The following is a 52,342-nucleotide window of genomic DNA, read 5'->3' on the forward strand; positions in this document are numbered from 1 at the left end:
AGCAGGCGATCGCGTCCCACGGGGGGGAAAACGCTTCTGGCGCAAAAAAACGGCCTGCGCCAAGCATGGCGCTGCCGATCGCAAAAAGCTACAGCAGCAAAATTGTCTGGAGAGAGATACATGGCGGGAGTCGCCTCGATCGGTGAGTGCATGCTCGAACTGTCAGGCCAGGCCGGGCCGAACTGGCGCATGGGCTTTGCCGGCGACACGTTCAACACGCTGTGGGCGCTGCATGCGCTGAGCAACGACCGGCCGGCGACCTACGTTTCGGCTTTCGGCGACGACCCGTTCTCGCAGGCACAGATTGCTTTCTTCGCCGAAAACGGCATCGGCATCGGCCAGAGCCCGGTCATCACGGGCGCCCGGCCCGGCCTCTATGCCATCACGCTGACCGGCGCCGAACGCGCCTTCACCTACTGGCGCGCCGACGCGGCCGCCAGGCAGCTCGCTTCGGACCCAGCCGCCCTGACAAAAAGCCTGGAAAACCAAGCGCTTGTCTATTTTTCCGGAATCACCTTGGCAATTCTGGACGATGCCGCGCGCAAGACATTGCTGACGACGGTGGCCAAGGCCCGCGCGACCGGTTCGCTTGTCGCCTTCGATCCCAATTACCGGCCACGCCTGTGGCGCAATCGCGAGGTCGCGCAGGCCGCGATCCTCGAAGCGCTTGCCGTCACCGACATCGCCCTACCGACCTTTCCGGACGAGCAGATGCTTTTTGGGGACGAGACACCGGAGGCGACCGCGGAGCGGCTGGGAAAACTGGTCGGCGAAGTCGTCGTCAAGAACGGCGAGGGAGCGGCGCTGATTGCCTCCGATGGCGCCTTGCAGCCGGTGCCGGCCGTGCATGTCGCAACCCCCGTCGACACCACCGGCGCCGGCGATTCCTTCAATGGCGGCTACCTCGCCGCCCGGCTTGCCGGCCATGCCCCGGTGGATGCCGCCCTGCGCGCACATCGTGTCGCCGCCGCTGTCGTGCAGGTACGCGGCGCATTGGCACCGTTCGATACCCTTCGAGTGGCATTTGACGGTTAAGGCAGGCGGAACCGATATTCGGTAACCTGATGGTAGATCTGTCCCGGCCACAGCGTCGCCTGTGGGAAATACGGCCGGTTCGGCGCATCCGGCCAGACTTGCGCCTCCAGGCAGAAGCCCGAAAACGCCTTGTACTGGCGCCCCTCCAGTCCCGCTGAGGACGGCGTCAAATACTGGCCGGTATAGAGCTGCAGACCGGGCTCCGTGGTCCAGACCTCCATCTCGACGCCGGAAGTCGCGCCTTGCGCCCACGATGCCTGCTTCAGCGGTCCGCGTGTCGGGGCGAGGCAGAAATTCAGGTCGTAGGGAAGCTGCTCGCCCTCGCTCTCCATGCGCAGCGGCCGCGCCTGGCGGAAGTCGAAGGGCGTGCCGTCGACCGGCTTGACCGCGCCGGTCGGGATCATCTCGCCGTCGATCGGCGTATAGGCGCCGGCATTGAGCATCAGCCGGTGGTCGAGAATGTCGCCGGCGCCGCCGTCGTCGAGGTTGAAATAGGAATGCTGCGCGAGATTGCACAGCGTCGGCTCCTCTGAGGTCGCGGTCAGTTCGACGCTGAGCGTGCCGGGGATCTTCAGCCGGTAGGTGCAGGTCACGTCGAGCGCGCCGGGAAAGCCCATCGTGCCGTCGGGGTCGTGCAGGGCAAGTGTGACGAAGTCCCTTCCATGCAGCGAAACGGTCCATGGCCGGTGGAAATAGCCTTGCGAGCCGCCATGCAGCGTGTGCTTGTCGAGGAAGTTGCGTTCCGTCTGGTAGCGGTTGCCGGCGATGGTGAAGCGGCCGTCGCGGATGCGGTTGGCATAGCGCCCGACGACCGCGCCGAAGAACGCCTTGTCGGTCTCGTAGGGCTCGAAACGGTCGTAGCCCAGCACCAGCGGCGCATCATGTCCGGAGAGGCGCAAATCCTGGATGATCGCGCCCAGCCCGATGATGTTGGCGGTGAGGCCGCCGCCACGGATGGTGAAGCGGCGGACGGCGTCGCCCGCCTGCGTCGTACCGAAGACCTCGCCGTCCTTCATCGTCATGCCCGAAAAGTCAGTTCGTTGATCTGTCGACTTCGGCCGGTTGCGTCTTTCGGCCGGGTTTGACGCATCGAAAGGGCAGGCTTACGCCTGCCCCGCTCTTCCGATGGCTATCAGAGGCCGAGGCCGCCGATGCAGACATATTTGGTGTCGAGATAATCCTCGATGCCCTGATGTCCGCCTTCCTTGCCGAGGCCCGATTCCTTGACGCCGCCGAACGGCGCCTCCGGTGTGGTGATGAGGCCTTCATTGACGCCGACCATACCGTATTTCAGCCCTTCCATGACCCGGAAGGCGCGGCCGAGATCGCCGGTGTAGAAATAGCAGGCAAGGCCGAATTCGGTGTCGTTGGCCAGAGCGATGGCCTCTTCCTCGGTCTCGAACTTGAACACGGGTGCGACCGGCCCAAAGATCTCTTCCTTCATGAAGCGCATCTTCGGCGTCGCGTTGGCGATCACAGTCGGCTGGAAGAACGAGCCGCCGAGCACATGGCGCTTGCCGCCGGCGACGACCTTGCCGCCCTTGGAGGTCGCGTCGGCGATCAGTTCCTCGACCTTCTCGACCGCCTTCTCGTCGATCAGCGGCCCCTGCTGCACGCCCTCTTCGAGGCCGGAACCGACCTTGAGATTGTCGCTGGCGGCGGCGAGCTTTTCGACGAACTTGTCATAGACGCCGGCCTGAACCAGGAAGCGGTTGGTGCAAACGCAAGTCTGGCCGGAATTGCGGTACTTGGCGGTGATCGCGCCCGCGACCGCACGCTCGATATCAGCGTCGTCGAAGACGATGAACGGCGCATTGCCGCCGAGCTCCATCGACACTTTCTTGACGGTCACCGACGCCTTCTGGATGAGCATCTTGCCGATTTCGGTCGAGCCGGTGAAGGTGATCTTCGACACCAGCGGATTGGCGCAGATCTCGTCGCCGATTTCGGCGGCGGCACCGGTCAGGATGTTGACGACACCCTTTGGGAAGCCGACTTCCTCGGCGAGCGCGCCCCAGGCCAGGCCGGAATAAGGCGTCTGCGTCGCCGGCTTGACCACGGCGGTGCAGCCGGCGGCCAGCGCCGGACCTAGCTTACGGGCGAGCATCGAGGACGGGAAATTCCACGGTGTGATGGCGGCGATGACGCCGACCGGCTCCTTGGTCACCAGAATGCGGCGGTCCGCCCACGGCGAGGGCACGACGTCGCCATAGGTGCGGCGGCCCTCTTCGGCGAACCACAGGATGTAGGACGCAGCCGAGCCGATCTCGCCCTTGGATTCGAACAGCGACTTGCCCTGCTCGATGGTCAAGAGTTCGGCGAGCACGTCCTGATTGTCCATCATCGCGTCATGCAGCTTGCGCAGCAGCTTCGAGCGCTCGAGCGCGGTGGTCTTGCGCCAGGTCTTGAAGGCTTCATGGGCGGCTTCGATGGCACGGCGGGTCTCCACCTTGCCCGACTTCGGCACGGTGCCGATCTTGAGGCCGGTCGCCGGATTGTTGACGTCAACCGTCTGGCCGCTGTCGGCCTGCACCCATTCGCCGTTGATGAGATTGGCCTGCCGCATGAAATGGCTGGTTTTCTGAAGCATGGTCTAACCTCCGTTCGGCGCGCGGGCCGGTCGCTGATTTCTTCGGTGGAGCGTACGCAAAGGCCCTCGAAGCCGGCACGCTGGGGCATTGCTCTTTACCTAGGGCGAGCCCGGCAAGCAATCGCAATATGGCATATAGGGGTTGGGCCAGAGAAGGCGAGAGCACGCCCTCCCGGATTCCGGCCCGAGTGCCCCGGTTTTATCCAAAAATGTGGACCACCACCGTCAGCCAGAACGCCGTGGTGACCACCGCGCTCGCAGTGGCGATGGTCATCTGGTTCGATGCCAGCGCCTGGCCGGTGTTGAACTGCACGGCGATGAGATAGGTATTGATGCCGGACGGCAGCGCTGCCACCAGGACCGCCACCTTCGCCGTCAAAGGCGGCAGGCCGAACAGCCAGACTAGGCTGAGCACCAGCCCCGGCATCAGGAACAGCTTCAACGCCGACAAAGCGAGCGCCGGCCGGACATTGCCGGAGATGCCGAAGAGGCGCAGGCTGAGCCCCATGGCAAACAGCGCGATTGGCGCTGCGGTGGCGGCCAGCGCATCGACCAGCCGCTCGGCGAGTTCCGGCAAAGGCGCCCCGGTGAGGCGCCATGCCAGCCCGGCCAGGATACCAATGATCAGCGGGTTGGCGAACAGTCTTCTCAGAAAGCTCTGGATGATGCGCAGCGGGTGCACGGGCTCGCCGCCACCGCGACCAAATATCTCGAACATGATGATCGAGGCCATCATCATGGTCGGCAGATGCACCGAGACGAGCAGCGACAGCACTTCGAATCCGCTGGACCCGAATACGCCGAGAACGAAGGGAATGCCCAGCAACACCACATTCGAGAAGGACGACGACACGCCGCCGACGATGCCGGTGCGTGCGTCCCGCCCGAAGATCCGCGTCATGACCAGATGGCCGGCGGCCCATGTCATTGCAACTGCCGTGAAGTAAGCGCCCCACAGCGACCAGGGCGCCACACCGTGGAAATCGGAATTCACCATCGTCCGGAACAGCAGCAGCGGCATGGCCACGTTGATGGCGAATTCGGATATGCCGTCGCCGCTGGCGGGCCGGAGATAGCCGGTTAACCCGGCGAGATAGCCGAGTGCGACCAGACTGAAGACGAAGAGGACGGTTTCCGTGAGCGGAGACATTTCTCCCGTGATAGGCGAGGCCCGATTGCGGCGCAATTGCCTGGCCGACGAGACCTTTCCGCCGCGCCTTGTCTTTCAGCCGGCTTTGCCGTCCCTATATGCCGCTCACCGCCACCCCTGCCGGCGAGCGGAACAAGGATTGCCGATGGTTCGATTTCTGCTGGCGCTGCTCCTGCTCGTCGCTCCCGCCACAGGCCACGCGACGGATGCCGGCTGGGCGTTGCTGCGTGACGGCGGACATGTCGTGCTGCTGCGCCACGCCATGGTCACCGGCACCACCGATCCGGCCAATTTCGACATCGCCAAATGCCCGACCCAGCTCAATTTGTCGGCGCGCGGCCAGCAGCAGGCAAGCCGGATCGGCGCGCTATTCGCCGCCCGCGCCGCCCCGATCGAGCGCGTTCTGTCCAGCCGCTATTGCCGTTGCCTCGACACTGCTCGCATCGCCTTCGAGGCCGAGCCGGAGCCCTTCGCGCCGCTTGACCTCCTGAAGACCGATCCGGCGGAGAAGGCCGCGCAGCTCACAGCGGTGATGACCGAGATCCGCGGCTATTCCGGCTCGGACAATCTGGTCCTGGTTACCCATCTGGAGAACATCGTGGCGCTGACCGGCGTGTCGCCGCGCGAAGGCGAAGCGGTGGTGGTCGAGCCGCAGGGCGACGGCTTGCGCGTGCTCGGCCGCGTCACCTTCTGACGGCACCGAAGGCCCTGCCCGGGCGTCGAGCAAGTGTTGCCGAAATGCCACCATCGAAAGAAGCCGCAAATATGCCGCGACAATGCCGCTTGCGACAACCCGTCGCAGGGGCTATAGGCGCGCTCCCGGTCACGAATACCGAAGCGAGCACAACGGTTGGAGCTTCCGCCTCCGCCCGCGCAGGTGGCTTTGCCGTCCTGCGTACGGCGCCGTTTCGGGGGTTGGGATCGCGGATGTAGCTCAGGGGGAGAGCGCCGGATTTGGGTCCGGAGGTCGCAGGTTCGAATCCTGCTGTCTGCACCACGGATAGCTCAGTTTGGGTAGAGCATCAGACTCATAATCTGACGGTCGAAGGTTCGAATCCTTCTCCAATGGCTGATAGGCCACCACCCTTTCACGGTGTTATCTGAAAAACGGTCCGGGGACCGGAATGCTGAAGACCTGACGGACGGCCGAAGCCTTCGGGCCGAGGCCGTATCGAAAGGTCTGACGCCGTCGGCTCGCGGCTAGGCCCGCGGTGACGATCAAGGCGCAGCGTCGCCGGCAAGGGAAGCTTCGGCTTCCGGCGCCCGCTTCGCTGCCCCGCGATCCGCTCCCGAAGGCCCGCCGCGAATTGATGCCACCGGTCCCTGGATCATCGTGCCGGGACGTGAAGCAAGAAACGAAGCGAAACGAGAAACGAAAAGGAAGATCGACGCATGACGTGACGCCTCGCATGGGGCCATGCCCGACAGGAGTAAGACAATGACCATTCTCGATAAGGTTTTGGGACGCGAGCGCGTCCTTGTTAAGGAAAACGAGCGTGCCGTCACCCTCTACAAGGGTGAGATCAAGGCTGTCCTGATGCCGGGCGAGCACTGGCTCGCCAACCGGCGCCAGAGCCTTGAAGTCTCGCGGCACGATCTGAAGAACCCGGAATTCGTTTCGGCGTACGAGAAGGCGTTGTTCGACAAGCTCCCGGATGTGGCCGCGCGTCATTTCACCGTCATTCGCACCGGGCGCACGGATGTCGCCGTCATCGAGCGTGACGGCAACCTCCATGCCGTGCTGGCGCCGGACCGCAAGCTCGTGCTGTGGACGGATGCCGGACCGTGGAAGGTGACGCTGGTCGACACTGCCGCGGAACTGGCGATCGATCCTGCGGTCATGCGCCGGATCGGCCAGGCGCGGAAGACGGAACTGATGTCCGTCCATCCGGTCGTCGACGGCCAGGCCGGACTGCTGTTCGTCGATGGTGTCCTTGTGCGGACGCTTGCGGCGGGCGTGCATGCGTTCTGGAACGTCGGACGCATGGTGCAGGTGAAGGTCGTCGATCTCAAGCGCCAGTCGCTTGACGTCGCCGGGCAGGAAGTGCTGACCAAGGATCGCGTCACGATCCGCGTCAACATCGCCGCCGAATACCGGGTCGTCGATCCGGTCAAGGCGGTGAGTGCTGTGAAGGACTTCGCGGAAGCCCTCTACCGCGCCCTGCAGTACGCCTTCCGCAAGACGCTTGGCGCGCTGACGCTCGACCAGATCCTCGAGAAGAAGGTGACGGTCGACGAGGAGGCCGCCGGCAAGGTCCGCGCCGACATGGCCGAGATCGGGGTCGAGGTCAGCGATATCGCGCTCAAGGATGTCATCCTGCCGGGCGAGATGCGCGAAATCCTCAACCAGGTGGTTTCGGCCGAAAAGCAGGCCGAGGCCAACGTCATCCGCCGCCGCGAGGAGACGAACGCCACGCGTTCGCTCCTCAACACGGCCCGGGTGATGGCCGAGAACCCGGTGATGCTGCGGCTGAAGGAGCTTGAGGCTCTGGAGACCATCGCCGGCAAGGTCGAGCGGCTGACCGTCCACAACGGAACGGGCGGGCTGCTGAACGACCTGGTCAAGCTCCGCGACTGAGCTGACCCCACGTCAATGGGAAGGGCCGCCGGGCAATCCGGCGGCCCTTCTTGTCTTTGCAACCGAGGCATCCCATCTGCGCCCAGCGTATCAGGCCTTTTCCTGTCCGGAAAAACCGATTAGACAGCGCCCAAACAAGATGCGGACAGATTCCGCCCGCAACCGAAGGAAGAGCCCTTGTCCACCACGTTCGACAAAGTCGCCAAGATCATTGCCGACACCAGCGAGATCGATATCGAGACGATCACGCCCGAAAGCCACACCATCGACGATCTCGGCATCGACAGCCTCGATTTCCTCGACATCGTCTTTGCCATCGATAAGGAATTCGGCATCAAGGTGCCGCTGGAGAAGTGGACGCAGGAGGTCAATGACGGCAAGGCCTCGACCGACGATTACTTCGTCATGAAGAACCTGTGCGCCAAGATCGACGCGCTGGTCGCCGCCAAGACCGCCTGACGTCAGTTGAGCGCGTGACCTTGACGCGCTCTGCCGCCTAACCCACAAAGCCGCCCATGAGCAGCCCCCGCGACGTCGTCATCACCGGCATCGGCCTTGTCTCTTCGCTGGGAGAAGGTCCGTATGCGCACTGGCAGAAGCTCGCCCAGCCGGGCCTGCAGCCGGTGCTGGAGGCCGCGCGCTTTGCGCCCTACACCATCCACCCGCTGCCCGAGATCGACTGGAACCTGCAGATCGCCAAGCGCGGCGACCAGCGGCAGATGGAGACCTGGCAGCGGCTCGGCACCTATTCCGCCGGCCTGGCGCTGGACGATGCCGGCATCAAGGGCAATGACGAGCTCTGCGCGACCATGGACATGGTGGTGGCCGCCGGCGGCGGCGAGCGCGACGAGGCGGTCGATGCAGCGATCCTCGCCGCTTCGGAAAGCCGCAACGATCGCGACGTGCTGCTCAACGAGAAGCTGACCACCGAATTGCGCCCGACCTTGTTCCTGGCGCAATTGTCGAACCTGCTCGCCGGTAACATCTCGATCGTCCACAAGGTCACCGGTTCGTCGCGCACTTTCATGGGCGAGGAAGGTGCCGGTGTCGCCGCCGTCGAGACCGCCGCCGCGCGCATCCGCTCTGGACAGTCGACGCATGTGCTGGTTGGCGGCGCCTTCCAGACCGAACATTCCGACATGCTGCTCGGCTATGAGTTGGCCGGCTACCTGCATCGCGGCGCCTGGAAGCCGGTCTGGCAAAGACAGGGCGGGGAAGGCGGCGGCGTGGTGACCGGCTCCGGCGGCGCCTTCCTGGTGCTGGAGCAGCGCGAGCACGCTGAAAGCCGTGGGCGCAAGATCTACGCCGAGCTTGGCCCGGTCGTGTCCGGACGCGCCAAGCGGCGGCTCGGCGAACTCGATGCCGAGATCGCCACGCTACTCAGCCAGGCTGCATTGCCTGACGGTGAATTGCTCGCGATCTCAGGCGCTTCCGGCGCTCATGCCGCGACCGCCGCCGAGAAGGCAGTGCTGGACGCCCATCCAGCGATCGCCGCGCGCGCGTTCTCGACACTGACCGGCCATATGAAGGAAGCGCAGTTCCCCTTCGCGGTGGCGCTGGCAGCGCTGGCCGTCGACCGCAAGGCCGCCTATCCCGCCTTCGATACCACGGTCGAAAAGCTGTTCAAAGGCGTTCCCAAGTCAGTGCTTGCAACGGCGATCGGCTATCACCAATTCGAGGGCATGGGGCTGGTAAAGGCCGCCTGAGCTACGACCTAGGAAAAAACATGGCCAATCTGAACGATCACATGGGCAGGCCAATCGTCGCCGTCACCGGTATCGGCGTGGTGACGTCGCTCGGCGTCGGCAAGGCCGACAACTGGGCGGCACTCACATCGGGCAAATCCGGCATCCATCCGATCACCCGCTTTCCCGTCGATCATCTCAACACCCGCATCTCCGGCATGGTCGACTTCCTGCCGTCGAGCTCGCAGGGCTCCAGCCCCCTCACCTACGAGCTGGCCGAAACTGCCGCGCGGGAAGCCGTCGCGGAAGCCGGTCTCGATTCCGGCGATTTCGGCGGACCACTGTTTCTCGCCTCGCCGCCGGTCGAGCTCGACTGGGCTGACCGCTTTTCGCTCTACAATTCCGACAAGCAGGGCGCCGGCGCCGAAAGACTGCTGCGCGTGGCGCGCGCGCTGAAGGAACTCGACATCTTCGAGACAACGCAGTTCGGCTCGATCGCCGACCGGCTGGCGGACAGGTTCGGCACCCGCGGCCTGCCGATCACGCTGTCGACCGCTTGCGCCTCCGGCGCCACCGCCATCCAGCTCGGCGTCGAGGCGATCCGCCGCGGCGAATGCGACAAGGCGCTGTCGATCGGCGCCGACGGCTCGGCGACTGCCGAGGCGCTGATCCGTTTCTCGCTGCTGTCGGCGCTGTCCACCCACAACGACATCCCGGAAAAGGCCTCAAAACCCTTCTCCAAGGATCGCGACGGTTTTGTGCTCGCCGAAGGCTCCGGCGCGCTGGTGCTGGAATCGCTGGAGGCCGCCCTTGCCCGAGGCGCCACCATTCTCGGCATCATGCGCGGCTGCGGCGAGAAGGCCGACGATTTCCACCGCACCCGCTCGAAGCCCGACGGTTCGCCGGCGATCGCGGCGGTCCGCGCCGCGCTCGCCGATGCCGGCCTTGGCGAGGACGAGATCGACTATGTCAACGCGCATGGCACCTCGACGCCGGAAAACGACAAGATGGAACATCTGTCGCTGTCGACCGTGTTCGGCGAGCGGATCGGCTCGATGCCGATCTCGTCGAACAAGTCGATGATCGGCCACACGCTGTCGGCCGCCGGCGCCGTCGAGGCGGCGTTTTCGCTGATGACGATGCGCGAAAGTGTCATTCCGCCGACCATCAACTACGACAATCCCGATCCGGCGATCGTGCTCGACGTCGTACCGAACAAGAAGCGCAATGCCGAGGTTGGCACCGTCCTGTCGAATTCCTTCGGCTTCGGCGGCCAGAACACTTGCCTTGTCATGGCGCGGGAACCGGTCTAAGCGAGCGCTTTCCGCTCAACAGAACCGACAGGCTCCATGCGCGCACTGCAACTTATCGAGGACCGCCGTCTTGAAACGGTGGACCTGCCGCCTCCCCCGCCGCCATCGCTCGGCGAGGTAACACTGCGCATCAAGGCCGTGGCGCTGAACCATATCGACGTCTGGGGTTGGCGCGGCATGGCCTTCGCGAAGCGCAAGCTGCCACTGGTCGTCGGCGCCGAGGCCTCCGGTGAGGTCGAGGCCGTCGGCCCCGGCGTATCCAGCCTCCTGCCCGGACAATTGGTGTCGATCTACGGCGCGCGCACCTGCGGCCTTTGCCGCGCCTGCCGCGAAGGCCGCGACAATCTTTGCGAGCATGTCTCCGGCGTGCACGGCTTCCATCTCGATGGCTTCGCCCAGGAGAAGATCAACCTGCCGGCGCGGCTTCTGGTCCCTGCGCCGCCCGGCGTGAGCGAGATCGGCGCCGCTGTCGCGCCTGTCACCTTCGGCACGGTCGAGCACATGCTGTTCGACAATGCCAGGCTGCAGCCGGGCGAAACGATCCTCGTCCATGCCGGAGGCTCGGGCATCGGTTCCGCCGCCATCCAGCTGGCGAAGAAGATGGGCTGCACCGTGATCACCACGGTCGGCTCGAACGACAAGATCGACAAGGCGAAGGCGCTCGGCGCCGACCATGTCATCAACTACCGCGACGACCGCTTCGAAGGCGTCGTGCGCAAGCTGACCAAGAAGAAGGGCGTCGACGTCGTGTTCGAGCATGTCGGCGCCGACACCTTTGCCGCCTCGATGCTGTGCCTGAAGCGCGGCGGGCGCCTGGTCACTTGCGGTTCTACGTCGGGCGTGTCGACGCAAATCAATTTGATGCAGCTTTTCCAGCAGCAGCTGAAGCTGCTCGGCTCGTTCGGCTGCCGCATGGAGAATATGGCCGACGCCATGCAGAAGATGGCGGCGGGCCTCGTCGCGCCGGTGATCGACACCGAAGTCGGCTTCGACGACATCGATGCCGCGCTGAAGCGCATGGAAGGCCGCGACGTGTTCGGCAAGATCATCCTGCGCGTCGACTAGGAATGGTCGGCAAAGCCTTCAAGAAAGTCCGCAGGGACCTGGCGTTTCGCTACGGCCGGCCGCTTCGCCAGATGGAGCACTGGCTGGTCGCGCGCGTCGCGATGACGATCATTTCGCTGCTGCGCTTGCTGCCGCCCGACAGTGCGCTCAACTTCGCCGACCGCGTCGCCCGCCGCATCGGTCCATTGGTCGGGCGCCACCGCGTCGCGACCAGTAATCTGCGCCTCGCCTATCCCGAGAAGAGCGACGCCGAGATTGAGGCCATCGCCTTGGACATGTGGGGCAACATGGCCCGCCTCGCCGCCGAGTACATCTTCCTCGACGCGCTTTTCGACTACGATCCGAAAGCGACGACGCCTGGCCGGGTTGAGGTCCGCGGCGTCGAGCATTTCCTTGAGATCGCCGGCGAAGACAAGCCGCACATCCTGTTCACCGGCCATCTCGGCAATTTCGAACTTTTGCCGGTGGCCGCCGCCACCTTCGGCATGAAGATCACGGCGCTGTTTCGTCCGCCCAACAATCCCTATCTGGCCGACTACATCCATTCGACCCGCCGTTCGACGATGGGCGCCTTGCTGCCCTCTTCGACCGGCGCTTCATTCGCGCTTGCCGCGATCCTGGAAAACGGCGGCAATATCGGCGTGCTGGTCGACCAGAAGTTCTCGAGCGGGCTGGAGACGACCTTCTTCGGCCGCCCCTGCCAGAGCAATCCGGTGTTGGGCATGCTGGCCCGCCACTATGATTGCGACGTCTATCCGGCGCGATGCGTGCGGCTACCGGGCAACCGGTTCCGCCTCGATATCGAGGACAAGCTGACCTTGCCGCGCACCGAAGGTGGCAGCGTCGACGTGCCGGCCACAACCCAGCTTCTCGCCGACGTGGTCGAGCGCTGGGTGCGCGAGGATCCTGGACAATGGATGTGGTTCCACAAGAGGTGGGAGATCAGCGGCCGGCGTCGCCGCCAGCGCGGGCGAGCAATGGACGCTGCCCGCCAGTAACCACAAGCGCCTGCCCCGGGCTAGTCGGTGACGACGATCCGCGTGTTGCCGTAACCGGCTTCCCGCACCATCGAGTAGAAGGTCGCGGCATTGGCCGTGTGCAGGCGCACGCAGCCATGCGAGGCCGGGCGCCCAAGATACTTCACAGCACCCGTGCCGTGGATGGCGTAGCCGCCGCGGAAGAACACCGAATAGGGCATCGGCGACATGTCGTATTTGCGCGAATACCACATCCGCGCCGTCCATTGCGGGCGGTACTTGCCGCGCGGCGTGATGTAACCCTTGCGGGCGGTGGACACGCTCCACCGGTAAACCACCTGACCATAACGGCTGACGGTCATCGTCTGCGAAGATATGTCGATGTTGGCTACGAGAGCGGCTGCCTTGCTTTCGATTGAAGTGCCGAACAGCGCCGTTGCCAATATCGCCGCCATGAGAACGGTCTTTTTCATGCGATCAAACCCCTTTGATTGCCCTTGCCCGCTGCCATCACGTTATTTTTCATGCTTTTAATGGCAGGTGAATGAAGTAACACACACTCATTGATAAATTCGCCAATCTAAAGCAGCGAATTTGAACGATTTTCCCGTCATAGTTGCCGCTGTGACACGCAGTTTCAGCGGCTTCAGCATCATGCTTGCAAAATGACCCGGTTCGCTGCTCAACTCCGGAAATGAACGAACGACTCCTGAAGGCCGTCGACGCTCGGGTCGACGACTTGGTTGCACTGACCGCCGAGCTGATCCGCTTTCCGACCATCAATCCGCCCGGCGAAGCCTACAGGCCGTGCGCGGAATACATTGGTGCGCGGCTGAAGAAGCACGGCTTCGAAACCGAGTTCATCCGCGCCGAAGGCACACCCGGCGACACCGACCGCTATCCGCGTGTCAATGTCGTCGCCCGTTTCGACGGCCGCTCGCCCGGCGCCTGCGTGCATTTCAACTCGCATATCGATGTCGTCGAGGCCGGCGACGGCTGGAGCGTCGATCCCTTCGCCGGCCTGGTGAAGGACGGCAAGGTCTATGGTCGCGGCGCCTGCGACATGAAGGGCGGGCTTGCCTCCTCCATCATTGCTGCCGAAGCTTTCATGGAGGTCTTCCCCGACTTTCCGGGCGCCATCGAGGTATCGGGCACGGTCGATGAGGAGTCCGGCGGCTTCGGCGGCGTCGCCCATCTGGCCAAGCTCGGCTATTTCTCGAAGCCCAGGGTCGACCACGTCATCATTCCGGAGCCGCTGAACAAGGATCGCATTTGTCTCGGCCATCGCGGCGTCTGGTGGGCGGAGATCGAGACCAAGGGCGAGATCGCGCATGGCTCGATGCCGTTCCTCGGCGACAATGCGGTGCGCCACATGGGCGCCGTGCTGCAGGCCTTCGAGGATGAATTGTTTCCGGCCCTCGACCGCAAGATGACGCGCATGCCGGTGGTGCCCGAGGGCGCCAGGCGCTCGACCATGAACATCAATTCGATCCATGGCGGTCAGACCGAGGATTTCCGGCCTGGGCTGCCCTCACCCAACGTGCCCGATTCCTGCCGGCTGACCATCGACCGCCGCTTCCTGCTCGAAGAGGATCTTGCCACGGTCAAAAGCGAAGTGACCGATATCCTCGAGCGGCTGAAGCGGGAGCGCAAGAAATTCGACTACGAGATCCGCGACCTGATGGAGGTGCTGCCGCTGATGACCGAGCGCGACGCGCCGGTGGTCAAGGCGGTGGCGCAGGGGATCATGGCGATCTTCGACCGCGAGCCGGACTATGTGATCTCGCCCGGCACCTACGACCAAAAGCACGTTGCCCGCATCGGCCACATCTATGACTGCATCGCGTATGGTCCGGGCATTCTCGATCTCGCGCACCGGCCCGACGAATGGGTTGGCATTGCCGATATGGTGGAATCGGCCAAGGTGATGGCGATCGGGCTCAACGTGCTGCTGCGCGGCACGGCAGCGGGATGATCCGGCGCAAAGAGGTCAGCGCCGATCGACGACGCGATCCGAGGAAAAACATTCCCCCTGGCGCTGCCCGGCAGCACGAAACGCAATTTACTCCACCTCGAAATCACGCTTCTATCCACCCGGTTTGAGCATATGGGAGTTGCACGATGAAATTGTGGAAAACCATTCTTGCCGCTGCGGCCCTGGCGCTTGCCGCCAGCACCTCGTCATTTGCCGCGCGCACCGACCTGGTCATCGGCATTCCGCTCGAACCCCCGCATCTCGACCCGACCGCGGGCGCCGCGGCGGCGATCGACGAAGTGCTCTACGCCAACGTGTTCGAGGGCCTGACCCGCATCGGCCCAAACGGCGAGGTGCTGCCTGATCTCGCAGAGAGCTGGGCCATTTCCGATGACGGCAAGGTCTACATCTTCAAGCTGCACACTGGCGTGAAATTCCACGACGGCAGCGACTTCAATGCGGACGACGTAAAATTCTCGCTCGACCGCGCCAGAGCCGACAATTCAGTCAATGCGCAAAAGGGCCTGTTCGCGGCCATAGACAAGGTCGACGTGGTCGACCCGGCGACCGTGAAGGTGACGCTAAAGAACCCTCAAGGCTCCTTTCTCTACAATATGGGCTGGGGCGACGCGGTGATGGTGGCGCCGGAGTCCGCCGACACCAACAAGGAAAAGCCCATCGGCACCGGCCCGTTCAAGTTCCAGAGCTGGGCCAAGGGGTCGTCGATCACGCTTGTGAAATCGGACAATTACTGGGGCGCTCCGGTAGCGCTCGACAAGGCCGAGTTCCGCATTGTTCCGGACGCCGCGGCCGCCGTGCCGGCACTGCTTTCCGGCGACATCCAGGCCTTCCCGTTCTTCGATCCCGACAGCGTCGCCCAGGTCAAGGACGACCCGCGCTTCAAGGTGGTGATCGGCTCGACCGAGGGCGAGACCATCCTGTCGATCAACAACAAGAAACCGCCTTTCGACAAGCTGCAGGTCAGGCAGGCGATTTCCTACGCGCTCGACCGCAAGGCGATCATCGACGGCGCCTCGGCCGGCCTCGGCGTGCCGATCGGCTCGCATATGTCGCCAGCCAACAAGGACTATGTCGACCTCACCGGCCGCTATCCGCATGATGTCGCCAAGGCCAAGGAACTCTTGAAGGAGGCCGGCCTCGAGAACGGCTTCAAGGCAACACTGAAGCTGCCGCCGCCTTCCTATGCGCGGCTCGGAGGCGAGATCATCGCCTCGGAGCTTCGCGACGTCGGCATCGATCTGGAGATCATTCCGGTCGAATGGGCGCAGTGGCTGGATCAGGTGTTCACCAAGAAGGACTACGACCTGACCATCGTCTCGCACACCGAGCCCAACGACATCGATATCTATTCGCGCAAGGACTACTACTTCAACTACGACAATCCGGCCTTCGACAAGATCATCGCCGATCTCAACCTCACCTCCGACGAGGCCAAGCGCAAGGAGCTTCTGGGACAGGCCCAGAAGATCCTCGCCGATGATGCCGTGGTCGGTTTCCTCTATGAATTGCCGAAGGTTGGCGTCTGGGACGCCAAGCTGCAGGGGCTGTGGGAAAACGCACCGATCCAGGCGAATGATCTCACCAAGGTGAAGTGGAGCGAGTGAGGGCTGCTGGCCAAGGGCGAAACTTGCGTTCCCTCACATCCCCCTCTGCCCTGCCGGGCATCTCCCCCTCAAGGGGGGAGATTGGCAGTTTCAGCGCCACCGCTCTCGTTGCGACGCTGGTGGTTAGCGAAAGCCTCGATGAGAGCGCAATCTCCCCCCATGAGGGGGAGATGTCCGGCAGGACAGAGGGGGGCGCAACAGAGCAATATCTTTCGGTCTTAGCGGCTGGCAACGTAGCAGTTCTTCCGCCGCCATGACCGCTTACCTCCTCAAACGCCTCATCATCGCACTCGCCACGCTGGTGCTAGCCTCCATGGTGGTGTTCGCAGTGCTTGAGATCATCCCCGGCGATCCGGCGCGGCTGATGCTGGGCCTGAACGCCAGCGCCGATCAGGTCGAGGTGCTGCGCAACCAGATGGGCCTCAATGCGCCTCTCGCCATTCGCTACCTGCACTGGGCCGGCGGCTTGCTCAGCCTCGATTTCGGCCGCTCCTACACCTATTCGGTGCCGGTGATCGATCTCGTGCGCGAGCGCATCGTCGTCTCGCTGCCGCTGGCGCTGATCGCGCTCGCTCTCTCCACGATCATTGCCATTCCGGTTGGGCTCTATTCCGCCAGCCGGCGCGGGCGGGCGGGCGATGCGATTGCCATGGGCGCCACGCAGTTCGGCGTCGCCGTGCCGAACTTCTGGTTCGCGCTGATGCTGATCTACCTCTTTGCCGTCTGGCTGCGACTGGTGCCGGCCGGAGGCTTTCCGGGCTGGAGTGCCGGCGTCTGGCCGGCATTGAAATCGCTGCTGTTGCCGGCCGTAGCACTCGCTCTGCCGCAGGCGGCGATCCTCGCCCGCGTCGCACGCTCGGCGCTGATCGAGGTGCTCAACGAAGACTACATCCGCACGGCGCGTGCGAAGGGCCTGCCCTATCGCGCGGTGCTCTGGCGGCATGCGCTGCGCAACGCCATGATCCCGGTGCTGACCATTCTCGGCTTGCAATTCGCCTTTCTGCTCGCCGGCACCATCATCATCGAGAATGTCTTCTACCTGCCCGGCCTGGGACGGCTGGTCTTCCAGGCGATCACCCAGCGCGACCTGATCGTCGTCGAAAGCGTCGTCATGTTGCTGGTCGCCGCCGTCATTGCCGTCAACCTCATCGTCGACCTCTCCTATGCGGTGGTCGATCCGCGCCTGAGAAGCCGGCAATGACGCTGCACGTCGACATCCCCGAAGAGACCCTTGCCGGCATTCTGGCCAAGGCGTTCCGCAATCGATCGTTCCTCATCGGCCTCGTCATCACCGCGCTGGTGGCGGCAGTGGCGATCCTCTCCTATGTCTGGACGCCCTACGACGTCACCAGACTGGTGATATCGGACAAGACGCAAGGCCCTTCGCTGACGCACTGGTTCGGCACCGATCATTTCGGCCGCGACATCCTGTCGATGATCATGGTCGGCGCCCGCAACTCGATTGCGGTGGCCCTGGTCGCGGTCGGCATCGGCATGGGCGTCGGCGTGCCGCTCGGCGCCTTCGCCGCGGCGCGCGGCGGCCTTGTCGACGAAGTGCTGATGCGCATGAACGATCTCGTCTTCGCCTTCCCGGCCCTGCTTTCGGCGATCATGATCACCGCCATCTTCGGGCCGGGCGCCATCAACGCCATCATCGCCATCGGCATCTTCAACATCCCGGTGTTTGCGCGTGTGGCGCGGGCCGGCGCGCTGGCGATCTGGCCTCGCGAATTCATCCTCGCCGCGCGCGCCGCCGGCAAAGGCAGCACGCTGATCACCATCGAACATATCCTGCCCAACATCGCCACGCTGCTCCTGGTGCAAGGCACGATACAGTTCGCGCTCGGCATCCTCGCCGAGGCCGGGCTTTCCTATGTCGGCCTCGGCGCCCAGCCGCCGATGCCGAGCTGGGGCCGCATGCTATTCGACGCCCAGACCCGCATGGTGGTGGCGCCGTGGATGGCGATCTTCCCTGGCATGGCGATCGTCGTCACTGTGCTTGGCCTCAATCTGCTCGGCGACGGTATCGCCGACATCCTCGACCCGAAATCGCGGCGGCAGCGATGAGCCTGCTCGAGATCGAGAACCTCTCGCTGGCGATCGGCGACACGCCGATCCTGAAGGGTGTCGAGCTTTCCGTCGCGCCCGGCGAGGTGATGGGCCTGGTCGGCGAATCCGGCTCCGGCAAGTCGATGACAGCGCTAACAGTGATGCAGCTCCTGCCTTTCGCGGCGCGCGCCACTGGACGCGTCACCTTCGACGGCATCGACATTCTTGCCGCCAGCGAGGACCAGATGTGCGCGCTGCGCGGCGACGACATCGGTATGGTGTTCCAGGAGCCGATGACCGCGCTCAACCCGGTCAAGACCATCGGCGAACAAGTGGCCGAAGGCATCCGCTGGCACACAAGGTCAAGCCGCGCCGAGGCCGAGGACAGGGCGCGAAAAATGCTCGACCGGGTCGGCCTGCCGGCAGCACTATTCCCGCTGTCGCGCTATCCGCACGAGCTGTCCGGTGGCCAACGCCAGCGCGTCGTCATCGCCATCGCCTGTGCATTGAAGCCGAAACTGCTGATCGCCGACGAGCCGACGACGGCACTCGACGTGGTGCTTCAGGCGCAGATCCTCGATCTCTTGCGCGACCTCGTCGTGGAAAACCGCATGGGCCTGCTGCTGATCTCGCACGACCTCGCGGTCGTGACCGAGATGGCTGATCGCATCACCATCCTGCGCCATGGCGAGGTGATGGAGGCCGGCGACACCGCGCGCACGCTCTCCGAACAGCTCCACCCCTACACGCGCCAGTTGGCACAGGCCTCCATGCATGTGCCGGCCCGCCCCAGAGTGCATGAGGCCGGTCAGGGCAAGCCGCTGCTTCAGGTCGAAGGCGTGACGCGCGATTACCCGGGACGGCGCATGTCCCTGTTCAAGCGCGCCACAGCGGTCCGCGCCGTCGACGACGTGTCCTTGTCGATCGCGCCTGGCCAGTCGGTGGCGCTGGTCGGGCGCTCCGGCTGCGGCAAGTCCACGCTTGCCCGCATGATCCTGGCGCTGGACAGATCGACTTCAGGAACGATCCGCTTTCGCGGCGAGACCATCACCGGCAAGAGCGAAGCGGAACTCAAGCCGGCGCGGCGCGACATGCAGGTGGTGTTCCAGGATCCTTACGGCTCCTTCGACCCGCGCCAGAAGGTCGAGAAACTTGTGGCCGAACCGCTGCATGTGCTGGACAAGAAGCCAGCGCCTGCGGAGCGGCGCGAGATGGTGGCGCACGCGCTGCACGAGGTCGGCCTCGGCCCGCGCGACATGGACAAATACCCGCATGAATTTTCCGGCGGCCAGCGTCAGCGCCTGTCGATCGCCCGCGCCATCATCACCCGTCCGAAACTGGTCGTCGCCGACGAGCCGGTCTCGGCGCTCGATGTCTCGATCCGCGCCCAGATCCTCGACCTGTTCGCCGAGCTCAACCAGAAGCTCGGCATCGCCTATCTGTTCATCACCCACGACCTGACTGTCGCCCGCGCCATCACCGACGAGGTGCTGGTCATGCATGACGGCAGGATCGTCGAGCGCGGCAAGACGAGCGAGGTGCTGGACCATCCGCAATCGGAGGCAGCCAAGGCCCTGGTCGCCGCCGCTCCCGATCTGCATCGGGCCATCGCGCGGCGATTGCAGGAACAGGGGTGAGCGACCGGTTCGCGAAGCGAATTCATCGTGCCGGTGGCACGATGAAAGGTCAGCGAACGCCGGGACGCTGCGAAGCAGCGGGGACCCGGCCGGGCGACCGTCAAGAAAAAGCCTATTCTTCCGGCTTCACCACATCGACCGGGCTGATGTCGAGCAGGTCGAGCGTGCGGCGCAACAGCCGCACCTCGCTCTCGGCCAGTTGCGAGTCGGCCTTGGCGATCTCGGCCATATGGCGGGCGAGCAGCTTGCGCCGCTCGACGTCGAGGTCGCGGAATTGCGCAACGGCCTGCGAGCCGTTGGTCTCGTAGCCGAACTCGTTGAGATACTCGATGACGTTGTCGATGCTGGCCTCGGGAATGCCAAAGGCCTCCTTGCAGATGCGGCGGAAGGCGACCATTTCGCTCTCTGAGACCGACCCATCAGCCAGGATCATGCGAAACAGCATCAAGAGTTCCGCTGACAGCACCGGGTCGTCGGCGACCTTGCGCACACCGGGATCGCCTTCGAAGATCGAGCGTATCTGGTCAAGCAATGCGAACGCCATCAGAGCCCCTTTCCGATTCCTGTCAAATAGGTAGCGCGGAATCGGCCTTGCGCAAACGGGGTAGCGATGGTCGAACGCGCACAATTCTTGCGCCGGGCGAAATCCTCCTCGCCCCGCGTGGCGTTCGCGATAAAGCGCCCAGCCGACGCGGCGAACCCGCTGCGCACCTTGATTGGTGTATGACCCCGCGCCTGTTAGAATGCCGGCGTACGAATCATGTTGGAGGAGCCACACATGAATCTTAGTGCACCTACTCAGCTTATTTTCATTATAGCCCTTGTCATCGCCATCATCGGCGTTCTCGCCGCTCTTGGCGTTCTTGCGTTCATTCCCCTCGCATCAGTTTGGATCGTGCTCATCGCCTACATCGTGCTTGCCGGCGGCTGCATGATGCGCGGCGCCTAGGCACTTCAAGATCTCAGGTAACCGCGAAGCGCCCGGTCCCAAGCCGGGCGCTTTTGATTTTGACGCATGGTCTGCTAGTTTCCTTTGCCGGAGGAGATGCCGTGGCCACCGATAGCGAAGAGCCTGATCCGAGTCGGTTCGAGATGGTGCGTCGCCTGCCCGGCCCGCAGCTTCAGGGCGCGGTCACCGACATGTGCGGCTACCGCGAGACGATTTCAGGCTATTTCCGCAGCGTCGAATATGCCTCGCTGACCGTGCCGCTGGTGATCAGCTTCGCCGAGCCTTTCGCCATCGGTCTGGGCAAGAACCCCGGCGACAACGATCGCTTCGCCAGCTTTGCCGCCGGCCTTTTTGCCGGGCCGGTGGTGATCGAATCCTTCGGCGGCGCTTGCTGCGTGCAGATCAATTTCACGCCGCTCGGCGCCCGCCGTTTCTTTGGCCAGCCGATGAGCGAATTGACTGACCGCATGGTTGGCCTCGACGATGTGCTTGGCCTCGAGGGCATCACGCTGCGCGAAAGGCTCGGCGATGCGCGGGATTGGAACGCCCGCTTCGCCATAGCCGAGAGCTTCGTCGCTGCCCGGTTGGCTTCGACAGATCCCATGCAGGCCGAAATCGGCTGGGCCTATGACAGCATTATCGCCTCCGGCGGGCGCACCCGCGTCGCCACGCTGGCCGGAAGACTGGGCTGGAGCCGCAAGCACCTTGCGGGAAAGTTTTCCGACGCGGTCGGCGTCGGCCCGAAGACACTGTCGCGCATCGTCCGCTTCAACCGCGCGCTTGGCCTGTCGAGACAGGACAAAAGCGATTGGGCCGACATCGCCGCCGATTGCGGCTATGCCGACCAGGCGCATCTGGTGCGCGAGTTCCGCGACCTCGCCGGCGAGACGCCGACCGCAATCGCCGCCGGGTAACATTTCTTCAAGACGCCGCAGCGACCTTTGCCCAGACTGGGTTATCGACCAACCCTAGTTGAAGGAGGTTCCCCAATGCCCACGACCAGCGAAGCGTCCCGGCTCTACCCTGCCCTGCGTTACAAGAACGCAGCAAAGATGATCGACTGGCTCGGCGATGCGTTCGGCTTCACCGTTCGCGCCCGCTATGGCGAGGGCGATATCGTCCACCACGCCGAACTGGTCTTCGGCTCCTCGATGATCATGCTGGGCACCGCGCGCAACGACGATTACGGCAAGATGGTTGGCGAGCCGGGCTCAGGCGGTGGCAAATCGATCTACGTCGCCGTCGACGATGCCGACGTCGCCTATGCCAGGGCCAAAAAGGCTGGCGCCACGATCATCCAGGAACTTGTTGACCGCGATTACGGCAGCCGCGAATTCATCTGCCGCGATTCCGAAGGCAATGTCTGGTCCTTCGGCACCTACTGGCCGAAGGCCGGCGAAAAGGCGTAGGCAGCTCTAACGAGCCAGCGCAAAAATCGCGTCGCAGTCGAGATGGCTTTCCAGTTCGGCGGCGACCTCGTCCAGTGCCCGTTCGACCTCGGCGCGATAGTCTATGCCGCCGCCCCTGACGCCGAGGCTTTCCAGGAATCTTGCCCGGAAAGCGTCGGCGGAAAACAGCCCGTGCAGATAGGTGCCCATCACCTTGCCGTCGGCGGAAACCGCTCCGTCCTCGACACCATTGATGACGGCCGAAGGTCGCGCCATGTCCGGACCGGTGGTGCGGCCGAGATGGATCTCGTAACCTTCCAGCGGCAGGTCGAACTGTAGCGACCGGGCGCTGGAATTGCGCACGATCTTTTCCGGCTCCATCACCGTTTCGAAGTCGAGCAGACCGAGGCCTTCTGCCTCGGTGACGCTGCCTTCGATTCCGTCGGGATCGCGCACCATGCGGCCCAGCATCTGAAAGCCACCGCAGATGCCGACGACATGGCCGCCGCGTTTGCGATGCGCGAGAAGGTCGCGATCCCAGCCATTGTCGCGAAATTTCAGCAGATCGCCGATCGTCGATTTGGAGCCGGGAATGACCACCAGCCCGGCGTCTTCCGGGAACCGCTGTCCGGGCGGCACGAACACCACCTCGACCTGCGGTTCGGCCTTGAGCGGATCGAGGTCGTCGAAGTTGGCGATGCGGCCAAGCATCGGCACGGCCACTTTCAGCGCACGCTTCTCGCCTGATGCCAGCCGTTCGAGCACCACCGAATCCTCCGAAGGCAAGCGCGCTGCCGCCTTCAGCCATGGCACGACGCCGAAGCAGCGCCAGCCGGTGAATTTCTCGATCGCCTTGATGCCGTCGTCGAACAGCGAGACATCGCCGCGGAACTTGTTGATGAGGTAGCCGACGATCATGCGCCGGTCGTCTTCAGGCAGGATCAGATGCGTGCCGGCGACCGAGGCGATGACGCCGCCGCGGTCGATGTCGCCGACCAGGATCACCGGTACGTTGGCGCGCGTCGCAAAGCCCATGTTGGCGATGTCGCGGCTGCGAAGATTGATTTCGGCCGGCGACCCCGCGCCCTCGACGATGACCAGGTCGGCGCCCTCGCCAACCTTGGCCCAGGACTCCAGCACGGCCTCCATCAGCCGGCCCTTCATGGCCTGGTAGTCGCGCGCCCTGGCCTCGCCGAACACTTTGCCCTGCACCACCACCTGCGAGCCGATATCGGTCTGCGGCTTGAGCAGCACCGGGTTCATGTGGACAGACGGCGCAACACCGCAGGCGATCGCCTGCAGCCACTGCGCGCGGCCGATCTCGCCGCCACCGGCATTGTTGTCGCCGGGAATGTCGGCGACGGCGGCGTTGTTGGACATGTTCTGCGGCTTGAACGGCCGCACCTTCAGCCCGCGTTTCTTCGCCGCGCGGCACAGGCCCGCCACCAGCACGGTCTTGCCGACATCAGAGCCGGTGCCTTGCAGCATGATCGCCCTGGCCATCACGCCCTGCCCTGTTCAACGGTGCCGGTGATTTCGGACTTCTGCGTCAGCGGCCCGCCGCGCCAGATATAGAGCGCCAGCAGCGGCTGCTCGGCCGTGCGCATGGCGTGGCTGACATTCGAGGCATGGTGGATCACCTCGCCGGCCTCGCGAACCTCAAAGCCGCCCTCACCCATGCGCCATTCCGTGCCGCCGGTCAGCGGAACGTAGATCTCCTCGGCAATGTGATGGTGGTCGGGATAGACGATGCCAGGCCCGAGGATCAGCAGGCCGGCCGCGACCTCGTCATTGGCGAAATGGCCACGCGTGCCGAACACCTCCAGCCAGCCATATTTTTCCAGGAATGCCGCGCCGAAATCGGGCACGCTGTAGGTCTGCCCCCAGCGGAATTCGTTCCGGCGCCGGGCCAGCAGCCGCGTCAACGGCCTGGCGTCGGCCGGAGCAAGCTCGACAATACGATCGAGGTGGCGAAGGCAAGGTAGCGCATGCGGCGCCAGTGCACGGGCCGTCATGTTCCACTCGATTTGCGCCACGGCGTCCCGCACCAGCGGGCTGTCCACCGTATCCAGATAGCCATGGAAGCCATCGAGGAGGTCATTGAAATTTGTCGGCACTCTTTGCTCCGCTGGATCCATTCGCGCACAGCCGCTTCACCGATCGTCGGGTTGCGCGGCGGCATCATTGGTCTAGATTGAGCAGCGCGCAAAGCCAAAAACGACAGGCCAGAGACCGGCCAAGGACATAGGGAGCACGCCATGGACGCCGCGGTCGATGCGAGCACCAGCCAGTTCGAACTCAACGAGGAGCAGCGTGCCATACAGGAGATGGCGCAAGCCTTCGCTGCCGACCGCGTCGCGCCCAACGCGCTCGACTGGGACCGGGCGAAGCATTTCCCCGCCGACGTGATCCGCGAAACCGGCCCGCTCGGCCTTGGCGGCATCTATGTTCGCGACGATGTCGGCGGCTCGGCCTTGGGACGGCTCGACGCCGTGCTGATCTTCGAGGCGCTGTCGCGTGCCGACCCAGCCTTTTCCTCCTTCATCTCGATCCACAACATGGTGGCCTCGATGATCGACCGTTTTGGCAGCGAGGAGCAGCGACAGCGCTTCCTGCCGAAGCTGACGTCTATGGAATGGTTGGCAAGCTACTGCCTGACCGAGCCCGGCTCCGGCTCGGATGCGGCAGCGCTGAAGACGCGTGCGGTGAAAAGCGGCAGCGACTATTTGCTGAACGGCGCCAAGCAGTTCATCTCTGGCGCCGGCGACAGCGACCTCTATGTCGTCATGGCGCGCACCGGCGCCGACGGGCCGAGGGGCATTTCCACCTTCGTCGTGCTGAAGGATGCGCCTGGCCTCTCCTTCGGCGCCAACGAGCACAAGATGGGCTGGCACATGCAGTCGACCCGCCAGGTCATCTTCGAGGACTGCAAGGTGCCGGCGGAAAACCTGCTTTCGGGCGAAGGCGCCGGTTTCGGCATCGCCATGGCCGGCCTCGACGGCGGCCGGCTCAATATCGCGGCCTGTTCGCTCGGCGGCGCGCAATCGGCGCTCGACAAGGCGCTCGCCTACACCGCGGAGCGCAAGGCCTTCGGGTCGAAGATCAACCAGTTCCAGGCGCTGCAGTTCAAGCTCGCCGACATGGAGACCGAGCTGCAGGCGGCCAGGATGTTCCTCTACACCGCCGCCTCGAAGCTCGACCGCAAGGCACCCGACGCCGGAAAATGGTCGGCCATGGCCAAGCGCTTCGTCACCGACACCGGCTTCAACGTCGCCAACGACGCCCTACAACTGCATGGCGGCTACGGCTATTTGCACGACTACGGCATCGAGAAACTAGTGCGCGACCTGCGCGTCCACCAGATCCTCGAGGGCACCAACGAGATCATGCGGGTCATCATCGCCCGCGCGCTGATCGGCCGCTGACGCCAATGCATGTCGCCCAAAAGTGCGCAGCGGTTTTGGGATAACGACATGCATCAAAACAAAAGACCGGGAGACATTTCGATGACCACCATCGCCTTCATCGGCCTCGGCAATATGGGCAATCCGATGGCCGCCAATTTGGTCAAGGCTGGGCATGCGGTGCACGGCTTCGACCTGCTGCCGGAGAACCTCGCCGTCGCCAGGGAGCATGGCGTCGTCATCATGGCCAATGCGGTTGCCGCGGTGAAGGACGCCGATGCGGTCATCACCATGCTGCCGGCCGGCAAACATGTGCTGTCGGTCTATGAGGACATCGCCCCCAAGGCGAAGAAAGGCGCGCTGTTCATCGATTCCTCGACCATCGACGTCGAATCGGCGCGCAAGGCGCATGCCATCGCAAGCAGGCATGGGCTGGCGTCGATCGACGCGCCGGTCTCCGGCGGCACTGGCGGCGCCGCTGCCGGCACGCTGACCTTCATGGCTGGTGGCTCGGACGACGCATTCGCGGCGGCCGAGCCGATCCTCAAGCCGATGGCCGGCCGCGTCGTCCATTGCGGCGGAGACGGCGCCGGACAGGCGGCAAAGATCTGCAACAACATGATCCTCGGCATATCGATGATCGGCGTCGCCGAGGCCTTCGTGCTGGCGGAAAAACTCGGGCTTTCGCACCAGGCGCTGTTCGATGTCGCCTCGACCTCGTCGGGCCAATGCTGGTCGCTGACCAGCTACTGCCCGGTGCCCGGCCCAGTTCCGGCGTCGCCTGCCAACCGCGACTACAAGCCCGGCTTTGCCGCCGCACTGATGCTGAAGGATCTGAAGCTGTCGCAGGAGGCCGCCCAAGGCGCCGGCGCAGTGACGCCGCTCGGCGCCGAGGCGACGCAGCTCTACGCGCTGTTCAACGAGCAGGGGAATGCCGGCGCCGATTTTTCCGGCATCATAAATTTCCTGCGCGGCGCTTCCAATTAAGCTTCGAATTTCACAGCGCTTTTTTCGCTTTTTCCGGCGGAACGACCGTAAATTTAGATTTGCTTAAGTTCTCGATAACCGACCGGTAACGATGTGCCTATAAAACGGACAGCGAGGCGGACATATCGCATCCGCCCGGCGCTCCGGATCAGGTCTCGCGTACCGGAGCCCGTAAGTTTCGCAAGTGTTTTGTTGGCGAAACGCCATGCGTATCTGGCAAAGCCGCGTTCCCGGTGGGGCGCGGTTTTTGCGTTTGGGTACCACTCATCCGCTTTGTACAGGTCAAGTCTTTGCCGACAGCCGGTGAAAATTCGCCTTTACGGCACGGCTGGCCGGCTTCAGCGCAGCGCTAAACGATCGCTCAGCGGCGATACCGTTGAACAGCGATGGCATGCGGCCAGAAAAAACTTCCGGCCAGAAGTGCGCCGTGGATTGCAACAGCTCCATTTGCGCGGCAAACGCGCCTTTGGCAATCGCGGCCGCTTTTTCATGAATGGCGCGAGCGGTCTCGGTTCCCCAGGCTTGGCCATTTCGCACATCTGCCGCCATCAGTGGCAGCCGCATCGCCGCCACCAGCGGCGCCAGCATCAGATCCTGGCCTATCGCGGCCGCTTCCAACGCCCGTCGGCTCTTGCCGGTTTTTGTCATGAAAATCGTTGCCCCAACTGCAGCCGGTGTGGCCTGTCCCGGACACTAAGCGCGATGTGGGCTATTCGTTCCCTGATATCATCAGGAAAGTTGGTTTGAGGCCGGGCGCCCGAAACAAAAGGCGCCCAGCCGTCATTCGTCTTAGCGCTTGCGCAGATCCGCTTCGGCGAGATCAAGCGCCTTGGCGATGCGCTCGCAGGCCATGTCGATGGTCTCGCGTGTCCAGATCAGCGGCGGCGACAGGATCATCGTGTCGCCGGTGGCCCGCAGCATCATGCCCTCGGCGATGGCGTGGTCGCGCACGGTGACGGCCGCACTGCCGGCCGGCAGGAAGCGCTCCTTGGTCGCCTTGTCCTTGACGATCTCGATCGCGCCCATCAGCCCGATCGAACGCACCTCGCCGACCAGATTGTGGCCGGCGATGCGCTCCTGCAGCGCCTGCGCGAAGTATGGCCCGGTGTCGTTCCTGACGCGATCGACAAGGCCCTCGCGCTCCATGATTTCGATGTTCTTCAGCGCCACGGCGCAGGCCACAGGGTGACCGGAATAGGTATAGCCGTGATAGAACTCGCCGCCCTTCTCGACCAGCGTCGCGGCAATACGGTCACCGACCAGCAGCGCCGACAATGGCTGGTAGCCTGAGGTCAGCGCCTTGGCCGTGGTGATGGTGTCGGGCTCGATGCCGAAGGTTTGCGCCGCGAACCACTCGCCGGTGCGGCCATAGCCGGTGATGACCTCGTCCAGCATCAGCAGCACATCGTATTTGCGGCAGATGCGCTGCACTTCCGGCCAATAGCTCATCGGCGGGATCTTCACCCCACCCGCGCCCATCACCGGCTCGCCGATGAAGGCGGCAACCTTGTCGGCGCCGGCTTCGAGGATGGCGTCCTCGACCGCCTTGGCCGCGCGCAGGCCGAAATCATGGTCGCTTTCGCCGGGCAGCGCCAACTCATAGGCATAGGGCATCATCACATGCACGATGTTGGGAACCGCGCCGCCGAGCTGCTTGTGCATCGGCTCCATGCCGCCGAGCGAGGTGCCGGCGATGGTCGAGCCGTGATAGCCCATCTTGCGCGAGATGATGCGGTTCTTCTCCGGTCGGCCTTCCAGCGCCCAGTAGTGGCGCACAAGCCGCAGTGCCGTGTCGTTGGCCTCCGAGCCGGATGAGCCGTAGAACACTTGGCTGACGCCCTTGGGCGCCAGTTCCGCCAGCTTCTTGGACAAAAGTACCGGCGTTGGCGTCGAGCATTTGAAGAAGGAGTTGTAGTAGGGCAGCTCCTTCATCTGGGCGTAGGCGGCCTCGGCCAGCTCGTCGCGGCCGTAGCCGACATTGACGCACCACAGCCCGGCCATGCCGTCGAGGATTTCCGTGCCGTCGGCGTCGTAGATGAACGGCCCATTGGCATGGGTGATGATACGCGAGCCGACCTCGCGCAATTCCTTGTGGTCGGTGAACGGATGCAGGTGATGAGCGGCGTCGATCTGCTGAAGCTGCTTCAGCGAATAATTCTGATAGGTCATGAGTTTGGTCTTTCCTCTTGAATCAATCCGGCAAGGCCGGGGCGGATTCGTCAGAGGAAGGCAGGCGGCGAATAGCCGATGCGGGCGCACAGGCGCAGAAGCTCGGCACGCAGCGTGCGCGGTGACGGCGTCACCGCCACCCCGAATGCGCTGGATGTCTTCATCAGAGCCATGGCGGCACCTTAAGCCGCCCGAGGCCTTGTGTTCAAGCCGTGGCGGTTAAAGCCCGCTGCAGGAAGACATAGCGCATCGCGGCCTGTGCCGCTTGCGGCCGGCGATCGCCGCGCCCGCCATGCCCGCCCTCGGTCTCCTCGAAGAACAGCGCTTTCGCATGGCCGGCGGCCTGCAGCCGCGCCGCCATCTTGCGCGCGTGGCCGGGATGGACGCGGTCGTCGGCGGTCGAGGTGGTCAAGAACACCGGCGGATAGGCGGCGTCGGCCTCGACATGCTGGTAGGGCGAGTAGGCGCCAAGCCACGCCGCCTCTTCCGGCTTCGAGGGATCGCCATATTCGGCCATCCAGGAAGCGCCGGGCGGCAGTTCGGTGTAGCGCAACATGTCGAGCAGCGGCACGTCTATGATGACGGCACCAAATAGCTCAGGGCGCTGGGTCAGCGAGACGCCGGTGAGCAGGCCGCCATTCGAGCCGCCCTGGATACCGAGCGAAGCCGCGGTGGCGATGCCGCGCCTGACGACATCCTGTGCAACCGCGGCGAAGTCGTCGAAGGCGTTCTGGCGGTTCCCCTTGAGCGCCGCCTGGTGCCAAGCCGGGCCGAACTCGCCACCGCCGCGGATGCTGGCCTGCACATAGGCATTGCCCTTCTCCAGCCAGAGCCTGCCGCGCACGCCGGCATAGCCGGGCAGCAGCGGCACTTCGAAACCGCCATAGCCGTAGAGCAGCGTCGGCACCGGCCCTTTCTGGTCGCGCCGCCGGACGACGAAATACGGGATCATGGTGCCGTCCTTCGAGCGCGCCTCGAACTGCTCGGAGACATAGGGCGAAGCGTCGAAGCGTGCCGGCTGCGACTTCACCGTCGCCAGCGTCTCGCCATCATTGTCCGACCAGATGATCGAGCTCGGCGTCAGGAAATCGGTGAAGGAGAAGGACACGCTGGCGCCGAAATGCTCGGCATGGCTGATACCGACATTGCCGTTTTCGGGCAGCGCGACGGGCTTCAGCGACCAGCCGCTGCCGACGCGGTCGCAGGCGATGACCTTGCCGCGCACATTGTCCATCAGATTGATGAACAGTCGCTCCTCTGTGCGCGCGAGCCCGGCGATCGAGACCCGGTGCGCCGGTTCGAGCACGGTTTCGACAGGCCCCAGCACCCCGGTTTCGATCCAGCTCTCGAAATCCACCGAATACAGAGCGTCGGGAAGGCAGCGCGTGCCGTCCGGCGCGGTCCAAGGGCTACGCACGCCGAAGATGAGTTGCCCCTTGAAGATCGCTGTGTCTGTGACGTCGTCCGGCAGCGGGATGCGCCTGTTCTCGCCTGAAGGCAGCCGCAGGAAGCTGTGCGAGGAGAAGAAGTCGATGGTGCGGGCGAGGAACAGGTGCCGCCTGTCGCCGTCGATCTCGACCCCGCCACCGGCCGCGAGATCCTGTTTTTCGGCCTCGAAGATCGGCGTCGCGTCTTCCAGTTTCGTGCCGCGCCGCCAGAGCTTGACCACGCGCGGATAGCCGGACTGGGTCTTGTCCTCCTCCTCGAAGGCGGCCGAGACAATCACCGTGTCCCTGTCCAACCAGGAGAAACCCGACTTCGAGGCTGGCGCGCGAAAGCCGTCCTCGACGAAGGATTTCGCCGCGATGTCGAACTCGCGCATCTCGCTGGCATCGCCGCCATCCGGCGACATCGAGACCAGGCAGTGGGTGAAGTCGGGATAGAGGCGGCTCGCCCCGCTGAACACCCATTTGACGCCATCCTTGGCCGAGAGCACGTCGAAGTCGATGATCGTTTCCCATTCGGGCTTGTCGGTCTTGTAGGAGGCGACCGTCGTGCGGCGCCAGAGCCCCAACACATTGGTCCTGTCCTGCCAGAAATTGTAGACATGGCCATTGAGCGCGGCGCCGACGGCGATGTTGTCCTCGGCCGTCATCAGGTCGAGCGCGGTTTCGAACGCGGCCTGGTAGGACGGATCGCCCTGCAATTCGCCGACCGTCACTTCATTCTGGCGATGCACCCAGTCGAGCGCCTCTTTGCCGGTCCTGTCTTCCAGCCAGAGATGCGGATCCTCGGCGGCGGATTCATTCAGGCGTTTTGTCGTCGATTGGGTCACGCGCGGTCTCCAAGGCGTTATCAGGCAGCCCTGCCTACATCGCGTTGCAGGCGCCCACATTCAAGATGGTGGCGTAAGGTCATCGCGACCGAAAGCGGCTTGCGTTCACACCATCCGCCGACGCAAGACGGTCGCCGCCGCCAGCGCCAGGCAGATAGCGCCGAGCGTGAACGGCAGGCCGGGCGCGCCGATCACATCCATGACGCCGCCGGTGAGCGGCGGCACGAGAATGCCGCCGACGCCCCACATCAGCGAGAAGGCAGCATTGCCGGCGACCAGGGCCGAGCCTGTAAAACGCTCGCCGAGTTCGACGATCGACATCGTGTAGATGCCGTAGGAAACCGCGCCCCAGACGAACACGCACGGCCAGATCAGCGGAGTCTCGATCAGCAGCGGCAACAGCGCGCAGCCGAGCACGGTCAGCGACACGCAGATGAACCGCACCAGGCGCGCCGTCAGCCGCTCCGCCAGCAGGCCGAGCGGCACCTGCATGGCGATGTTGCCGGCAATCATCACGGACAGCAGCGCCGACATACGGGCTTCGGCAATGCCGTAATGGGTGCCATAGACCGGAAGCAGCGCCAACACCGCTTGCTCGAAGCCGGCGGCCACGACGACCGTCGACAGCAGCAGCCAGGCCATCGGCATGAACCCCATCACCGAAACCCCGTGCCCGGCCTCGTCGACTTTAGGCAACCGAGGCAGCACCAACGCCAGGCAGCCACCGCAAAAAACGAAGGCGGCAATCCCTACCAGAAACGGCGGCCAGCCTTCGGTGCCGACGGCAAGCAGGCAGAGCGGACCGGCGGCGAAACCGGCCGAAATGATCGTCGAATAGACGCCCATGACGCGACCGCGCCGCGACGGTGGGGCAAGTGCGATCACCCAGATCTCACTAAGAACATAGAGCGGGTTGGTGACTACGCCGATCAGGAAGCGCAGCGGAAACCACAGATAGACATTCTGCGTCCAGCCGATCAGCGCCAGCACCAGCGCGGATAGGGCTGCACAGGTGAGCGCCGTGCGCCCGGCCCCGAACCGGCGGGCCAACGCCGGGATCAGCGGTGACGACAGGATGAAGCCGACCGGTGTCATCGCCGCCGAGAGGCCGATCATGGCCGGCGAGACGCCCTGGCGCTGCAGGATGAAGCTCAGCAGCGGATAGGAAAGCCCTTGCGCGATGGCGAACACCGAAACGGTCGCGATCACACCCGTGATCGCCGCCCATTGCATCGGCTCGTCTCTGCCAGTTTCCGCCAAATCCATGTGGGCAGCCTTAGCGGGTCGCCTGGATGGTCGTAAGCCCCGCCGGCGAAAACCGCTTGCTCCAGCCAAAGCCTTTCAGGAGCTTTTGCGTCTGGCTGAGCGGTAGAGCGCGAAAGCAATCAACACCGCATCGAGCCCGGCGATCACCGCCGGCAGGCCGAGCGGGCCGATCGCCTGCATCAGCGCACCGGCGCCGGGCGGGCCGACAATGCCGCCGGCGCCCCACATCAGCGCGAAGGCGGCATTGCCGGCGACAAGTGCCGTTCCCTTGAAGCGGCTGCCAAGCTCGACCAGCGCCATCGTGTAGACGCCGTAGCCGACCGCGCCCATTACCACCAGGACCGGCCAGACCAGCGGCGTCGTGATCAGCACCGGCAGCGATAACGCGCAAGCCGCCGTCGCCAGCGCGCAAAAAACGATCATCGCCCGGCCGCCGAAGCGTTCGGCCATCAGCCCAAGCGGAATCTGCAAGAGGATGTTGCCGGCCGACAGCGCCGTCACCAGCGCCGCCAGCTTCGCCTCGGGTAAGCCGTAGCCGGTACCGAAGACAGGGATAAGCGCATAGGTGCTTTGCTGCACCGCCGCCGAAACCAATACCGCCAACAGCAGCGCGGGCGCCAGCCTGGCGAAGCCGACAAGGCCGCCGGAAGCCTGGCCGTCCTCCTCGAAACCGGTCAACCTCGACGACACGGCGCGCAGGATCAGCGCGCAGAGCGCAAAGCCTGATATCGCCGCGACGAAGGGAGGCCAGCCCGACGCCCCGACGGTGATCAGGATCAGCGGTCCCGCCGCATAGCCGGCACCCATCAGCGCGTTGAACACGCCCATCACCCGGCCGCGGCGCGATGGCGGCGCCAGCGACAGCGCCCAGACCTCGCCGAGCACATAGAGCGGGTTGATGACCACGCCGACGAGAAAGCGGAGGATGAACCACGCGACCCAATCCTGCAGATAGCCGATGGCCAGGAAGCACAGCGCCCCGGTCAGCGAACAGCCGACGGCGAGATTGCGCGCGCCAACGAGGCGCACGGCGGCCGGCACGAACGGGGCCGAGAGTAGCAGGCCAACCGGCATCATCGCGGCGGAAAGCCCGATCGGCGCCGGCGACATGCCTTGCCGCTGCATCAAGAGCGTGAACAGCGGATAGCTCAGCCCTTGCGCGGCGCCGAACATGGCAAGCGCCGCGGTGACGCCGGCAAGCGCTGCCCATGGCGTTGCCGCCTCGCCATCGCGCGAATCGGTCGCGACCATGCTGCCATCCCTGTGAAAACGCCTACCTGCGGCCGGCAAGCTATCCGGCTAGCGGTTCGATCCGGGAAAAGGAAGGGCCGCCCCGGCAAATCCGCTGCGCCAAGTCACCTGGGCGCGCAGGTACCAGCAATCCTGCTGCCCTTCCGGCATGTCGCTTCCATCGCCCTAGTGGTCGCCGCCTCCGTACCGGCAGCATTGCCGCCGGTCCATTATGCCGCCCACTTTCGCATTCCATGAGGCCTGTCATGACCGCCGCCCTTCATCCCGCCGAACCGGCACTGGCAACCGACCGCGCCCGGCGCGGCGGCCGCGCGGGAAAGCGCGCCGGCGGCTCGGCCGCGTTCGAGCAGCCGCCCTTTCGTCAACTCAGAAACCCGCTGACGCCGACCAAGCTGGTGTCCGACGACGAGCTGGAATCGATCCACCTCGCCTCCTTGCGGGTGCTCAGGGAAATCGGCGTCGACGTGCTGCATGACGAGGCACGGCACATCATGAAGGCCCATGGCGCCGATGTGCGCGAAGGCAGCGAGCGGGTGCGCTTCGACAGCGACATGATCCTCGAACTGGTTTCACATTGCCCGCCGGAATTCACCATCCACGCCCGCAACCCGGTGCACAATGTGCGCTTCGGCGGCAACAATCTGATCATCTCGATGATGGCCTCGGCGCCCAACTGCTCCGATATCGATCGCGGCCGCCGGCCCGGCAGCCAGGCGGACTACCGCAACTTCCTGCGCTTGGCGCAGATGCACAACATCCTGAACTGTACCGGCGGCTATCCGGTCGAGCCGATCGACATCCATCCGTCGGTCCGCCACCTCGAATGCATCCGCGACCTCAGCCTGCTCACCGACAAGGTGTTCCACATCTATTCGCTCGGCAAGGAGCGCAATGTCGACGGCATCGAGATCGCCAGGATCGCGCGCGGCATCAGCCACGAACAGTTGCTCGAGCAACCGTCGGTATTCACCATCATCAACACCAACTCGCCGCTCAAGCTCGACGTGCCGATGATGGAAGGCATCATCCAGATGTCGAGCAAGGGCCAGGTCGTCATCGTCACGCCGTTCACGCTGTCCGGCGCCATGGCCCCGGTGACCATCGCCGGCGCGCTGGTGCAGCAGAACGCCGAGGCATTGTCCGGCATCGCCTTCGCTCAAATGGTGAGGAAGGGCGCGCCTGTCGGCTATGGCGGCTTCACCTCCAATGTCGACATGAAGTCCGGCGCGCCGGCCTTCGGCACACCCGAATACATGAAGGCGCAGTTGGTCGGCGGCCAGCTCGCCCGCCGCTACAACATCCCCTACCGCACCTCCAACACCTGCGCCGCCAACACGGTCGACGCGCAGGCCGCCTATGAAAGCGTGTTCTCGCTGTGGGGCGCCATCCAGGGCGGTGGCAATCTGATGATGCATGCGGCCGGCTGGCTCGAAGGCGGCCTGCGCTGCTCCTACGAGAAGACCATCCTCGACATCGACCTGCTGCAGATGGTGACCGAATTCCTGACCCCGCTCGACCTGTCCGAGGAGGCGCTGGGCTTCGACGCCATCCAGTCGGTCGGCCCGGGCGGCCATTTCTTCGGCACCCAGCACACACAGGACCGCTACAAGACCGCGTTCTATTCGCCGATCCTTTCCGACTGGCGCAATTTCGAGACCTGGGCGGAAGCCGGATCGCCGACGGCGATCGAGAAGGCAAACAAGGTCTGGAAGGAGCGGCTGGCTTCCTATGAGGAACCCTACATCGACCCGGCGATCCGCGAGGAACTCAACGACTTCGTCGACAAGCGCCGCGCCGAAGGCGGCGCACCGACCGATTTCTGATCGCCATGATCGGCCGTGCCGGTTGTTCGCGACCTGCTTTCACTCATTCTGACTCCACATTGCACAAAACGGACCTATCTTCATGAAATCTCACGTTAAAGCGGTTGTCATCGGCGGCGGTGTCGTCGGCTGCTCGGTGCTCTACCACCTGGCCAAGGCCGGCTGGACCGACATCATGCTGATCGAGCGTTCGGAGCTGACCTCCGGCTCGTCCTGGCACGCTGCGGGCGGCTTCCACACGCTGAACGGCGATCCCAACGTCGCCAAGCTGCAGGCCTACACGGTCCAGCTCTACAAGGAGATCGAGGAGATTTCCGGCCAGTCCTGCTCGCTGCACCTCACCGGCGGCGTGATGATGGCCGATACGCCGGAGCGCATGGACTTCCTGCGCCTTGCCCACGCCAAGGGCCGCTATCTCGGCATGGACACCGAACTGATCACGCCGTCCGAGGCCAAGGCGATGTTCCCGCTGATGGACGAGAGCAATTTTGTTGGCGCCATGTGGGATCCGGTCGAGGGCCATCTCGACCCGTCCGGCACGACCATCGCCTACTCCAAGGCGGCGAAGAAGCTCGGCGCCGAGATCGTGCTGCGCAACCGCGTCGTCGAACTGACGCAAGAGGTCGACGGCACCTGGAACGTCGTCACCGAGCAAGGCACGGTCAAGGCCGAGCATGTCGTCAATTGCGGCGGCCTGTGGGCGCGCGAGATCGGCCGAATGGTCGGCGTCGAACTGCCGGTCCTGGCCATGGAGCACATGTATCTGCTCACCGAGCCGATGCCGGAGGTCGAGGAATTCAACAAGTCGACCAGCCGCGAGATGATCGGCGTGCTCGACTTCAAGGGCGAGATCTACACCCGCCAGGAGCGCAACGGCATCCTGCTCGGCACCTACGAGAAAGCCTGCAAGCCGTGGTCGCCGGTCAACACGCCCTGGGATTTCGGCCACGAGCTGCTGCAGCCCGACATCGACCGCATCGCGCCGTCGCTGGAGATCGGCTTCAAGCATTTCCCCGGCATCGAAAAGGCCGGCATCAAGCAGATCATCAACGGCCCCTTCACCTTCGCACTCGACGGCAACCCGCTGGTCGGGCCGGTGCAGGGCCTGACCAATTTCTGGTGCGCCTGCGCCGTCATGGCCGGCTTCAGCCAGGGCGGCGGCGTCGGTCTCGCGCTGTCGAACTGGATGGTGCATGGCGATCCCGGCTTCGACGTCTGGGGCATGGATGTCGCGCGCTTCGGCGAATGGGCGAGCCTGCGCTACACCAACGCCAAGGTCCGTGAAAACTATTCGCGCCGTTTCTCGATCCGCTTCCCCAATGAGGAACTGCCCGCCGCTCGGCCGGCGCAGACGACGCCGCTCTACGACACCATGCTGGCCAACAATGCGGTGATGGGCGACTCTTGGGGCCTCGAGACTCCGCTTTGGTTCGCGCCGAAGGGCAAGGAGCCGAAGGACATCGTCTCCTTCCACCGCTCGAACGACTTCGGCCCGATCGGCGACGAAGTGCGCGCCACCCGCGAGCGCGTCGGCGTCACCGAGATCGCCAACTTCGCCAAATACGAAGTCTCCGGACCGGCGGCGGAGGATTTCCTCAATCGTCTGATGACCAACCGCATGCCGAAGACCGGCCGCATCGTGCTGACGCCGATGGTCAACGAGTTCGGCAAGCTGATCGGTGATTTCACCATCGCCAAGGCGGCTGAAGACCGTTTCATGATCTGGGGCTCGTCCGCCGCGCAAAAGTACCACATGCGCTGGTTCGAGAAGCATCTGCCGAAAAATGGTTCTGTCCACATCCACCGCTTCGACCAGACGCTGGTCGGTCTTTCGATCGCCGGGCCGAAATCCCGCGACCTTTTGCAGAAGTTGGTCGATGTCGACATCTCGACCAAGGCATTCCGCTTCATGGATTTCCGCGAAATGGCGGTCGGCGGGGCGCCCTGCATGGTCAACCGCATCACCTATACCGGCGATCTCGGCTACGAAATCTGGATGGCGCCGGCCTATCAGCGCCTGGTCTACAAGGCCATCAAGGACGCCGGCGAGGAATTCGGCCTGGTCGATTTCGGCATGCGCGCGCTTTTGTCGATGCGCCTCGAAAAGAACTTCCCGACCTGGTTCCGCGAGTTGCGGCCGATCTACGGCCCGTTCGAAGGCTCGATGGACCGCTTCATCAAGCTGGAGAAGAACGACTTCATCGGCCGCGAGGCATCGGCGAAGGAGCACGCCGAAGGACCAAAACTGCGCCGCGTCTCCTTCATCGTCGATGCGGCGGACGCCGACGTCATGGGCGACGAACCAATCTGGGCCAAGGTCAGCAAGGATTACGGCACGGTGGAAAAGCCGCATGGCTACGGCGCGCCGCGCTTCGACACGTCAGGCAAGGAAGTGCGCGGCTCCAAGGCCGCCGAAGGCGCTTCCGCCGTGCGCGGCATCGTCGACGGCGACTGGCGCGTCGTCGGCTGGGTCACGTCGGGCGGCTATGCGCACTACGTCCAGAAGTCGATGGCGCAAGGCTATGTGCCGGCAGCCCTTGCCGAGGATGAAAGCGCCGGCCTGTTCGAGATCGAGATCCTCGGCCATCGCCGCCCGGCCCGCATCAATGTCGAAGCACCCTTCGATCCGAGCGGCGAGAAGATGCGGACCTGAGGTTTCGACCATGGACAGCGCGGCGCCAAAGGGAAGCTTCGGCCGGCACCGCAAGATCATGCCGTTCGAGCCAGGCTCGATCGAGGCGCTGCGCGAGGACTCGCGCCAGAAGGCGGCTTCGCTCAACCAGCATGTTCTTGGCTACGGTGCGATTGCCGAAGGCGAGTGGGCAGCGGCAGGCATTGCCGCGCCCGACCTTCCAGCGATGCGAAAATACCGGCTCGAGCGCATCCGCGCCGAGCTGAAGCGCCGCGGCTATGCCGGCGCCCTGCTCTACGATCCCGTCAACATCCGCTATGCCACCGACTCGACCAACATGCAGCTCTGGGTCGCGCACAATCCGACACGGCATTGTTTCGTCGCCACCGAAGGCCCGGTGGTGCTGTTCGACTATTTTTCCTGCGAGCACCTGTCCGACCATTCCGGCGTCGTCGACGAAGTACGCCCGGCCGTGTCGTGGATGTATCTCTACAGCGGTGAACTGACGGAACTGAAAGTGCGCCGCTGGGCCGGCAGCATCGCCGATCTGGTGAAGGAACATGGCGGCGGCAACAGCCGCATCGCGGTCGACCACATCAATCCGGAAGGCGTAGAGGAACTGGCCCGCCTTGGCATCTCCATCGGCAATGGCGAAGCGGTGATGGAGAATGCGCGGCTGATCAAATCATCAGACGAGATCCTCGCCATGCGCCGCGCCATCGTCGCTTGCGAAGCGGCGATGGGCGAGATGGAGCAGGCGCTGAAGCCCGGCATTTCCGAGAACGAACTTTGGGCCGAACTCCACCGCGGCAACATTGCGCGCGGCGGCGAATGGATCGAGACGCGGTTGCTGTCGTCCGGCCCTCGCACCAACCCATGGTTCCAGGAGTGCTCGTCACGCGTCATCGAAGCTGGCGACCTCGTCGCCTTCGACACCGACCTGATCGGCCCTTACGGCTTCTGCGCCGACCTGTCGCGCACCTGGCTTTGCGGCGACGGGAGGCCGACGAACGAGCAGCGTGATCTCTATCGCATCGCCGCAGACCAGATTGCCCAAAACACCGCGCTGATGCAGCCGGGCACGTCCTTCCGCGACCTTGTCGAACGCTCCGCGGTACCGCCTGGCGATTGCTTTCCGACCCGCTACGGCGTGCTCTATCACGGCGTCGGTCTGGCCGACGAGTATCCGACGCTGCCGCATGCGAGCGACTGGACGGCGGATACGCCGGACGGCGTGATCGAACCTGGTATGGTGCTCTGCGTCGAAAGCTATATAGGCCGGCTGGGCGGGCACGAGGGCGTCAAGATCGAGGAGCAGATCCTGATCACCGAGACCGGCAACGAGCAGCTATCGACCTACCCGCTCGACGAGCGGCTGCTGGGCTGAGCCTATCCGAGACCCGCGACAGGCTCGACGAGCGGCTGCTGGGCTGAGCCTATCCGAGACCCGCGACAGCTTCCCGCAAGGCGGCCACCGTCTTCTCCGGCGTCGTCCTGGCGGTGATGAACGGCAGGCCCTTGCGCCGGCCCGTCCAGCCGACGACCTTCACCTGCCGCGCCGCGGGTTCGAAACGTTGCGCCAGCGCCCAGCTCTCGCAGTCGATGGCCGCGACATCCGCCTTGCCCTCGGCGATGGCGACGATCGAGGACCGATGGCCGCCGCTCGGGCTGCGCGAAACGAAGAGGTCGAGGCTCTCGCCCATTGCCTCCAGATCGCGCTTCAGTCCGAGAAAGCCTGACATGGACCCGGTGTCGTTGAAGGTGAAGCGCTTGCCGCGCAGGAGATCGAGCGGGATCAGCGGAGCGCCGTCAACCGGCGACGCAACCGATGGCCTGCCATCCGCCGGCATCACCAGCGCGCTGGAATAGAGCTCGCCCTGCCCGCCTTCATAGGCATCGTAGTTCGGCTGGGCGACAACCTGGACATGCGCGGACAGGCCGAGATCCATCGGCCCCCAGCAGGTCTGCCCGAAGAGCAGCGCCGGGTGCAGCCAGAGCTTGTGAAAGTCCAGTTCGTCCGGCGGCAGCGTCGCCGGATCGGGCGCGATGACCTTGCCCTCGGCGTCGCGAATGCCGCCCGGCACCGGCGGCAGGTCGCCATTGACGCGGGCAAGCGCTTCGGGCGCGTCGATGCCCTTTTTACGGAAGGTGTCGCGCAGCAACACCCATTGCGCGTCGACCTCGCCGCGCATTTCGGGCCAGTCATACATCGGCAAAGCCGCAACGAATTCACTCATGCCGGGATTGGACCGCTATTGTTGGAAACTGACGATGCGAGCTGCCTCGCATCGCCGCCGGCAATGCCGCAGAAATCATTCCTTCGGCGGTTCGGCGGGAACAGGCGCGCTGCCAAGCCCGGAGACGCTGCGCGCCCTGACGCGTGGCTTGAACGCGCGGCCCGGCTCCGGCGCGCGCCGCAGCACCGGGTGGACGATCGGCTCCTTGGCCTTGAAGGCATAGGCCTTGAGCAGCGCGAAATAGTTCGGATAGGCATAGCCGTTGTTCATCCGCAGCCACTCGTCGCGACGGTCGCGAAACAGCTTCGGCAGCCGGTACCAGGCCACTGTCGGGCTCTTGTGATGAACGAAATGCAGATTGTTGTTGAGGAACAGGAAGGACAGCGGCGAGCGCTCGACGATCACCGTGCGGCCCTCGGGATGTTCCGACCACTGGTGTTCGGCATAGGTGCGGATCGAAATCAGCGACTGGCCGAGCCATACCGGCACCAGAATGTAGAGCCAGATCGGAATGCCGAAGCCGAACTGGACGACCGGCAACACCACGGCAAGTCCGATGGCGTGCAGCAGCCAAGCTTTGCGGATCGTCTTGTCGCCGGCCAGCATCTGCTTGGCGTCGTCGATGAAGAAGCCGACGCAGGACAGCCAGGGACCGAGGAAGAAGCGGCCAACCATGGTGTTGTTGATCTTGAGCAGGAATTTCATCGCCGGCGGCAAGTCGTCGTGGTGCCAGAGCGCCTTATAATAGCTTTCGGGATCGTCGAGCGGATCGGTCAGCCGCTCGTCCGCGTGATGCCGCAGATGAATGGTCTTGAACCGGCGGAACGGCCAGACAAGGCCGATCGGCAGGAAGACGAAGGCCTCGTTGACCCGTGCGTTGCGAGTCGGATGACCGTGCAACACTTCGTGCATGATCGATGATTGCAGAGCGGCGGTAGAAGCCAGGATGGCGAGGGCAAGGATCGGATAGGAGGGCCAGACAAGGAAGCCGGCCACGAGCCAGACACCGTAACAGAAAAGGGTGAGAAACACGGTCGGCCATTCGATGGCCGGTGTACTGCTGCGTCTCTTGCCTATGCTCGTCATGCTATCGACCACTGCCTTTCAGTCGCCGGAACCCCTCTGATTCCTGACAGCATTGTGTCAGGAGTGTTAGGTTGCAGCAACGCGACAATGCGCACAAACTGTTGAGACTGCGCATTTTCGGCCCCACATGTTATACATTGTAAACAGCGACGAGGATTCATTTACGCCTGAGACGCGATCCTGGCGGCCCAAGAGCAATTTTTTCCTCCCTCATACTGGAGCGAAACTATGGACAAACGTGACCTGTCGACGATCTTCCGCGAGCGCCTGAAAATGCTCTTGACACGCTCCGATCTGAACCAGTCGGCCTTCGCAACGGCGGTCGGCATTGACCGTTCGGCGCTATCGCAGCTCCTCTCAGGCGCCTCGACCCGCCTGCCCCGCGCCGAAACGCTGCTTAACATCGCCGCCGAGTTCAAAGTGTCGCTGGACTGGCTGCTCGGGCTCAGCCAGGACGAGGGCGTCACCGGCGAAATCCGCGAGAGCCTGGAGATCGAGGAAGCCCCCGACGGCTTCGACCGCACGCTGCTCGCCAAATGGCATGCCGAGGCCGCGGGCACCAAGATACGCTACGTGCCGGCCGGCATTCCGGACCTGCTGCGCACCGAAGCGCTGGTCGACTACGAGGCCGGCATCACCAACAAGAGCCGCGAGGCGCAGGCCGGCGAGACGCAGTACCGCATCGACTACAACCGGCGGCCGGAGACCGACATGGAAGTCTGCATGCCTCGCCACACGCTGGAGATCTTTGCGCGCGGCCTTGGTGTGTGGGATCGTTTCCCCGAGACCGACCGCCGCCAGCAGCTCCTGCACATGGCGACGCTGCTCGACGACCTCTACCCGACATTCCGCCTGTTCCTCTATGACGGGCGCATGCGCTATTCGATCCCCTACACCATTTTTGGACCCTATCGCGCCGCCATCTATGTCGGCGACATGTATCTGGTGCTGAACGCGACGCAGCCGATCCGCACCTTGACCAGCCATTTCGACAATCTGATCCGCGCCGCCGACATCAATGCCCATGAATCGGCTGCCTTCGCGCAAAGGCTGGCCGACATGCGATTTTGATGACAAGCGGCCCGCTTCGAGATTGACGACATATAAAGAGTTCTTTATATCGTTATCTCATAGATATCCTGGAAGGCGTATGCCATCATGACCAATCCGATCGAAGCGCTGCTTGCCGAAAAAGGCGTTCTGCTCGCCGATGGCGCCACCGGCACCAATTTGTTCGCCATGGGGCTCGAGGCCGGCGAGGCACCGGAACTGCTGAACGAAACTGCGCCGGCCACCATCACCAGCCTGCACCAGAACTTCGTCGATGCCGGCGCTGACATCATCCTGACCAATTCCTTCGGCGGCACCCGCCACCGGCTGAAGCTGCATCATGCGCAGGACCGCGTGCATGCGCTGAACAAGCGCGCCGCCGAGATCGCCCGCGCGGTGGCAGACAAGGCCGGCCGCAAGGTGATCGTCGCCGGCTCGGTCGGACCGACCGGCGAACTTCTGGTGCCGCTCGGCGCCATGACCTATGACGAGGCGGTCGACGCCTTTGCCGAACAGATCGAAGGTCTCAAGGACGGCGGCGCCGAAGTCGCCTGGATCGAGACCATGTCGGCGCCGGACGAGATCCGCGCCGCCGCCGAAGCGGCGATCCGCGTCGGCCTGCCCTACACCTATACCGGCTCCTTCGACACCGCCGGCCGCACCATGATGGGCCTGCTGCCGAAGGACATCCACGGCGTCGTCGACGGACTTTCGCAAAACCCGCTCGGCGTCGGCGCCAATTGCGGTGTCGGCGCGTCCGATATCCTCGCTTCGCTGCTCGACATGACCGAGGCGAAGCCGGAAGCGACGGTGATCGTCAAGGGCAATTGCGGCATTCCGGAATTCCGCGGCACCGAGATCCACTATTCCGGCACGCCGGAGCTGATGGCCGACTATGTCCGGCTCGCCGTCGATGCCGGCGCAAAGATCGTCGGCGGCTGCTGCGGCACCTCGTTCCAGCATCTTGCCGCCATGCGCAAGGCGCTCGACGCACACACCAAAGCAGGCCGGCCGACCGTCGAAACGATCGTCGAGCGCATTGGCCCGATGCGCAACAAGGTGGCGACCGCAAACACCGCCGAGACCAGCGAAGCCCGCCGCGAACGGCGTCGCGGCCGGGCCTGATCCAATCGGCCTGACTGTTCGCTGTTTATTCGCTGTTTTCGGCGTAGCTCGACTGAGCCGACTTGAGATCCGTACCGGCCGCATCGCTGCGCATCGTCATCAGGGCTCCCGACGACTGAGGGTCGCTGATCTGCTCCAGCATGACCCGGAAGCGGTCATTGTTCAGTGCCGACATCGCGGTGTTCCTGGCGGCGGCGACGTCATCGCTGATGCGTCTGACTTCCGGCGAAGGCGCCTGCGAAGCGGTCGACTGAACGTCCCGTGCAGCCGGCATTGAAGTCGCAATGTCTCTGATCAGCAATTCCGGCCCCCACAAGCCCGTACATTAGCCCTGCATAACAAGAGGGAATTGCGATCCTGTTCCGGAAATGCCGCGCAATTTAACGAATTCGCTCGAGGCGTTGGGATCTGTTGAGATTCAGGTCAGGCCGAGCCGAGAATGGTGGTTTCCGAGAACCGGCGCGGAGCGTATTTAAAGTACGTGAGCACCGGAAGCGCAGGGAACCTCCATTCGCAGGCCGGCATCACCTGAATATCAATAGATCCGAAAAAAGGCCGGCAAGGTTTCCCTCGCCGGCCTGCCTCACCCGCCCGTAGGCCGGTTCCCCCTATCAGAACGATCTCGTCTGAATGGAACCGGCCCTCATTGCCACTACCGGTTACCGCCCAGCGCCGAGGCAAGGCGCACAAGCGACAGGAATTCCGACCTGTACCCAAACGGGTCGGCTCCTCGGGCGGCGGTGGCAATCTCCATGATCTTGTCGTAACCGAACTTCGCGGTCGCATCCTCGTCGCGCAGCTTCTGGCCGAAGGCTGCGACAGCGACGGAGAAGCGCTGGTCGGTGCCGGCCTGGTCGAAGGACGCGACCTCATTGGCCGAGGTGACCGGCGTCGTGATCAGCTTCGAAACGTCCTCATTGGGCAGCTTGTAGCGGATCTTGACGAAGGCATATTCGTCCGCATTGGCGACGCCGCCATTGTTCACCGTTGCCTCGCCATAGCGCAGCGGGTCGATCTGCTCACCGCCGCTGCCCTTCGGCGTGATCTCATAGATCGCCGTCACCGAATGGCCGGAACCGATGTCGCCCGCATCGACGCGATCGTTGTTGAAGTCCTCGCGATTGAGCGCGCGGGTTTCATAGCCGATCAGCCGGTACTCCGAGACCCTGTTCGGATTGAACTCGACCTGGATCTTCACATCCTTGGCGATGGTGAACAGCGTCGAGGACGCATCCTCGACGAGGACCTTCTCGGCCTCGGCGAGCGTGTCGATATAGGCGGCGGTGCCGTTACCGTTCTGGGCGATGGTCTGCATCATCTGGTCGTTCAAATTGCCGCGGCCGAAGCCGAACACCGACAGGAAGACGCCGGTCTTGCGCTCCTGCTCGATCAACCGCTTCAGGTCGTCGTCATCTGTCTGCCCGACATTGAAGTCGCCGTCTGTGGCGAGCATCACACGGTTGACGCCGTCCTTGACGAAGGATTTCTGCGCCAGCCTGTAGGCTTCCTTGATACCCGCTTCACCGGCTGTGCTGCCGCCGGGCGTCAAGGTGTCGATGGCATGGAGGATCTTGTCCTTCTCGGTAACCTTGGTCGGCTCCAGGACGGTGCCGGCGTCGCCTGCATAGGTGACGATCGAGACCGTGTCGTCGGGCTTCAGCTTGCTGACCAGCAGGCGGAAGGCCGACTGCAAGAGCGGCAGCTTGTCCTGTTCGTTCATCGAGCCCGACACGTCGATCAGGAACACCAGATTGGCCTTGGGCTGCTCGACCGACTTGACGTCAAAGCCCTTGATGGCGACGTGCATCAGCTTGGTGTGCTCGTTCCAAGGCGTCGGCATGACGCTGACGGTCGAGTTGAACGGCGTCGATGCGGAGTCCGGCCCCTTCCAGTCATAGGGGAAGTAGTTGACCATCTCCTCGACCCGGACCGTATCGGCTTGCGGCAGGTAACCTTCCTTCAGCGAGCGCCGCACGAAAGAATAGGAGGCGGTGTCGACGTCGATCGAGAAGGTCGAAACCGGATCCTCGAGTGCGGCATGCACCGGATTGGTCTTAAAGTCCTCGACACGATCGTTGTTTTCCTGTTGCGGCAGCAACTGATCTACGGGCGCGGTCGACGGCTGCACCATCAACTTGGACTCGGCCGCCGTGCCAGGCATGCGGCCCCGCCCGGAATCCGCGGGGGCTGCAGCGCCACCATCGAGGGCAACCACGCCGTTGGCCGTCGGCGCAGGCGCCGGCTCGGTGCGCTGAAGCGAATGCTGCCGCGTCAGGCCGCCGACCTCGTTCGCTTCGGATTTCGGCTGCGAGGCCGGCGCGACCAGCGCTTCCGCAGCATCGCGGCTTTCGCTGTCGGTGTCTTTCTTCAGCTTGTCGGCCTCGGCAGGCACCGGCTTCACCGTCGCCGGCCCGTTGGTCGCCGGCTTGTCGGCCAGCGTCTCCGTGATCTTCTCGTCGCCGGCGAATGTCGACGGCTGTTCCCTCAGCATGTGGAAGGTGGCGTATCCGGCGATCGGCAAGGCGACGAGCCCGGCAAGGGCCGGCGTGGCGATGAGTTTCTTTTGCATGATCTCTCTCCAGAGCTTTTGTGCTCGCTCTGTGAGACGAAGCCCGCCAACCGATCCTTGGGCGGCGGCAAATTTTTTTTCTTCCAGGTCATAGGCGCGCATGGCGGCCGCGAAGGCGCGCGCCTTCGCATCCTCACCGGGTGCCGGTGCTGCGATGTCGCGCAGCCTCTCGAGTTCGTTGTCGTCGACCATGGTCACACTTCCCCGGCTGAACGCATCAAGATCTTCAGCCGTTTCTTCGCTTCATGGATGTGCCAGGAAACCGTCGTCTCCGAGATCGCCATCGCCTCGGCGGCGGCCGCGTGGCTCAAGCCTTCGCCATAGACCAGAAGCACCGCATCGCGCTGCTTGTCCGGCAGCTTGCGCACCGCTACCCACAGCGCCTCGGCCGGATCCTCCGGATCGTCTTCGGCCTCGCCCGAGATCAGCGCGTGCACGCCGTAAGCTTCGGTCTTTGCGGTGTCGCGGGCGGTCTTGCGCATCATGTCACGCGCCGCGTTCAGCGTCATGGTGTAGAGCCATGTCGTGAAGGCGCCGCGGCCTTGATAGTCGCGGATCGCGCGGCCGAGCCTGACACAGACTTCCTGGGCGATATCCTCGGCGTCGGCCTTCCTGCCGCACCAGCGATAGGCGGCGCGATAGACGAAGCCGTAGTGCCTTTCGAGCAATTTGCCGAAAGCACCCCTGTCTCCGCCCTTCGCCCGCCCGATCAATTCGGCGTCGGAGGCTTCGCTTTTGTCGAGCATCATCGCCATCATTTGCCTGTTGGACGCAGGCTAATGGCGATTCCTTGGGGTGATGGAAAGATTTTTTTCGGAAACGGTCGGGTCGTGTCCAAGTCCAGCCCAGAACCCGTTCCCCCTTGACTCATCCATATCCCGACAGTTATACGTCAATCAATAGCCAGAAGGTTATCGATCACAGATGCCGAACGCTCATGATGTCCTCTTCAGAACCCTGGCCGATCCGACCCGGCGCGCTATCTTCGAGCGCCTGTGCCGGGAAGGAGAGCAGACGGTCGGCGCACTGACGTCTAAATCCGGAGTCTCGCAACCAGCCGTCTCAAAGCATCTCGGCCTTCTGAGGCAGGCCGGGCTGGTGCGCGACCGCCATGAAGGACGACAGACCCACTATAGTGCCCAGCTCGGCGCGCTTTCGCCGCTGATCGACTGGACAAGCCAGATGGCCGGGTTCTGGGAAACCCGGTTCGACGACCTCGAAGACCTGCTTAAAAGAATGGACCAATGACCAATACTGCGAACGAAACCCTCGCCGTCATTGTCGAACGTGAAATCCCTTTTCCGCCGGAAAAAATCTGGCGCGCGCTCACCCAACCGCACCTGATCGAGGAGTGGCTCATGAAGAACAGCTTCAAGCCGGTCGTGGACCATCGTTTCAGTCTCAGCGCGGACTGGGGCGCCGTCGACTGCCAGGTCCAGACAGTCGAGCCCAACAAGACGCTGTCCTACACGTGGGACACCAAGGATCTCGAGAGCGTGGTCACCTGGACGCTCACGCCGACGAGTACGGGGACCCATTTGCGCATGGAGCAGACCGGCTTCCGGCCGGATCAGCAGCCATACTACCGGGGCGCCACGGTCGGGTGGCAGAGGTTTTTTGCGGCCCTGGAGCAGGTCCTGGTGCGGATAGACTGAAGTCTGCCGGCACAATTCATGGCCACCTGTGTTCACGGAGCGGTACACCGCGCCCGAGACCAATGGAGGAAACGCGATCAATGGAGGAGAGACGATGAAGATCAAGCTGGCCAGCGTCTACGTGGACGACCAGGAAAAAGCTCTTGGCTTCTACACCGACGTGCTGGGCTTCACCAAGAAGGCCGATTTCAGCAACGGTCCGTATCGCTGGCTGACCGTGGCTTCACCTGACGAGCCTGAAGGAACCGAGCTGCAGCTGGCGCTCAACGACAATCCGGCGGCCAAGGCCTACCAGCAGGCCATATTCAAGCAGGGCCAGCCCGCGGTGATGTTCTTCACCGACGACGTCAAGGGCGACTACGAGCGCATCAAGGGGCGCGGCGCCGGTTTCGCCATGCCGCCTACCGAAGTGACCGGCTCGACCATAGCCCAGCTGAACGACACCTGCGGCAACCTCGTCCAGATCACTCAGCTGGCGCGCTGGTAGGGCGGCCCGACGTTCGTTTTATTAGAGGAGGCCGCATTGAACTTTAGCAAGTGGATTCGCCAGATTCACCGCTGGCTGTCGATCATCTTTACGCTGACCGTCATCGCCAACTTCGTCGCCATGGGATTGGGGGAGCCTCCCGCCTGGCTGGTCTATTCGCCGCTCCTGCCGCTCTTTCTGCTGCTGTTTTGCGGCCTGTACATGTTCGTGTTGCCATATGTCGCCAGGTCGACTGACGAGCAACGCGCGGGCGGATAGGAGGCACGATGGCCAAGGCGCACACACAATCGGCGAAAGCCGCCGTTAAGCAGACCTCGGCAAAGCCGGCCCTGCTCTCGGGTGGCAATCCGCAGATCGCGAAGGCCTATGGCGACGCCCCCGTGCAGGCCTACATCGCGGCCATGCCGGGCTGGAAGAGCGACGTCGGCCGCCGTCTCGATGCGCTCATCGAGCGCACCGTCTCTGGCGTGCACAAGGCAGTCAAATGGAACTCGCCGCTCTATGGCATCGAGGGCCAGGGCTGGTTCCTCGGCCTCCATTGCTTCACGAAATACATCAAAGTGGCTTTCTTCCGCGGCGCGTCGCTGCATCCCGTCCCGCCTGGCGCCTCCAAGACCAAGGAAACGCGCTACCTCGACATCCACGAGCACGACGAGCTCGACGAAGCCCAGTTTGCCGATTGGGTAAAACAAGCCAGCCAATTGCCCGGCGAACGAATGTGAGCGGCGCGACAACAAAGGAGGAATCGACGACACCATGAAGAAGAGCGGCTCGACGGAAGGAACCGGTGGGAAGTCTCCCTCTCAGCTCATCGATGCGAGAATCGAAGAGCTGGGTGATTGGCGCGGCGAGATGCTTGCAAGGCTGCGAACGCTCATCAAGCAGGCCGACCCCGAAGTGGTCGAGGAATGGAAATGGCGCGGCGTTCCGGTGTGGGAGCATGGCGGCATGATCTGCACCGGCGAGACCTACAAGGCTGTCGTCAAGATGACCTTTGCCAAGGGCGCGGCGCTGGAAGACCCATCCGGTCTCTTCAACTCCAGCCTCGAAGGCAACACCAGGCGCGCCATCGACTTCCATGAAGGCGAGACGATCAACGAGGAAGCCCTAAAGGCGCTCATCCGCGCCGCCGTGGCCTTGAACATGTCGGTGCGACGTCGATGAAACGGGGCTACCCTAAAGTTTCCGCAAACAGTGTGATCAACCGCTTCCAATGGCGCTCGGCGCCAGCAGCGTCATGGACGCTGTGGTCCGGCACGCACCAGCCATGCGCCATGCCGACATAGTTCTCGATGACATGGTCGACTTCCGCCACCCGCAATGCCTCGACCAGTCGCGCCGACTGTTCCGGCGGGAAGCTGCGGTCGATACCCGATGTGCCGACATAGACACGCGCCTTGATCGACGCCGCCTTGCGATGCGGGCTATCGGGAGCGTCGCTGGCCAGATTGCCGCCATGGAAACTGGCCGCGGCAACGATGCGATCGGGATATGTCGCCGCAGCATTCAGCGCCCGCGCGCCGCCCATGCAATAGCCGACGACGCCGACCGGCCCGGTGACACCTTCAGCAACCAGCGCATCGAGGAATGCCCTGCCGTCGCGAATGGTCATGTCCTGCGTCGTACCGCCGCTCAAGGCCGACAGCGCAGCCTTGCTCTCCTCCTTGGCAAAAGCCGTCTTGGGATCGAACGGGCCATAGGGCACGTTGCGATAGAAGAGATCGGGCACCAGCACGGCGTAGCCATTCCCGGCGAGGCGCTCGGCCATCTGGTCGAGCGCCGGACGCGGGCCGAAAATATCCATGTAGAGGATGACGCCGGCCTTGGCTGGAGCCGCCGGACGAAACAGCCCCCGCTCTGGCCGTGCCGTCCTGCGTCTTGATCTCAATATCCTGCTTCGCCATCACGCGCTCCGTTGCCTTGCTGCGCGATACATATCCGCGCGAGCCTTCACGGCAAGTCATAAGCTGGCCGTCCCATTCAAGATTTCGTGCGGGAGGAAGGATCTAGAGGTCGGCGAAACTCGCCATGTGAAAAGCCTGAACGTCGGGGGGATAGCGATAGGCCGTGCCGTAGGGACAGGCGTTGCGGTCGAGGCACCCGCCCGTCCGGCACGGTTTGCCATTCGCTCCCCGCACATGTGCGAGACATGCGTGATAGGCAAATCCATCCAGGGAATAGGCGTCGACCGGACAGGATTTCAGGCAAGGCTTTTCGACACATGCGTCGCAAAGGTGAATCGCTTCCTGAACTTCCGGAAGCGCGATCTCATCCTCGAACAGCAGCGCGCCGCGATAGGCATGCCATAGCCCGTACTGCGGATGCATGAGGATGCCGAGCGGCGACGGCTTTAGCTTCTCCGCCCGCATCGCCCATTGCTGGAACGGCAGATAGGGCCGGTCGGAAGGCGAGACGGCACGCGCGCCAAAATCTTTCGCGACCGCGCCAATCACCTCGCGCGCCCAGGTGTCGAGCGGGTTGGTCATGGTCTGCGGTTGATTCCCGCGCCAGCGCAGGAAATGCGGCCACGGCGCAGCGCCCGCCTGCCCCACCAGGAGGGCAGATTTGGCCGACAGGCCTGTCGGCCCGGAAGGGGCCGCCTCGCCATCGGCGAAGATGAAGCCGCCGCGCAGGATCAGGCCGTCATGCGCCAGCGTCGATATGATGCTTTTGATCGTGGCGCGCAAACATCATCCCTTCTTGTCCGGGTCGGAGAAAGCGCTCCGCCAGACTTCCTTGTGGATGATGTTGGCGACTTTAGCCCCGCCTGACTCGGGCTCCTTTCAGGTGAAGGCGTCGGGCATCGACCCCTTCTTCCTGGCGATGAAGTCCTTCAGCCCGTCATCGATGCCCTGATCGAGATGCGGCGCCTCATAGGTCTCCAGCCAGCGGCGGGCGAGTTCGTTGGCGCGCTGCGGCGCCGTCTTCTGGCCCTCGGCCAGCCACTGTTCGTAGGAATTGTTGTCGGCGATGCTGGAGCGGTAGAAAGCGGTCTGGAAATTGGCCTGCGTGTGGTCGCAGCCGAGATAGTGGCTGCCCGGACCGACTTGGCGGATGGCGTCCATCGCCTGGCCGTTCTCCGACAGGTCGACGCCCTCGGAAAACTTCTGCGTCATGCCGAGCTGGTCGATATCCATCATGAACTTTTCGTAGCAGGAGGCCAGCCCGCCTTCGAGCCAGCCGGCCGAATGCAGCACGAAATTGGTGCCGGCAAGGATGGTCGAATTCAGCGTGTTGGCGCTTTCATAGGCGGCCTGCGCGTCCGGTATCTTCGAGGCGCAGAGCGAGCCGCCGGTGCGGAACGGCAGGCCGAGCCGGCGGGCGAGCTGTGCGGCGCCATAGGACACCAGCGACGGCTCCGGCGTGCCGAAGGTCGGCGCGCCCGACTGCATCGAGATCGACGAGGCGAAGGTGCCGAACAGCACCGGCGAGCCGGGACGGATCAACTGCGTGAACGAGGCGCCGGCCAGCACCTCAGCCAGCACCTGCGTCAGCGTGCCGGCGACCGTAACCGGGCTCATCGCGCCGGCCAGGATGAAGGGCGTGACGATGCAGGCCTGGTTGTGGCGCGAATAGACTTTCAGCGCGCCGAGCATCGTCTCGTCGAACACCATCGGCGAGTTGGCATTGATCAGGCTGGTCAGCACCGTGTTGTTCTCGACGAAATCGTCGCCGAACACGATCTTGGCCATGGCAACCGTATCTTCGGCCCGCTCCGGCGCCGTCACCGAGCCCATGAACGGTTTGTCCGAGTAGCGGATGTGGCTGTAGACCATGTCGAGATGGCGCTTGTTGACCGGCACGTCGACCGGCTCGCACACCGTGCCGCCCGAATGGTGGATCGACGGCGCCATATAGGCGAGCTTCACGAAATTCTGGAAATCCTCGATCGTCGCGTAGCGGCGGTTGCCGTCGAGGTCGCGCACGAAGGGCGGCCCGTAGACCGGCGCGAAGACGGTGGCGTTGCCGCCGATCTGCACCGAGCGCTCGGGGTTGCGGGCATGCTGGGTGTAGATCGACGGCGCGGTCTTGAGCAGCGAGCGGCAGAGCCCCTTGGGGAAATGCACGCGCTCGCCCTTGACGTCGGCACCGGCCTCTTTCCAGAGCTGCAGCGCTTCGGCATCATCACGGAAGATGATGCCGATCTCTTCCAGCACCGTGTCGGTGTTCTTCTCGATGAGCGCCAGGCCTTCCTCGTCCAGCACCTCATAGATTTTGATCTTGCGCTTGATGTAGGTGAGCTGGGTGCCTGGGCCGCCGCCCGAGCGCGCCGCCCGCCGGGCAGCCGCTCCGCCGCTGGCGCCGCGCCC

The 52,342-nt window shown here is 64.0% G+C and carries 49 protein-coding genes, 2 tRNA genes and 1 pseudogene; 31 read left to right on the plus strand and 21 right to left on the minus strand.

What is annotated here, in order from left to right:
• Nucleotides 1-120: 120 nt before the first annotated feature.
• Nucleotides 121-1,035, plus strand: coding sequence for a sugar kinase (locus DH08_RS33865; protein WP_192183550.1), 915 nt, complete (start codon nucleotides 121-123; stop codon nucleotides 1,033-1,035).
• On the opposite strand, the gene DH08_RS33870 is transcribed toward DH08_RS33865, so the two are convergent.
• From DH08_RS33870 to DH08_RS33880, 3 genes are all read right to left on the minus strand, one after another.
• On the minus strand, nucleotides 1,032-2,057 hold the full coding sequence (locus DH08_RS33870) for an aldose epimerase family protein (protein WP_192183551.1): 1,026 nt from the start codon (nucleotides 2,055-2,057) through the stop codon (nucleotides 1,032-1,034). The two genes, DH08_RS33865 and DH08_RS33870, sit on opposite strands and share 4 nt — an antisense overlap.
• Before the next feature lie 110 nt (nucleotides 2,058-2,167).
• Nucleotides 2,168-3,625 carry an NAD-dependent succinate-semialdehyde dehydrogenase gene (locus tag DH08_RS33875; protein ID WP_192183552.1) on the minus strand — a complete coding sequence of 486 codons (1,458 nt, stop codon included), beginning with the start codon at nucleotides 3,623-3,625 and terminating at the stop codon, nucleotides 2,168-2,170.
• 199 nt (nucleotides 3,626-3,824) lie between these two features.
• A complete protein-coding gene (locus DH08_RS33880; RefSeq protein ID WP_192183553.1) occupies nucleotides 3,825-4,775 on the minus strand; it encodes an AEC family transporter in 951 nt (316 codons plus the stop codon).
• 145 nt (nucleotides 4,776-4,920) lie between these two features.
• Here DH08_RS33880 and DH08_RS33885 point away from each other — a divergent pair, with 145 nt between their 5' ends.
• From DH08_RS33885 to DH08_RS33925, 9 genes are all read left to right on the plus strand, one after another.
• Nucleotides 4,921-5,469 (plus strand): histidine phosphatase family protein, encoded by a 549-nt coding sequence (locus DH08_RS33885; protein ID WP_192183554.1) that lies wholly within the window; start codon nucleotides 4,921-4,923, stop codon nucleotides 5,467-5,469.
• 229 nt (nucleotides 5,470-5,698) lie between these two features.
• Nucleotides 5,699-5,772, plus strand: a tRNA-OTHER gene (locus tag DH08_RS33890).
• Nucleotide 5,773: 1 nt separating this feature from the next.
• A tRNA-Met gene (locus DH08_RS33895) sits at nucleotides 5,774-5,840 on the plus strand.
• 373 nt (nucleotides 5,841-6,213) lie between these two features.
• Complete coding sequence (locus tag DH08_RS33900) at nucleotides 6,214-7,353, plus strand: slipin family protein (RefSeq protein WP_192183555.1); 1,140 nt, start codon at nucleotides 6,214-6,216, stop codon at nucleotides 7,351-7,353.
• Between the two features lie 177 nt (nucleotides 7,354-7,530).
• Nucleotides 7,531-7,812 carry an acyl carrier protein gene (locus tag DH08_RS33905; RefSeq protein WP_006203389.1) on the plus strand — a complete coding sequence of 94 codons (282 nt, stop codon included), beginning with the start codon at nucleotides 7,531-7,533 and terminating at the stop codon, nucleotides 7,810-7,812.
• A 56-nt stretch (nucleotides 7,813-7,868) separates the two neighbouring features.
• Complete coding sequence (locus tag DH08_RS33910) at nucleotides 7,869-9,059, plus strand: beta-ketoacyl-ACP synthase (RefSeq protein ID WP_192183556.1); 1,191 nt, start codon at nucleotides 7,869-7,871, stop codon at nucleotides 9,057-9,059.
• A 20-nt stretch (nucleotides 9,060-9,079) separates the two neighbouring features.
• A complete protein-coding gene (locus DH08_RS33915) occupies nucleotides 9,080-10,351 on the plus strand; it encodes a beta-ketoacyl-ACP synthase (RefSeq protein ID WP_192183557.1) in 1,272 nt (423 codons plus the stop codon).
• Nucleotides 10,352-10,387: 36 nt separating this feature from the next.
• Complete coding sequence (locus DH08_RS33920) at nucleotides 10,388-11,416, plus strand: zinc-binding dehydrogenase (RefSeq protein WP_192183558.1); 1,029 nt, start codon at nucleotides 10,388-10,390, stop codon at nucleotides 11,414-11,416.
• Between the two features lie 2 nt (nucleotides 11,417-11,418).
• On the plus strand, nucleotides 11,419-12,414 hold the full coding sequence (locus DH08_RS33925; protein WP_192183559.1) for a lipid A biosynthesis lauroyl acyltransferase: 996 nt from the start codon (nucleotides 11,419-11,421) through the stop codon (nucleotides 12,412-12,414).
• A 20-nt stretch (nucleotides 12,415-12,434) separates the two neighbouring features.
• Here DH08_RS33925 and DH08_RS33930 read toward each other — a convergent pair whose 3' ends face one another.
• Nucleotides 12,435-12,866 carry a L,D-transpeptidase gene (locus DH08_RS33930; protein ID WP_006203384.1) on the minus strand — a complete coding sequence of 144 codons (432 nt, stop codon included), beginning with the start codon at nucleotides 12,864-12,866 and terminating at the stop codon, nucleotides 12,435-12,437.
• A gap of 221 nt (nucleotides 12,867-13,087) precedes the next feature.
• On the opposite strand from DH08_RS33930, the gene DH08_RS33935 reads away from it, so the two are divergent.
• From DH08_RS33935 to DH08_RS33955, 5 genes are all read left to right on the plus strand, one after another.
• Nucleotides 13,088-14,368 carry an acetylornithine deacetylase/succinyl-diaminopimelate desuccinylase family protein gene (locus DH08_RS33935; protein ID WP_192183560.1) on the plus strand — a complete coding sequence of 427 codons (1,281 nt, stop codon included), beginning with the start codon at nucleotides 13,088-13,090 and terminating at the stop codon, nucleotides 14,366-14,368.
• Between the two features lie 146 nt (nucleotides 14,369-14,514).
• The gene (locus DH08_RS33940; RefSeq protein WP_192183561.1) at nucleotides 14,515-15,993 is read left to right on the plus strand and encodes an ABC transporter substrate-binding protein; all 1,479 of its coding nucleotides are present in this window, start codon (nucleotides 14,515-14,517) and stop codon (nucleotides 15,991-15,993) included.
• Between the two features lie 253 nt (nucleotides 15,994-16,246).
• Nucleotides 16,247-17,194: an ABC transporter permease gene (locus DH08_RS33945; protein ID WP_192183562.1), complete on the plus strand. Its 948-nt coding sequence runs from the start codon at nucleotides 16,247-16,249 to the stop codon at nucleotides 17,192-17,194.
• Nucleotides 17,191-18,060, plus strand: coding sequence for an ABC transporter permease (locus tag DH08_RS33950; protein WP_192183563.1), 870 nt, complete (start codon nucleotides 17,191-17,193; stop codon nucleotides 18,058-18,060). Before DH08_RS33945 ends, DH08_RS33950 begins: the two co-directional genes overlap by 4 nt.
• Nucleotides 18,057-19,679 carry an ABC transporter ATP-binding protein gene (locus tag DH08_RS33955; RefSeq protein WP_192183564.1) on the plus strand — a complete coding sequence of 541 codons (1,623 nt, stop codon included), beginning with the start codon at nucleotides 18,057-18,059 and terminating at the stop codon, nucleotides 19,677-19,679. Before DH08_RS33950 ends, DH08_RS33955 begins: the two co-directional genes overlap by 4 nt.
• Before the next feature lie 112 nt (nucleotides 19,680-19,791).
• On the opposite strand, the gene DH08_RS33960 is transcribed toward DH08_RS33955, so the two are convergent.
• A complete protein-coding gene (locus DH08_RS33960; RefSeq protein WP_006203377.1) occupies nucleotides 19,792-20,223 on the minus strand; it encodes a TerB family tellurite resistance protein in 432 nt (143 codons plus the stop codon).
• Between the two features lie 234 nt (nucleotides 20,224-20,457).
• Here DH08_RS33960 and DH08_RS33965 point away from each other — a divergent pair, with 234 nt between their 5' ends.
• From DH08_RS33965 to DH08_RS33975, 3 genes are all read left to right on the plus strand, one after another.
• Complete coding sequence (locus DH08_RS33965) at nucleotides 20,458-20,628, plus strand: hypothetical protein (RefSeq protein ID WP_006203375.1); 171 nt, start codon at nucleotides 20,458-20,460, stop codon at nucleotides 20,626-20,628.
• A gap of 143 nt (nucleotides 20,629-20,771) precedes the next feature.
• A complete protein-coding gene (locus tag DH08_RS33970) occupies nucleotides 20,772-21,542 on the plus strand; it encodes a helix-turn-helix domain-containing protein (protein WP_192183596.1) in 771 nt (256 codons plus the stop codon).
• A 75-nt stretch (nucleotides 21,543-21,617) separates the two neighbouring features.
• On the plus strand, nucleotides 21,618-22,037 hold the full coding sequence (locus DH08_RS33975; RefSeq protein ID WP_192183565.1) for a VOC family protein: 420 nt from the start codon (nucleotides 21,618-21,620) through the stop codon (nucleotides 22,035-22,037).
• Between the two features lie 6 nt (nucleotides 22,038-22,043).
• On the opposite strand, the gene DH08_RS33980 is transcribed toward DH08_RS33975, so the two are convergent.
• Both DH08_RS33980 and DH08_RS33985 read right to left on the minus strand, forming a co-directional pair.
• Nucleotides 22,044-23,519: a cobyric acid synthase gene (locus DH08_RS33980; protein ID WP_192183566.1), complete on the minus strand. Its 1,476-nt coding sequence runs from the start codon at nucleotides 23,517-23,519 to the stop codon at nucleotides 22,044-22,046.
• The gene (locus DH08_RS33985) at nucleotides 23,519-24,133 is read right to left on the minus strand and encodes a dimethylsulfonioproprionate lyase family protein (RefSeq protein WP_192183567.1); all 615 of its coding nucleotides are present in this window, start codon (nucleotides 24,131-24,133) and stop codon (nucleotides 23,519-23,521) included. Before DH08_RS33985 ends, DH08_RS33980 begins: the two co-directional genes overlap by 1 nt.
• A 141-nt stretch (nucleotides 24,134-24,274) precedes the next feature.
• On the opposite strand from DH08_RS33985, the gene DH08_RS33990 reads away from it, so the two are divergent.
• Both DH08_RS33990 and mmsB read left to right on the plus strand, forming a co-directional pair.
• Nucleotides 24,275-25,441, plus strand: coding sequence for an isobutyryl-CoA dehydrogenase (locus tag DH08_RS33990; RefSeq protein WP_192183568.1), 1,167 nt, complete (start codon nucleotides 24,275-24,277; stop codon nucleotides 25,439-25,441).
• Nucleotides 25,442-25,522: 81 nt separating this feature from the next.
• Nucleotides 25,523-26,407 (plus strand): 3-hydroxyisobutyrate dehydrogenase, encoded by an 885-nt coding sequence (mmsB, locus tag DH08_RS33995; protein WP_192183569.1) that lies wholly within the window; start codon nucleotides 25,523-25,525, stop codon nucleotides 26,405-26,407.
• A gap of 282 nt (nucleotides 26,408-26,689) precedes the next feature.
• On the opposite strand, the gene DH08_RS34000 is transcribed toward mmsB, so the two are convergent.
• From DH08_RS34000 to DH08_RS34025, 6 genes are all read right to left on the minus strand, one after another.
• Nucleotides 26,690-27,055 carry a hypothetical protein gene (locus DH08_RS34000; RefSeq protein ID WP_192183570.1) on the minus strand — a complete coding sequence of 122 codons (366 nt, stop codon included), beginning with the start codon at nucleotides 27,053-27,055 and terminating at the stop codon, nucleotides 26,690-26,692.
• Nucleotides 27,056-27,196: 141 nt separating this feature from the next.
• Nucleotides 27,197-28,576: an aspartate aminotransferase family protein gene (locus DH08_RS34005; RefSeq protein WP_192183571.1), complete on the minus strand. Its 1,380-nt coding sequence runs from the start codon at nucleotides 28,574-28,576 to the stop codon at nucleotides 27,197-27,199.
• A 50-nt stretch (nucleotides 28,577-28,626) separates the two neighbouring features.
• Nucleotides 28,627-28,749, minus strand: coding sequence for a capsid protein (locus DH08_RS34010; protein ID WP_120012998.1), 123 nt, complete (start codon nucleotides 28,747-28,749; stop codon nucleotides 28,627-28,629).
• 32 nt (nucleotides 28,750-28,781) lie between these two features.
• Nucleotides 28,782-30,851: a prolyl oligopeptidase family serine peptidase gene (locus tag DH08_RS34015; RefSeq protein WP_192183572.1), complete on the minus strand. Its 2,070-nt coding sequence runs from the start codon at nucleotides 30,849-30,851 to the stop codon at nucleotides 28,782-28,784.
• Between the two features lie 105 nt (nucleotides 30,852-30,956).
• Complete coding sequence (locus DH08_RS34020) at nucleotides 30,957-32,117, minus strand: MFS transporter (protein ID WP_192183573.1); 1,161 nt, start codon at nucleotides 32,115-32,117, stop codon at nucleotides 30,957-30,959.
• A 75-nt stretch (nucleotides 32,118-32,192) separates the two neighbouring features.
• Nucleotides 32,193-33,368 (minus strand): MFS transporter, encoded by a 1,176-nt coding sequence (locus tag DH08_RS34025; protein WP_192183574.1) that lies wholly within the window; start codon nucleotides 33,366-33,368, stop codon nucleotides 32,193-32,195.
• Nucleotides 33,369-33,613: 245 nt separating this feature from the next.
• On the opposite strand from DH08_RS34025, the gene DH08_RS34030 reads away from it, so the two are divergent.
• From DH08_RS34030 to DH08_RS34040, 3 genes are all read left to right on the plus strand, one after another.
• Nucleotides 33,614-35,191 (plus strand): trimethylamine methyltransferase family protein, encoded by a 1,578-nt coding sequence (locus DH08_RS34030; protein WP_192183575.1) that lies wholly within the window; start codon nucleotides 33,614-33,616, stop codon nucleotides 35,189-35,191.
• 82 nt (nucleotides 35,192-35,273) lie between these two features.
• Nucleotides 35,274-37,844, plus strand: coding sequence for a GcvT family protein (locus DH08_RS34035; RefSeq protein ID WP_192183576.1), 2,571 nt, complete (start codon nucleotides 35,274-35,276; stop codon nucleotides 37,842-37,844).
• Between the two features lie 10 nt (nucleotides 37,845-37,854).
• Nucleotides 37,855-39,210, plus strand: coding sequence for a M24 family metallopeptidase (locus tag DH08_RS34040; RefSeq protein ID WP_192183577.1), 1,356 nt, complete (start codon nucleotides 37,855-37,857; stop codon nucleotides 39,208-39,210).
• 49 nt (nucleotides 39,211-39,259) lie between these two features.
• Here DH08_RS34040 and DH08_RS34045 read toward each other — a convergent pair whose 3' ends face one another.
• Nucleotides 39,260-40,060, minus strand: a complete 801-nt coding sequence (locus DH08_RS34045; protein WP_192183578.1) for a phosphate/phosphite/phosphonate ABC transporter substrate-binding protein — start codon at nucleotides 40,058-40,060, stop codon at nucleotides 39,260-39,262.
• A gap of 75 nt (nucleotides 40,061-40,135) precedes the next feature.
• On the minus strand, nucleotides 40,136-41,146 hold the full coding sequence (locus DH08_RS34050) for a fatty acid desaturase (protein WP_192183579.1): 1,011 nt from the start codon (nucleotides 41,144-41,146) through the stop codon (nucleotides 40,136-40,138).
• Between the two features lie 228 nt (nucleotides 41,147-41,374).
• On the opposite strand from DH08_RS34050, the gene DH08_RS34055 reads away from it, so the two are divergent.
• Together DH08_RS34055 and bmt are read left to right on the plus strand one after the other, a co-directional pair.
• Nucleotides 41,375-42,217 carry a helix-turn-helix domain-containing protein gene (locus DH08_RS34055; protein WP_006203356.1) on the plus strand — a complete coding sequence of 281 codons (843 nt, stop codon included), beginning with the start codon at nucleotides 41,375-41,377 and terminating at the stop codon, nucleotides 42,215-42,217.
• A gap of 87 nt (nucleotides 42,218-42,304) precedes the next feature.
• A complete protein-coding gene (gene bmt / locus DH08_RS34060) occupies nucleotides 42,305-43,321 on the plus strand; it encodes a betaine--homocysteine S-methyltransferase (RefSeq protein ID WP_192183580.1) in 1,017 nt (338 codons plus the stop codon).
• A 25-nt stretch (nucleotides 43,322-43,346) separates the two neighbouring features.
• On the opposite strand, the gene DH08_RS34065 is transcribed toward bmt, so the two are convergent.
• The 3 genes from DH08_RS34065 to DH08_RS34075 all read right to left on the minus strand — a co-directional run bounded on the left by DH08_RS34065 (nucleotide 43,347) and on the right by DH08_RS34075 (nucleotide 46,645).
• Nucleotides 43,347-43,595, minus strand: a complete 249-nt coding sequence (locus DH08_RS34065) for a hypothetical protein (RefSeq protein WP_192183581.1) — start codon at nucleotides 43,593-43,595, stop codon at nucleotides 43,347-43,349.
• Between the two features lie 378 nt (nucleotides 43,596-43,973).
• Nucleotides 43,974-46,082 (minus strand): VWA domain-containing protein, encoded by a 2,109-nt coding sequence (locus tag DH08_RS34070; protein WP_192183582.1) that lies wholly within the window; start codon nucleotides 46,080-46,082, stop codon nucleotides 43,974-43,976.
• A gap of 2 nt (nucleotides 46,083-46,084) precedes the next feature.
• The gene (locus tag DH08_RS34075; RefSeq protein ID WP_192183583.1) at nucleotides 46,085-46,645 is read right to left on the minus strand and encodes an RNA polymerase sigma factor; all 561 of its coding nucleotides are present in this window, start codon (nucleotides 46,643-46,645) and stop codon (nucleotides 46,085-46,087) included.
• Nucleotides 46,646-46,814: 169 nt separating this feature from the next.
• On the opposite strand from DH08_RS34075, the gene DH08_RS34080 reads away from it, so the two are divergent.
• The 6 genes from DH08_RS34080 to DH08_RS34105 all read left to right on the plus strand — a co-directional run bounded on the left by DH08_RS34080 (nucleotide 46,815) and on the right by DH08_RS34105 (nucleotide 49,196).
• Nucleotides 46,815-47,138 (plus strand): ArsR/SmtB family transcription factor, encoded by a 324-nt coding sequence (locus tag DH08_RS34080; RefSeq protein WP_192183584.1) that lies wholly within the window; start codon nucleotides 46,815-46,817, stop codon nucleotides 47,136-47,138.
• Nucleotides 47,135-47,545: an SRPBCC family protein gene (locus DH08_RS34085; RefSeq protein ID WP_192183585.1), complete on the plus strand. Its 411-nt coding sequence runs from the start codon at nucleotides 47,135-47,137 to the stop codon at nucleotides 47,543-47,545. Before DH08_RS34080 ends, DH08_RS34085 begins: the two co-directional genes overlap by 4 nt.
• Nucleotides 47,546-47,639: 94 nt before the next feature.
• Nucleotides 47,640-48,032 (plus strand): VOC family protein, encoded by a 393-nt coding sequence (locus DH08_RS34090; protein WP_192183586.1) that lies wholly within the window; start codon nucleotides 47,640-47,642, stop codon nucleotides 48,030-48,032.
• Between the two features lie 36 nt (nucleotides 48,033-48,068).
• The gene (locus tag DH08_RS34095) at nucleotides 48,069-48,290 is read left to right on the plus strand and encodes a hypothetical protein (protein WP_192183587.1); all 222 of its coding nucleotides are present in this window, start codon (nucleotides 48,069-48,071) and stop codon (nucleotides 48,288-48,290) included.
• Nucleotides 48,291-48,298: 8 nt separating this feature from the next.
• Nucleotides 48,299-48,754 carry a DUF1801 domain-containing protein gene (locus DH08_RS34100; RefSeq protein WP_192183588.1) on the plus strand — a complete coding sequence of 152 codons (456 nt, stop codon included), beginning with the start codon at nucleotides 48,299-48,301 and terminating at the stop codon, nucleotides 48,752-48,754.
• A gap of 34 nt (nucleotides 48,755-48,788) precedes the next feature.
• Complete coding sequence (locus tag DH08_RS34105) at nucleotides 48,789-49,196, plus strand: DUF1801 domain-containing protein (protein WP_192183589.1); 408 nt, start codon at nucleotides 48,789-48,791, stop codon at nucleotides 49,194-49,196.
• Between the two features lie 7 nt (nucleotides 49,197-49,203).
• Here DH08_RS34105 and DH08_RS34110 read toward each other — a convergent pair.
• From DH08_RS34110 to DH08_RS34120, 3 genes and pseudogenes are all read right to left on the minus strand, one after another.
• Nucleotides 49,204-49,936 (minus strand): annotated as a pseudogene (locus DH08_RS34110) (dienelactone hydrolase family protein).
• Nucleotides 49,937-50,038: 102 nt separating this feature from the next.
• Complete coding sequence (locus DH08_RS34115; RefSeq protein WP_192183590.1) at nucleotides 50,039-50,719, minus strand: 4Fe-4S dicluster domain-containing protein; 681 nt, start codon at nucleotides 50,717-50,719, stop codon at nucleotides 50,039-50,041.
• A 96-nt stretch (nucleotides 50,720-50,815) separates the two neighbouring features.
• Nucleotides 50,816-52,342: trimethylamine methyltransferase family protein (locus tag DH08_RS34120; protein WP_192183591.1), on the minus strand; the 1,527-nt coding region annotated here is incomplete at its 5' end.

It is taken from the genome of Mesorhizobium amorphae, from assembly GCF_014843845.1.
Classification (GTDB): Bacteria; Pseudomonadota; Alphaproteobacteria; order Rhizobiales; family Rhizobiaceae; genus Mesorhizobium; species Mesorhizobium amorphae_A.

What these genes read in the sequence shown, in the direction of transcription:
- DH08_RS33865 (WP_192183550.1), top strand. Translation starts at nt 121, where the DNA reads ATGGCGGGAGTCGCCTCGATCGGTGAGTGCATGCTCGAACTGTCAGGC.
- DH08_RS33870 (WP_192183551.1), bottom strand. Translation starts at nt 2,057, where the DNA reads ATGACGATGAAGGACGGCGAGGTCTTCGGTACGACGCAGGCGGGCGAC.
- DH08_RS33875 (WP_192183552.1), bottom strand. Translation starts at nt 3,625, where the DNA reads ATGCTTCAGAAAACCAGCCATTTCATGCGGCAGGCCAATCTCATCAAC.
- DH08_RS33880 (WP_192183553.1), bottom strand. Translation starts at nt 4,775, where the DNA reads ATGTCTCCGCTCACGGAAACCGTCCTCTTCGTCTTCAGTCTGGTCGCA.
- DH08_RS33885 (WP_192183554.1), top strand. Translation starts at nt 4,921, where the DNA reads ATGGTTCGATTTCTGCTGGCGCTGCTCCTGCTCGTCGCTCCCGCCACA.
- DH08_RS33900 (WP_192183555.1), top strand. Translation starts at nt 6,214, where the DNA reads ATGACCATTCTCGATAAGGTTTTGGGACGCGAGCGCGTCCTTGTTAAG.
- DH08_RS33910 (WP_192183556.1), top strand. Translation starts at nt 7,869, where the DNA reads ATGAGCAGCCCCCGCGACGTCGTCATCACCGGCATCGGCCTTGTCTCT.
- DH08_RS33915 (WP_192183557.1), top strand. Translation starts at nt 9,080, where the DNA reads ATGGCCAATCTGAACGATCACATGGGCAGGCCAATCGTCGCCGTCACC.
- DH08_RS33920 (WP_192183558.1), top strand. Translation starts at nt 10,388, where the DNA reads ATGCGCGCACTGCAACTTATCGAGGACCGCCGTCTTGAAACGGTGGAC.
- DH08_RS33925 (WP_192183559.1), top strand. Translation starts at nt 11,419, where the DNA reads ATGGTCGGCAAAGCCTTCAAGAAAGTCCGCAGGGACCTGGCGTTTCGC.
- DH08_RS33930 (WP_006203384.1), bottom strand. Translation starts at nt 12,866, where the DNA reads ATGAAAAAGACCGTTCTCATGGCGGCGATATTGGCAACGGCGCTGTTC.
- DH08_RS33935 (WP_192183560.1), top strand. Translation starts at nt 13,088, where the DNA reads ATGAACGAACGACTCCTGAAGGCCGTCGACGCTCGGGTCGACGACTTG.
- DH08_RS33940 (WP_192183561.1), top strand. Translation starts at nt 14,515, where the DNA reads ATGAAATTGTGGAAAACCATTCTTGCCGCTGCGGCCCTGGCGCTTGCC.
- DH08_RS33945 (WP_192183562.1), top strand. Translation starts at nt 16,247, where the DNA reads ATGACCGCTTACCTCCTCAAACGCCTCATCATCGCACTCGCCACGCTG.
- DH08_RS33950 (WP_192183563.1), top strand. Translation starts at nt 17,191, where the DNA reads ATGACGCTGCACGTCGACATCCCCGAAGAGACCCTTGCCGGCATTCTG.
- DH08_RS33955 (WP_192183564.1), top strand. Translation starts at nt 18,057, where the DNA reads ATGAGCCTGCTCGAGATCGAGAACCTCTCGCTGGCGATCGGCGACACG.
- DH08_RS33960 (WP_006203377.1), bottom strand. Translation starts at nt 20,223, where the DNA reads ATGGCGTTCGCATTGCTTGACCAGATACGCTCGATCTTCGAAGGCGAT.
- DH08_RS33965 (WP_006203375.1), top strand. Translation starts at nt 20,458, where the DNA reads ATGAATCTTAGTGCACCTACTCAGCTTATTTTCATTATAGCCCTTGTC.
- DH08_RS33970 (WP_192183596.1), top strand. Translation starts at nt 20,772, where the DNA reads ATGGTGCGTCGCCTGCCCGGCCCGCAGCTTCAGGGCGCGGTCACCGAC.
- DH08_RS33975 (WP_192183565.1), top strand. Translation starts at nt 21,618, where the DNA reads ATGCCCACGACCAGCGAAGCGTCCCGGCTCTACCCTGCCCTGCGTTAC.
- DH08_RS33980 (WP_192183566.1), bottom strand. Translation starts at nt 23,519, where the DNA reads ATGGCCAGGGCGATCATGCTGCAAGGCACCGGCTCTGATGTCGGCAAG.
- DH08_RS33990 (WP_192183568.1), top strand. Translation starts at nt 24,275, where the DNA reads ATGGACGCCGCGGTCGATGCGAGCACCAGCCAGTTCGAACTCAACGAG.
- mmsB (WP_192183569.1), top strand. Translation starts at nt 25,523, where the DNA reads ATGACCACCATCGCCTTCATCGGCCTCGGCAATATGGGCAATCCGATG.
- DH08_RS34000 (WP_192183570.1), bottom strand. Translation starts at nt 27,055, where the DNA reads ATGACAAAAACCGGCAAGAGCCGACGGGCGTTGGAAGCGGCCGCGATA.
- DH08_RS34005 (WP_192183571.1), bottom strand. Translation starts at nt 28,576, where the DNA reads ATGACCTATCAGAATTATTCGCTGAAGCAGCTTCAGCAGATCGACGCC.
- DH08_RS34010 (WP_120012998.1), bottom strand. Translation starts at nt 28,749, where the DNA reads ATGGCTCTGATGAAGACATCCAGCGCATTCGGGGTGGCGGTGACGCCG.
- DH08_RS34020 (WP_192183573.1), bottom strand. Translation starts at nt 32,117, where the DNA reads ATGGATTTGGCGGAAACTGGCAGAGACGAGCCGATGCAATGGGCGGCG.
- DH08_RS34025 (WP_192183574.1), bottom strand. Translation starts at nt 33,368, where the DNA reads ATGGTCGCGACCGATTCGCGCGATGGCGAGGCGGCAACGCCATGGGCA.
- DH08_RS34030 (WP_192183575.1), top strand. Translation starts at nt 33,614, where the DNA reads ATGACCGCCGCCCTTCATCCCGCCGAACCGGCACTGGCAACCGACCGC.
- DH08_RS34035 (WP_192183576.1), top strand. Translation starts at nt 35,274, where the DNA reads ATGAAATCTCACGTTAAAGCGGTTGTCATCGGCGGCGGTGTCGTCGGC.
- DH08_RS34040 (WP_192183577.1), top strand. Translation starts at nt 37,855, where the DNA reads ATGGACAGCGCGGCGCCAAAGGGAAGCTTCGGCCGGCACCGCAAGATC.
- DH08_RS34045 (WP_192183578.1), bottom strand. Translation starts at nt 40,060, where the DNA reads ATGAGTGAATTCGTTGCGGCTTTGCCGATGTATGACTGGCCCGAAATG.
- DH08_RS34050 (WP_192183579.1), bottom strand. Translation starts at nt 41,146, where the DNA reads ATGACGAGCATAGGCAAGAGACGCAGCAGTACACCGGCCATCGAATGG.
- DH08_RS34055 (WP_006203356.1), top strand. Translation starts at nt 41,375, where the DNA reads ATGGACAAACGTGACCTGTCGACGATCTTCCGCGAGCGCCTGAAAATG.
- bmt (WP_192183580.1), top strand. Translation starts at nt 42,305, where the DNA reads ATGACCAATCCGATCGAAGCGCTGCTTGCCGAAAAAGGCGTTCTGCTC.
- DH08_RS34065 (WP_192183581.1), bottom strand. Translation starts at nt 43,595, where the DNA reads ATGCCGGCTGCACGGGACGTTCAGTCGACCGCTTCGCAGGCGCCTTCG.
- DH08_RS34070 (WP_192183582.1), bottom strand. Translation starts at nt 46,082, where the DNA reads ATGGTCGACGACAACGAACTCGAGAGGCTGCGCGACATCGCAGCACCG.
- DH08_RS34075 (WP_192183583.1), bottom strand. Translation starts at nt 46,645, where the DNA reads ATGGCGATGATGCTCGACAAAAGCGAAGCCTCCGACGCCGAATTGATC.
- DH08_RS34080 (WP_192183584.1), top strand. Translation starts at nt 46,815, where the DNA reads ATGCCGAACGCTCATGATGTCCTCTTCAGAACCCTGGCCGATCCGACC.
- DH08_RS34085 (WP_192183585.1), top strand. Translation starts at nt 47,135, where the DNA reads ATGACCAATACTGCGAACGAAACCCTCGCCGTCATTGTCGAACGTGAA.
- DH08_RS34090 (WP_192183586.1), top strand. Translation starts at nt 47,640, where the DNA reads ATGAAGATCAAGCTGGCCAGCGTCTACGTGGACGACCAGGAAAAAGCT.
- DH08_RS34100 (WP_192183588.1), top strand. Translation starts at nt 48,299, where the DNA reads ATGGCCAAGGCGCACACACAATCGGCGAAAGCCGCCGTTAAGCAGACC.
- DH08_RS34105 (WP_192183589.1), top strand. Translation starts at nt 48,789, where the DNA reads ATGAAGAAGAGCGGCTCGACGGAAGGAACCGGTGGGAAGTCTCCCTCT.